At 40.1% G+C, this 49,672-nt stretch carries 53 protein-coding genes and 5 pseudogenes; 39 read left to right on the top strand and 19 right to left on the bottom strand.

All coding sequences use genetic code 11. The features are described 5' to 3' along the window. Positions 1-135: 135 nt before the first annotated feature. From AC1TO8_RS16995 to AC1TO8_RS16965, 7 genes and pseudogenes are all read left to right on the top strand, one after another. On the top strand, positions 136-2,304 hold the full coding sequence (locus AC1TO8_RS16995; RefSeq protein WP_482056815.1) for a polymorphic toxin-type HINT domain-containing protein: 2,169 nt from the start codon (positions 136-138) through the stop codon (positions 2,302-2,304). Positions 2,305-2,316: 12 nt separating this feature from the next. Further along, positions 2,317-2,661: a DUF3969 family protein gene (locus AC1TO8_RS16990; protein WP_482056814.1), complete on the top strand. Its 345-nt coding sequence runs from the start codon at positions 2,317-2,319 to the stop codon at positions 2,659-2,661. A gap of 18 nt (positions 2,662-2,679) precedes the next feature. Further along, positions 2,680-2,880, top strand: a complete 201-nt coding sequence (locus tag AC1TO8_RS16985) for a hypothetical protein (RefSeq protein WP_482056813.1) — start codon at positions 2,680-2,682, stop codon at positions 2,878-2,880. Position 2,881: 1 nt separating this feature from the next. After that, the gene (locus tag AC1TO8_RS16980) at positions 2,882-3,082 is read left to right on the top strand and encodes a hypothetical protein (RefSeq protein ID WP_482056812.1); all 201 of its coding nucleotides are present in this window, start codon (positions 2,882-2,884) and stop codon (positions 3,080-3,082) included. A gap of 324 nt (positions 3,083-3,406) precedes the next feature. Beyond that, positions 3,407-3,703: a hypothetical protein gene (locus AC1TO8_RS16975; RefSeq protein WP_482056811.1), complete on the top strand. Its 297-nt coding sequence runs from the start codon at positions 3,407-3,409 to the stop codon at positions 3,701-3,703. Positions 3,704-3,721: 18 nt separating this feature from the next. Continuing rightward, positions 3,722-4,480, top strand: a pseudogene (locus AC1TO8_RS16970) (RHS repeat-associated core domain-containing protein); the annotation flags it as partial. 27 nt (positions 4,481-4,507) lie between these two features. Next, positions 4,508-5,359, top strand: coding sequence for a polymorphic toxin-type HINT domain-containing protein (locus tag AC1TO8_RS16965; RefSeq protein WP_482056824.1), 852 nt, complete (start codon positions 4,508-4,510; stop codon positions 5,357-5,359). Between the two features lie 92 nt (positions 5,360-5,451). Here the strand turns inward: AC1TO8_RS16965 and AC1TO8_RS16960 are convergent, their stop codons facing one another. Continuing rightward, positions 5,452-5,964: a DUF3841 domain-containing protein gene (locus AC1TO8_RS16960; protein WP_482056810.1), complete on the bottom strand. Its 513-nt coding sequence runs from the start codon at positions 5,962-5,964 to the stop codon at positions 5,452-5,454. Positions 5,965-6,066: 102 nt separating this feature from the next. On the opposite strand from AC1TO8_RS16960, the gene AC1TO8_RS16955 reads away from it, so the two are divergent. From AC1TO8_RS16955 to AC1TO8_RS16905, 11 genes and pseudogenes are all read left to right on the top strand, one after another. Further along, complete coding sequence (locus tag AC1TO8_RS16955) at positions 6,067-6,516, top strand: polymorphic toxin-type HINT domain-containing protein (RefSeq protein ID WP_482056809.1); 450 nt, start codon at positions 6,067-6,069, stop codon at positions 6,514-6,516. Between the two features lie 22 nt (positions 6,517-6,538). Continuing rightward, complete coding sequence (locus tag AC1TO8_RS16950; protein ID WP_482056808.1) at positions 6,539-7,042, top strand: DUF2247 family protein; 504 nt, start codon at positions 6,539-6,541, stop codon at positions 7,040-7,042. Positions 7,043-7,104: 62 nt separating this feature from the next. Beyond that, positions 7,105-7,380, top strand: coding sequence for a DUF3990 domain-containing protein (locus AC1TO8_RS16945; protein ID WP_482056807.1), 276 nt, complete (start codon positions 7,105-7,107; stop codon positions 7,378-7,380). A 129-nt stretch (positions 7,381-7,509) separates the two neighbouring features. Continuing rightward, positions 7,510-7,857, top strand: a complete 348-nt coding sequence (locus AC1TO8_RS16940; protein WP_482056806.1) for a hypothetical protein — start codon at positions 7,510-7,512, stop codon at positions 7,855-7,857. 24 nt (positions 7,858-7,881) lie between these two features. Continuing rightward, on the top strand, positions 7,882-8,343 hold the full coding sequence (locus AC1TO8_RS16935; protein ID WP_482056805.1) for a hypothetical protein: 462 nt from the start codon (positions 7,882-7,884) through the stop codon (positions 8,341-8,343). Positions 8,344-8,600: 257 nt separating this feature from the next. Continuing rightward, positions 8,601-8,735 carry a hypothetical protein gene (locus AC1TO8_RS16930; RefSeq protein ID WP_482056804.1) on the top strand — a complete coding sequence of 45 codons (135 nt, stop codon included), beginning with the start codon at positions 8,601-8,603 and terminating at the stop codon, positions 8,733-8,735. Continuing rightward, positions 8,725-9,672, top strand: coding sequence for an RHS repeat-associated core domain-containing protein (locus tag AC1TO8_RS16925; RefSeq protein WP_482056803.1), 948 nt, complete (start codon positions 8,725-8,727; stop codon positions 9,670-9,672). Before AC1TO8_RS16930 ends, AC1TO8_RS16925 begins: the two co-directional genes overlap by 11 nt. 56 nt (positions 9,673-9,728) lie before the next feature. Next, positions 9,729-9,953, top strand: a complete 225-nt coding sequence (locus AC1TO8_RS16920) for a polymorphic toxin-type HINT domain-containing protein (protein WP_482056802.1) — start codon at positions 9,729-9,731, stop codon at positions 9,951-9,953. Between the two features lie 159 nt (positions 9,954-10,112). Next, a complete protein-coding gene (locus tag AC1TO8_RS16915; RefSeq protein ID WP_482056801.1) occupies positions 10,113-10,613 on the top strand; it encodes a hypothetical protein in 501 nt (166 codons plus the stop codon). A 98-nt stretch (positions 10,614-10,711) separates the two neighbouring features. Then, a pseudogene (locus AC1TO8_RS16910) lies at positions 10,712-10,894 on the top strand (RHS repeat-associated core domain-containing protein); the annotation flags it as partial. Between the two features lie 636 nt (positions 10,895-11,530). Beyond that, on the top strand, positions 11,531-11,836 hold the full coding sequence (locus AC1TO8_RS16905; RefSeq protein ID WP_482056800.1) for a hypothetical protein: 306 nt from the start codon (positions 11,531-11,533) through the stop codon (positions 11,834-11,836). Between the two features lie 140 nt (positions 11,837-11,976). Here the strand turns inward: AC1TO8_RS16905 and AC1TO8_RS16900 are convergent, their stop codons facing one another. Further along, positions 11,977-12,387, bottom strand: coding sequence for a DUF4183 domain-containing protein (locus AC1TO8_RS16900; protein WP_482056799.1), 411 nt, complete (start codon positions 12,385-12,387; stop codon positions 11,977-11,979). Between the two features lie 194 nt (positions 12,388-12,581). On the opposite strand from AC1TO8_RS16900, the gene AC1TO8_RS16895 reads away from it, so the two are divergent. After that, positions 12,582-13,382 carry a DUF4183 domain-containing protein gene (locus tag AC1TO8_RS16895; RefSeq protein ID WP_482056798.1) on the top strand — a complete coding sequence of 267 codons (801 nt, stop codon included), beginning with the start codon at positions 12,582-12,584 and terminating at the stop codon, positions 13,380-13,382. 96 nt (positions 13,383-13,478) lie between these two features. Here AC1TO8_RS16895 and AC1TO8_RS16890 read toward each other — a convergent pair. Then, positions 13,479-14,400: pseudogene (locus AC1TO8_RS16890) on the bottom strand (arsenic resistance protein). Between the two features lie 161 nt (positions 14,401-14,561). Between AC1TO8_RS16890 and thrC the strand changes: the two are divergent. Next, positions 14,562-15,956: a threonine synthase gene (gene thrC, locus AC1TO8_RS16885; protein WP_482056797.1), complete on the top strand. Its 1,395-nt coding sequence runs from the start codon at positions 14,562-14,564 to the stop codon at positions 15,954-15,956. A gap of 112 nt (positions 15,957-16,068) precedes the next feature. On the opposite strand, the gene AC1TO8_RS16880 is transcribed toward thrC, so the two are convergent. Continuing rightward, entirely contained in the window at positions 16,069-16,887 is an 819-nt protein-coding gene (locus AC1TO8_RS16880; protein ID WP_482056796.1) for a class I SAM-dependent methyltransferase, read from the bottom strand. 151 nt (positions 16,888-17,038) lie between these two features. Here AC1TO8_RS16880 and AC1TO8_RS16875 point away from each other — a divergent pair, with 151 nt between their 5' ends. Beyond that, the gene (locus AC1TO8_RS16875; RefSeq protein ID WP_482056795.1) at positions 17,039-17,509 is read left to right on the top strand and encodes a DinB family protein; all 471 of its coding nucleotides are present in this window, start codon (positions 17,039-17,041) and stop codon (positions 17,507-17,509) included. A gap of 105 nt (positions 17,510-17,614) precedes the next feature. On the opposite strand, the gene nrdG is transcribed toward AC1TO8_RS16875, so the two are convergent. Next, positions 17,615-18,121 (bottom strand): anaerobic ribonucleoside-triphosphate reductase activating protein, encoded by a 507-nt coding sequence (gene nrdG, locus AC1TO8_RS16870; protein WP_482056794.1) that lies wholly within the window; start codon positions 18,119-18,121, stop codon positions 17,615-17,617. A 4-nt stretch (positions 18,122-18,125) separates the two neighbouring features. Next, positions 18,126-20,315: an anaerobic ribonucleoside-triphosphate reductase gene (nrdD, locus tag AC1TO8_RS16865; protein ID WP_482056793.1), complete on the bottom strand. Its 2,190-nt coding sequence runs from the start codon at positions 20,313-20,315 to the stop codon at positions 18,126-18,128. 291 nt (positions 20,316-20,606) lie between these two features. Here nrdD and AC1TO8_RS16860 point away from each other — a divergent pair, with 291 nt between their 5' ends. Continuing rightward, positions 20,607-21,620: an asparaginase gene (locus AC1TO8_RS16860; protein WP_482056792.1), complete on the top strand. Its 1,014-nt coding sequence runs from the start codon at positions 20,607-20,609 to the stop codon at positions 21,618-21,620. 79 nt (positions 21,621-21,699) lie between these two features. Here the strand turns inward: AC1TO8_RS16860 and AC1TO8_RS16855 are convergent. Beyond that, positions 21,700-22,466, bottom strand: a pseudogene (locus tag AC1TO8_RS16855) (polysaccharide deacetylase family protein). Between the two features lie 87 nt (positions 22,467-22,553). Beyond that, a pseudogene (locus AC1TO8_RS16850) lies at positions 22,554-23,349 on the bottom strand (LysR family transcriptional regulator). A 151-nt stretch (positions 23,350-23,500) separates the two neighbouring features. On the opposite strand from AC1TO8_RS16850, the gene AC1TO8_RS16845 reads away from it, so the two are divergent. Together AC1TO8_RS16845 and AC1TO8_RS16840 are read left to right on the top strand one after the other, a co-directional pair. Beyond that, on the top strand, positions 23,501-25,243 hold the full coding sequence (locus AC1TO8_RS16845; protein ID WP_482056791.1) for an ABC transporter ATP-binding protein: 1,743 nt from the start codon (positions 23,501-23,503) through the stop codon (positions 25,241-25,243). After that, positions 25,240-26,979, top strand: coding sequence for an ABC transporter ATP-binding protein (locus tag AC1TO8_RS16840; protein ID WP_482056790.1), 1,740 nt, complete (start codon positions 25,240-25,242; stop codon positions 26,977-26,979). The genes AC1TO8_RS16845 and AC1TO8_RS16840 overlap by 4 nt, the downstream gene beginning before the upstream one ends. Positions 26,980-27,088: 109 nt before the next feature. On the opposite strand, the gene AC1TO8_RS16835 is transcribed toward AC1TO8_RS16840, so the two are convergent. The 4 genes from AC1TO8_RS16835 to AC1TO8_RS16820 form a co-directional block, all read right to left on the bottom strand. Beyond that, positions 27,089-27,382, bottom strand: coding sequence for a putative quinol monooxygenase (locus tag AC1TO8_RS16835; RefSeq protein WP_482056789.1), 294 nt, complete (start codon positions 27,380-27,382; stop codon positions 27,089-27,091). Positions 27,383-27,415: 33 nt separating this feature from the next. Further along, positions 27,416-28,051 carry a nitroreductase family protein gene (locus AC1TO8_RS16830; protein WP_482056788.1) on the bottom strand — a complete coding sequence of 212 codons (636 nt, stop codon included), beginning with the start codon at positions 28,049-28,051 and terminating at the stop codon, positions 27,416-27,418. A 25-nt stretch (positions 28,052-28,076) separates the two neighbouring features. Continuing rightward, the gene (locus AC1TO8_RS16825; RefSeq protein ID WP_482056823.1) at positions 28,077-28,463 is read right to left on the bottom strand and encodes a MarR family winged helix-turn-helix transcriptional regulator; all 387 of its coding nucleotides are present in this window, start codon (positions 28,461-28,463) and stop codon (positions 28,077-28,079) included. 274 nt (positions 28,464-28,737) lie between these two features. Further along, positions 28,738-29,481: an SGNH/GDSL hydrolase family protein gene (locus tag AC1TO8_RS16820; RefSeq protein WP_482056787.1), complete on the bottom strand. Its 744-nt coding sequence runs from the start codon at positions 29,479-29,481 to the stop codon at positions 28,738-28,740. 195 nt (positions 29,482-29,676) lie between these two features. Between AC1TO8_RS16820 and AC1TO8_RS16815 the strand changes: the two genes are divergently transcribed. The 3 genes from AC1TO8_RS16815 to AC1TO8_RS16805 all read left to right on the top strand — a co-directional run bounded on the left by AC1TO8_RS16815 (position 29,677) and on the right by AC1TO8_RS16805 (position 31,763). Next, positions 29,677-30,204 carry a hypothetical protein gene (locus tag AC1TO8_RS16815; protein WP_482056786.1) on the top strand — a complete coding sequence of 176 codons (528 nt, stop codon included), beginning with the start codon at positions 29,677-29,679 and terminating at the stop codon, positions 30,202-30,204. 447 nt (positions 30,205-30,651) lie between these two features. Continuing rightward, positions 30,652-31,416, top strand: a complete 765-nt coding sequence (locus AC1TO8_RS16810) for a C40 family peptidase (protein WP_482056785.1) — start codon at positions 30,652-30,654, stop codon at positions 31,414-31,416. Between the two features lie 161 nt (positions 31,417-31,577). Beyond that, positions 31,578-31,763 (top strand): hypothetical protein, encoded by a 186-nt coding sequence (locus AC1TO8_RS16805; RefSeq protein ID WP_482056784.1) that lies wholly within the window; start codon positions 31,578-31,580, stop codon positions 31,761-31,763. A 16-nt stretch (positions 31,764-31,779) separates the two neighbouring features. Here AC1TO8_RS16805 and AC1TO8_RS16800 read toward each other — a convergent pair whose 3' ends face one another. Genes AC1TO8_RS16800 through AC1TO8_RS16790 form a run of 3 tightly spaced genes read right to left on the bottom strand, consistent with a single transcriptional unit; the run spans position 31,780 to position 36,549 of the window. After that, entirely contained in the window at positions 31,780-33,555 is a 1,776-nt protein-coding gene (locus tag AC1TO8_RS16800) for an ABC transporter ATP-binding protein (protein WP_482056783.1), read from the bottom strand. After that, positions 33,552-35,396 (bottom strand): ABC transporter ATP-binding protein, encoded by a 1,845-nt coding sequence (locus AC1TO8_RS16795; protein WP_482056782.1) that lies wholly within the window; start codon positions 35,394-35,396, stop codon positions 33,552-33,554. Before AC1TO8_RS16795 ends, AC1TO8_RS16800 begins: the two co-directional genes overlap by 4 nt. A gap of 49 nt (positions 35,397-35,445) precedes the next feature. Continuing rightward, positions 35,446-36,549, bottom strand: a complete 1,104-nt coding sequence (locus tag AC1TO8_RS16790) for a helix-turn-helix domain-containing protein (protein WP_482056781.1) — start codon at positions 36,547-36,549, stop codon at positions 35,446-35,448. Positions 36,550-36,897: 348 nt separating this feature from the next. Here AC1TO8_RS16790 and desA point away from each other — a divergent pair, with 348 nt between their 5' ends. From desA to AC1TO8_RS16760, 6 genes are all read left to right on the top strand, one after another. Continuing rightward, the gene (gene desA / locus AC1TO8_RS16785) at positions 36,898-37,953 is read left to right on the top strand and encodes a Delta(5) desaturase DesA (RefSeq protein ID WP_482056780.1); all 1,056 of its coding nucleotides are present in this window, start codon (positions 36,898-36,900) and stop codon (positions 37,951-37,953) included. Positions 37,954-38,127: 174 nt separating this feature from the next. Then, complete coding sequence (locus AC1TO8_RS16780) at positions 38,128-39,264, top strand: sensor histidine kinase (RefSeq protein WP_482056779.1); 1,137 nt, start codon at positions 38,128-38,130, stop codon at positions 39,262-39,264. Then, positions 39,261-39,860: a response regulator gene (locus tag AC1TO8_RS16775; protein ID WP_482056778.1), complete on the top strand. Its 600-nt coding sequence runs from the start codon at positions 39,261-39,263 to the stop codon at positions 39,858-39,860. The genes AC1TO8_RS16780 and AC1TO8_RS16775 overlap by 4 nt, the downstream gene beginning before the upstream one ends. 108 nt (positions 39,861-39,968) lie before the next feature. Then, the gene (locus AC1TO8_RS16770) at positions 39,969-40,442 is read left to right on the top strand and encodes a double zinc ribbon domain-containing protein (protein ID WP_482056777.1); all 474 of its coding nucleotides are present in this window, start codon (positions 39,969-39,971) and stop codon (positions 40,440-40,442) included. A gap of 137 nt (positions 40,443-40,579) precedes the next feature. Continuing rightward, a complete protein-coding gene (locus tag AC1TO8_RS16765) occupies positions 40,580-40,885 on the top strand; it encodes a hypothetical protein (protein WP_482056776.1) in 306 nt (101 codons plus the stop codon). Between the two features lie 127 nt (positions 40,886-41,012). Next, positions 41,013-41,531 (top strand): hypothetical protein, encoded by a 519-nt coding sequence (locus tag AC1TO8_RS16760; RefSeq protein WP_482056775.1) that lies wholly within the window; start codon positions 41,013-41,015, stop codon positions 41,529-41,531. Between the two features lie 88 nt (positions 41,532-41,619). On the opposite strand, the gene glgP is transcribed toward AC1TO8_RS16760, so the two are convergent. Beyond that, positions 41,620-42,432, bottom strand: a complete 813-nt coding sequence (glgP, locus tag AC1TO8_RS16755; protein ID WP_482056774.1) for an alpha-glucan family phosphorylase — start codon at positions 42,430-42,432, stop codon at positions 41,620-41,622. 192 nt (positions 42,433-42,624) lie between these two features. On the opposite strand from glgP, the gene AC1TO8_RS16750 reads away from it, so the two are divergent. From AC1TO8_RS16750 to AC1TO8_RS16740, 3 genes are read left to right on the top strand one after another with little or no spacing between them, the layout of a single operon-like run. After that, positions 42,625-43,611, top strand: coding sequence for a Gfo/Idh/MocA family protein (locus tag AC1TO8_RS16750; RefSeq protein ID WP_482056773.1), 987 nt, complete (start codon positions 42,625-42,627; stop codon positions 43,609-43,611). 2 nt (positions 43,612-43,613) lie between these two features. Continuing rightward, positions 43,614-43,760 carry a hypothetical protein gene (locus tag AC1TO8_RS16745; RefSeq protein ID WP_482056772.1) on the top strand — a complete coding sequence of 49 codons (147 nt, stop codon included), beginning with the start codon at positions 43,614-43,616 and terminating at the stop codon, positions 43,758-43,760. Positions 43,761-43,766: 6 nt separating this feature from the next. Next, positions 43,767-44,129: a hypothetical protein gene (locus AC1TO8_RS16740; protein ID WP_482056771.1), complete on the top strand. Its 363-nt coding sequence runs from the start codon at positions 43,767-43,769 to the stop codon at positions 44,127-44,129. 153 nt (positions 44,130-44,282) lie between these two features. On the opposite strand, the gene AC1TO8_RS16735 is transcribed toward AC1TO8_RS16740, so the two are convergent. Continuing rightward, positions 44,283-44,666, bottom strand: a complete 384-nt coding sequence (locus AC1TO8_RS16735) for a hypothetical protein (protein ID WP_482056770.1) — start codon at positions 44,664-44,666, stop codon at positions 44,283-44,285. Positions 44,667-44,858: 192 nt separating this feature from the next. Beyond that, positions 44,859-45,236 carry a large-conductance mechanosensitive channel protein MscL gene (gene mscL / locus AC1TO8_RS16730; protein WP_482056822.1) on the bottom strand — a complete coding sequence of 126 codons (378 nt, stop codon included), beginning with the start codon at positions 45,234-45,236 and terminating at the stop codon, positions 44,859-44,861. Positions 45,237-45,648: 412 nt separating this feature from the next. On the opposite strand from mscL, the gene AC1TO8_RS16725 reads away from it, so the two are divergent. Genes AC1TO8_RS16725 through AC1TO8_RS16715 form a run of 3 tightly spaced genes read left to right on the top strand, consistent with a single transcriptional unit; the run spans position 45,649 to position 47,948 of the window. Beyond that, positions 45,649-46,413 (top strand): methionine ABC transporter ATP-binding protein, encoded by a 765-nt coding sequence (locus tag AC1TO8_RS16725; RefSeq protein ID WP_482056769.1) that lies wholly within the window; start codon positions 45,649-45,651, stop codon positions 46,411-46,413. Next, positions 46,403-47,065 (top strand): methionine ABC transporter permease, encoded by a 663-nt coding sequence (locus AC1TO8_RS16720; protein WP_482056768.1) that lies wholly within the window; start codon positions 46,403-46,405, stop codon positions 47,063-47,065. The genes AC1TO8_RS16725 and AC1TO8_RS16720 overlap by 11 nt, the downstream gene beginning before the upstream one ends. Positions 47,066-47,102: 37 nt before the next feature. After that, positions 47,103-47,948, top strand: coding sequence for a MetQ/NlpA family ABC transporter substrate-binding protein (locus AC1TO8_RS16715; RefSeq protein WP_482056767.1), 846 nt, complete (start codon positions 47,103-47,105; stop codon positions 47,946-47,948). Between the two features lie 118 nt (positions 47,949-48,066). On the opposite strand, the gene katA is transcribed toward AC1TO8_RS16715, so the two are convergent. After that, positions 48,067-49,527 carry a catalase KatA gene (gene katA / locus AC1TO8_RS16710; RefSeq protein WP_482056766.1) on the bottom strand — a complete coding sequence of 487 codons (1,461 nt, stop codon included), beginning with the start codon at positions 49,525-49,527 and terminating at the stop codon, positions 48,067-48,069. Positions 49,528-49,672 lie beyond the last annotated feature (145 nt).

The following is a 49,672-nucleotide window of genomic DNA, read 5'->3' as shown; positions in this document are numbered from 1 at the left end:
TCAGGAGAACCAAGTAGCATCCTATTATTATGATGCACGTGGGAATGTCATTAAATATGTTAATTATGCAGGTCAAACGGCGGAATACAAGTATAATGATGATAATCTATTAACGGAGAAAAAAACGCTAGCGAAATGATAGCCTACACCTACGATACGGTAGGTCGGCGTACAAGTATGATCGATGCGCAAGGGGAGACGAAGTATACGTACAGCCCGACAGACGGATCTTTGCAGACCTTGCGTTACCCGGACGGAGCTCAAATTGGGTATACGTACAACACACAAGATCGTACAGGCTACAAGTTTACGAGTAGTACGGGGGAAGCGATTCAAATACAGGGTACGCTAGATGAGATGAACCGCTTAGCGGAGATGGCTATCTCGAGTGGTACAGCTGGAGGAATCAGCACCTTTGCGGGGGCTGCATCGCAACAAATGACATTTGAATATGAAGCGAACAGCTTATTGAAACGTCAAGTGTCTTCAAGTAGTGCGAATACTACCTTTAGTTACGATGGATACGATTTAACAGGTGTGAACATTGGTGGAGGTGCTTCATCCCAGCAATTCTCCTATGAATATGATAACAACAAGAATATTATCAATCGTAATCAGAACGGGACTGCGGACCAGTTCACCTATGATTCCCTAAGCAGAATCGAGAGTGAACAAAGTGAAGGCAAGGATAAAACTTTCACCTACGATGATCAAGGCAATCGTCTGAATGTGGCAGGCGGCCAAATATCCGGGATGAAGAATGCCGAATATATCTTTGATTCATTGGATCGCTTGACTGGCGTTAAGGGCGAAGGTGAAAGAGGGGAAGCTGTTGATGTCACCTACAGCTATAATGGAGATGGCTTGTTATATGAACGTGTAGCCAAAGGTGAACGCGTTCGCTACTATTATGATGAGCAAGGCAAGCTCTTAGCAGAGGCAAAGATCGAAGCTGGTAACATAGCACAAATGACCTACTTCTATATCTATGATCTGAGCGGACGTCTATGGGCGCGTCAGAGTAAGACGGGTGAACTGGAGTATTACCAGTTCAATGGACATGGCGATGTCATCGGATTAACCGATAGCGCAGGTAATGAACTGAACACCTACAGCTATGACATCTGGGGTAACCCGATAGATGAGGAAGAAGACGTTCCGAACGTATTCCGCTACTCCGGAGAATATTGGGACAGCGATACTGGTCTTCAATACCTGCGAGCTCGCTGGTATGATCCGAATGCCGCGCGGTTTGTATCTAGGGATACGTATGAAGGGCAGATTTCGAATCCACTAAGTTTGAATTTGTATTCATATGTAGAGAATAATCCGTTGAAGTATACGGATCCAACGGGACATTGTGGATTAAGCAGTGTGAAACAAGTAGCGGATTGTGCATTAGACATGACGCCCTTTGTAAGTGCTGCGAAGAGTATTCAAGAGTTCTCAACCGGTAATAACTGGTATACTGGTGAAAAGCTATCAACCTCCGATAGGGCGTGGGGACTTGTAGGGATAATACCAGGTGGAAAAATTGCTACAAAAGGCGGTAAAATAGCTGTAAAAAGTGCAACAGCTACTTATAAAAAAGTATCAAAGTGGATTTCTAAAGGCTGCAATTGCTTTACTGCTGGAACGGAGGTTCTAACAGACGAAGGGGATAAACCGATTGAAGAAATTGAGGTCGGGGATAAGGTTCTTGCTAAGTCTGACGAAACCGGAGAAGTGGCGTATAAAGCGGTTGTGGGGCTGTTCCAAAAACAGGCTGATGAAATCTATAAGGTTCACATCAGTGAAGAAATAATAGAAGCAACGGCAGAACATCCTTTCTGGCTTGATGGCAAGGGATGGACACTTGTAAAAGACCTGAATGTTGGAGATTTGCTTGTTTCGAGTGATGGTACTACACTGGCGATAGACAAGATTGAGAAAGAGCCACGAGAGGCAATGGTTTTTAATTTTGAAGTTGAAGATTTTAATTCTTATTTTGTTTCTAATCTTGGGGTATGGGTTCATAACTGTGCATTGCAAAATGTATATAAATCAATTAAAGATTCACCTCTATATCCAAAAGGATTCTCAGGTGCTAAAAACGGAATGGTTAAAAATAAAGTAAACAATGGAGAATTACTTGAGGAATTACGAGCAATTGAATCTGGAACATGGAACAAGATTTACAAGGATGGTGTGGATGCAAACGGTAAGAAAATCTCTGTCCATTACTTCCAAAGTCAATCTGGACAAGTGTTTAATGTCAAGACGAAAAATGGATGGAGTAACTCATCAAGTCAAATGCCCAAATAGAGGAGTGATACATTGAATCTACAAATTGAATTGGAGCATTCTGAAGAAATCCAAAGGTTCTTATGTATATTAAATCTTGGTATGCTTGATTCTTTGCTTGAAGGGGCATTGACGTTTGAAGATGCATATGCATATCTATACCGTCCTTATGTCGCACAACTTCTAAAACAAAATGATTCTGATAGGGATATAATAGAGTTGTTTGAAGAATGCTGCATGTTGGAAGATATACAGGATATTGCTCCCGAAAAGCTAAAAGACGCAATTAAACTGAAAAAGAAAGAAACATTAGATTTACTTAAGTCCATGTCTAGTACAGTTAAGCCGATGTATTGGCTTAACAAGTTTGACAAATGATATAAAGAGGCCGTGGGGATGGCGATCCTCAAGATTGATGCTTTTGGCTTCTTCAAAGAGCAGGTCAGTAGCTATAAAGAAGTATCTACGGGAGTTTTCGTCGGACAGGATGCTAATAGGGTTATGTTCACCTATCGTGCATTATCTAAATCCAGACTACCAACTATCGGCGTGAACGGAATAAGTGGAGTAAGAAAAATCAAGTTCTTGGAGGATTGATATGGAAAAGTCCACCAATAGCGTGACCCTTAAAGTTCTTGAGAGTAATTTCTTAATGGTATTTAAGGATAAAGAACCTTTTGAGGATGCTTTTACTGATGATATCCAAGCCAAATTACTTTTGTTTCCCAGGGATGGGTATTATCTTCAAGAAGAGCAGTTTAATGTTCTCGTTCAAGTAATCAGTCATGTTAGGGAGTAATTATATCGCATGAAGGACATGCCATTTTGGGTGGTAATAAAGAGTTGATAAAAAGGATTCAGATGTTATACCCTCAATATGAAACCTGCAAACAAAGATTTATCGAATATTGGGAGCATAATCAAAGAGAGTATAATTCTAATATCGACTGGGTACATGGTTATCTAAAACAGTTTTCCTAATTTGTTTCAGACCTTGAGGGTGGCAATCCTCAAGGTCTTTTTTTTGACCCACCCAGTGTCGAATGAATCGGGTGGCTAAGCCCAAACATACTTGCCCGCACTGGAAGTGTCAAATACAGCCCACCTTCATCTCCTAATCTAAATGTACAACAAACAAGCTCGTACAGGCTACAAGTTTACGAGTAGTACGGGGGAAGCGATTCAAATACAGGGTACGCTAGATGAGATGAACCGCTTAACGGAGATGGATATCTCGAGTGGTACAGCTGGAGGAATCAGCACCTTTGCGGGGGCCGCATCGCAACAAATGACATTTGAATATGAAGCGAACAGCTTATTGAAACGTCAAGTGTCTTCAAGTAGTGCGAATACTACATTTAGTTACGATGGATACGATTTAACAGGTGTGAACATTGGTGGAGGTGCCTCATCCCAGTAGTTCTCCTACGAATATGATAACAACAAGAATATTATAAATCGTACTCAGAATGGGACTGCGGACCAGTTCACCTATGATTCCCTAAGCAGAATCGAGAGTGAACAAAGTGAAGGCAAGGACAAAACATTCACATACGATGATCAAGGCAATCGTCTGACTGTGGCAGGCGGCCAAATATCCGGGATGAAGAATGCGGAATATATCTTTGATTCATTGGATCGCTTAACTGGCGTTAAGGGCGAAGGTGAAGGAGGGGAAGCCATTGATATTACTTACAGCTATAATGGAGATGGCTTGTTATATGAACGTGTAGCCAAGAGTGAACGCGTTCGTTACTATTATGATGAACAAGGTAAGCTCTTAGCAGAAGCAAAGGTCGAGGCGAGTAACGCACCACAAATGACCTACTTCTATATCTATGATCTGAACGGACGTCTCTGGGCCCGCCAGAACATGACAGGTGATATGGAGTATTACCAGTTTAATGGACATGGCGATGTCGTGGGATTAACCGATAGTTCTGGAAATGAACTGAACACCTACAGCTATGATATTTGGGGTAACCCGATCGATGAGGAAGAAGACGTTCCGAACGTATTCCGCTACTCCGGAGAATATTGGGATAGCGATACAGGGCTTCAATACCTGCGAGCTCGCTGGTATGATCCGAATGCTGCAAGGTTCGTATCTAGGGATACGTATGAAGGGCAGATGTCTAATCCTTTAAGTCTGAATTTGTATTCGTATGTGGAGAATAATCCGTTGAAGTATACGGATCCCACTGGACATTGTGGATTAAGCAGTGTGAAACAAGTAGCGGATTGTGCATTAGACATGACGCCCTTTGTAAGTGCTGCGAAAAGTATTCAAGAGTACTCAACCGGTAATAACTGGTATACTGGTGAAAAGTTATCAACCTCCGATAGGGCGTGGGGACTTGTAGGGATAATACCAGGTGGAAAAATTGCTACAAAAGGCGGTAAATTAGCTGTAAAAAGTGCAACAGCTACTTATAAAAAAGTATCAAAATGGATTTCTAAAGGCTGCAATTGCTTTACTGCTGGAACGGAGGTTCTAACAGACGAAGGGGAGAAACCTATCGAGGAAATTGAGGTAGGGGATAAGGTTCTAGCTAAGTCTGACGAAACCGGAGAAGTGGCGTATAAAGCGGTTGTGGGGCTGTTCCAAAAACAAGCTGATGAAATCTATAAGGTCTATATCGGTGAAGAAATAATAGAAGCAACGGCAGAACATCCATTCTGGCTTGATGGCAAGGGATGGACACTTGTAAAAGACCTGAATGTTGGAGATTTGCTTGTTTCGAGTGATGGTACTACACTGGCGATAGACAAGATTGAGAAAGAGCCAAGTGAGGCAACGGTTTATAACTTTGAGGTTGCTGATTTTAATTCGTACTTTGTATCTAATCTTGAAATATGGGCGCATAATTGTATTGTATGGCCCAAAACTATCAGTGGTAAGGATGCTATTAAGCTTCTTAAGAAAAGTGGTTTTAAAGAAGTTAGGCAAAATGGTAGCCACGTTGTATTAGAAGGGCCAACTGGTAAACATGTAACTGTACCGAAGCATAGTGAACTTAAAAAGGGCACTTATGGACAAATTAAAAAGGATGCAGTAGCGGCAATGGAGGAATAGTTTAGTTGATTGATATGATTATAGATATACATTGGAAGCATTTCGTCATGGATTTATGGTGACGAGATGCTTCTTTTCCATATAGCTATTAATTATCTTGCTCTGAATTCTCTAATAAATTTTACTTCATTGATTTGTATTGCTCCGCTCACTCCCTGATAAGATATTTCTCCCCAGTCTGGATGATTCCTAAGCAAATTAAAATCGAAAATACTTTGCCAACTTTCTTCTTTTGGTATGTTGTTAAGTATCGTATTAGGGTTGTCATGAGAGTCCTCGAATGTAAAGGTTGCATCGGAAAGCACAAAGTGCCATGCTTGAAAATCTGATAGTAAAACTCTATTATTATCTATTTCTACTATTAATAAGACCCCGACTTCACCTTTTGGTAAATGGCCACTCTTTCTTAAGTCAGGGCGTTTTGTCCATAACCAAATTGGATATTCACCCGTATAATTGGGAAGACGTTTATGCATTTGAGCCATCATCCATTGGTATGGTTTAATGAATTCTTCCCAAACATATTGTCTAGCACCAACTAGCACTCCACTTTTCTTCGATTTTTGCCATGCTGAGGATGTTTGTATAGTCCAAAAAGTACTCATAAATTGCTCTTCCTCCTCTTTAAGATCATATTCTAATAATTGTACTTAAGTCCAACTATTTATTCAATTAATGTTGCCATTTATATTCCCACCCATTGCCGAATGAATCGGGCGGCTATTACGAATAAAGCTTTACCCTCATCCATCGACAAGGTCGAGTTCGTTAAATTGGATAAGCCAGTTACGGTTTACAATTTTACGGTTGCGGACTTCCATACGTATTATGTAACGGATATTGGGATTTGGGTGCATAATACGCTGTGTACTGATAGTAAGACGGCCGCGAAATTTATTATCGGCGCTGATCGTAAAGGTTCTGCACTAAAGGATGATAAATATCATCGTGCCGCCAGTTTCTTATCCGAGGGGCAGCTAGCCAAAGGAACAACATATACGATTACAGGAAATGATGGGGTAAAACGTACGCTGCTACAGGTTGGTGGCGAATTTAATGGTAAAAGAGGAATATTCGAGTATATAATTGATTCTGATGGTAAGGTGTCTCATCAATTATTTAAAGCTGGTGGTATTATAAACGGTAAATCAAACTAAAAAATGTATCAAGGGGCTGAACATGAACTCTTTAAAAATAGTTATACCGTATGAATATGTTGTTAAGTTGATTGATGTAGCTTTGAATGATATTTCATTTGCTATTGAACATGGATTTATGACAAGACAATCGGCCATTGAACATGCCTATCATGTCATTGGAAATGAACCGAATCCATCAAAAAATGTAATAGAGTTAGCTTGGCTAAAAGATGATAAGACCGTTTTATTCTATCTAGATAGGATAATTAACCGAACTGAAAGGGATGACGGTGTATGCAAGGTTAAATTTTTATTTTTGGTATTGAATTGGGTATACGAGCATAAAGATCAATATCTTGACCCACTTGGTATGGTCGAAGTGATTTATGCCGATTTTGATTACCCAACTGAAATTTCAGGATTTGTTCGATATATGCCTGCACAAGACCCCATTTCTGATTCGATTGAGGAAAATATCGAGCGGTTGTTTAAAAAGTGGGAATTATACTTAAAGCAGGAGAAAGGCAAGTATTTAAAGGACTAATTTTCTTGTAAAGACCTTGAGGAAACTCCTCAAGGTCTTTCTATTAATATATAAGAATTTATATGTTTTGGGTTAAGCGAAGCTTACCCCTTATTGCTGCAACTAGAAATAAAAACAGAAAAAATGATATAAGTACTTTATATCATGCAACTGATATTGCTGGATCAAATAATATTTTAAGTAATGGTATCGATATTTATAAAGGGAGAGATAATTTGGATTTCGGTACAGGTCTTTATGTTACGAATAATTATGAACAAGCTCAAGATTGGATAATCAGTAGGTTTTCTGGTAGAGGGGAAATATTAATCTTTAAAGTGGATTCTGGAACATTATGATTATGTGGAGGAATATAAGACCAAGGGGCATCAAGTAGCCATTAAAGACACCCGTTTAGCAATGGAATTATTTAAAGCATATATTGAAGGTTATTCCATACGCAATTAAAGAAATGAGGATGGATGTATATGGGGAAGTATGGATTTGAGACATCGAGTACAGCTGAAGAGTATTGTGATGATATTGCTAAAGAACTAATAAATCTTTTTGAAATTTCATATGAAGAGGCTATTGGAAGGGTAAAACGAAAATGGTCTCATCTTAGCTATATAGATGATGATAGTATGCTTTTTCATATGATTCCTGAAGAATGGGCTCATGAGATCTATTATGGTTCTGTCTATAATTTTAGGGCTAAGGAGTACCATACCTATTATGTTTCCAACTTGCATGTATGGACACATAATCAGGATTCATGTGGTAAAGTTAGTTATGTTGATGTATCTGGTTTAACGAGATGGAATGCACTATTATGATAATTATTAAAGGAGAGATCTAGTGTGGAGGCTTATCATATTCATAATTTATATAATAAGTCCGAAGATGAAAACAATATAGAGGTAATAAAATTACTTCATTCTTTTGTTGCTGATGGGGAAGAATTATTGTTTAAGACAAATGGAATAACTCAGTTTACTTCATTCTCAGTATACGAACGAAGAGTATTTGGAAATTGTGATTGGGTTTACCCATTTGATCCTCCATCAGGGTATTATTCTAATCAAATATGGTACGCTCCTAAAACAGATGAGGAAATTGAAGAAATCATAACAGAAGATTGGTACTTTACATGTATAGTTCATAAAGTAGGAAGAGCATTTTATGAAAGAACATTCGTATTGCATATGCACGATGAATTAGATGGCTACATCCTTTCGGTATACTGTGAAGAACCAAATTTGTTTAATGTAGTTCTACCCAGATTACAGATCTTTTTTGAAAATGGTCTAGAACTAGTCTAACATTTAGAGTCGACATGAGAGTAACCGCTTCAAGTGGCCTTTTGGAAATTGATATAGAAGTAACACTATCCAGTCCCAAATGGATTGGCTGGCCAAGTCAAATATGACTTAACTTTCGTTAGTGCATATGAAATAATCACAACGAATAACCTCTCAACAGCGCTGTTGAGAGGTTATTTATGGTTGTCCCAGCAGCGCATCTATATGGTTTGAGTCCCGAGTGACGAAGGCAGTAGTTAGTCGATGATCTAGATAGATTGAGTAAGGTTACGGATTCTGAACAGGGCACGCTGGATGAGATGAACCGCTTAACGGAGATGGATATCTCAAGTGGTACGGCTGGAGGAATCAGCACCTTTTCCGGGAGCCGCATCGCAACAAATGACATTTGAATATGAAGCGAACAGCTTATTGAAACGTCAAGTGTCTTCAAGTAGTGCGAATACTACTTTTAGTTACAATGGCTACGATTTAACAGGTGTGAATATCGGAGGAGGTGCCTCATCCCAGCAATTCTCCTACGAATATGATAACAATAAGAATATTATAAATCGTACTCAGAACGGGACTGCAGACCAGTTGACCTATGATTCCCTAAGCAGAATCGAGAGTGAACAAAGTGAAGGAAAGGACAAAACTTTCACCTACGATGATCAAGGCAATCGCCTGACGGTGGCAGGCGGCGAAATATCCGGGATGAAGAATGCCGAATATATCTTTGATTCATTGGATCGCTTAACTGGCGTGAAGGGCGAGGGTGAAGGAGCGGAAGCCATTGATGTCACCTACAGCTATAATGGAGATGGCTTGTTATATGAACGTGTAGCCAAAGGTGAACGCGTTCGCTACTATTATGATGAGCAAGGCAAGCTCTTAGCAGAGGCAAAGATCGAAGCGGGCAACACAGCACAAATGACCTACTTCTATATCTATGATCTGAATGGACGTCTCTGGGCCCGTCAGAACAAGACAGGTGAACTGGAGTATTACCAGTTTAATGGACATGGCGATGTTATCGGATTAATCGATAGTGCAGGTAATGAACTGAACACCTACAGCTATGATATCTGGGGTAACCCGATAGATGAGGAAGAAGACGTTCCGAACGTATTCCGCTACTCCGGAGAATATTGGGATAGCGATACGGGACTTCAATACCTGCGAGCCCGCTGGTATGATCCGAATGCCGCGCGGTTCGTATCTAGGGATACGTATGAAGGGCAGATTTCGAATCCATTAAGTTTGAATTTGTATTCTTATGTGGAGAATAATCCGTTGATTTATACAGACCCGAGTGGACATACAGTTGCGCCATATCCAATTTTTTAATAGTAGATGATATTAATACAATTATTGATCCCAATTCCTCCTCATTTAATAAGTCTTTGGCGATAGACAAGATTGAGAAAGAGCCACGAGAGGCAACGGTTTATAACTTTGAGGTTGCTGATTTCCATTCATACATTGTATCTAACCTTGGTATTTGGGTTCATAATTGTAAAGTGGATTTCAAGAATTTTTCCGCCAAAGAAATAGAAAGAAAATTTGACCTTAAGAAGGGACAGTTTCATAAAGTGAAGCAGGACATCATTAAAGATCTAACTAATTAAAATTCCCCATTTAAAGATAAAATGAAAAAAGTGGGTAATAATCCAGACATACACCTAAGTTCCGATGGAACAATTAGAATTATGTCCAGGGATGGGAAGACATCATTTGATACTGACTGGAGCATCAATGGATTCCTCCCATGAGAAAGGAGAAATAGAATGTCTTTTGATTTGGAAGTTTTAGTAATGAATCAAGCACATCCTGTAATCTTACCATTTCAATCTTTAATAGAAGTGATGAATGAGCAGAATGATGAGAATGTTACAAGATTTAATGATAATTGGAAAGTTATGAGTCGAACAAATGGAGTTTGGTATTCTTTAGTCAGGGATGATGACGGAGTTAAAAATGCGTACCTACTTTGTGATTCAGATTTTGAAGAAGGTATTGAACGAATACCTATTCCTTTTTGGATTCAAGATGAAGATGTGATGTATAATCTAACCCCATTGATTATTCGTTCAGAATTTAAAGTAGACTTTGAAAAAATATTAAGATTTTTTCTTGGGCAGTCTCCATCCAATTCAATTATGTTCTTAGCGAGATATCAGGGGGGGGATTACGAAATAGTCCAAGGCGTTCTAACTATTAGCGAATTTATGAGACAATTAGTCATGAAAAATATATTGTTCAACATTTGTTATATCATTGAAGAGTAATATCTAACCTTGAGGATTGCTATCCTCAAGGTTTTCTTTTTACATTCACCCAATACTGAATGAATCTGTGGCTGCATTCAATGGAACTTCACTTCACCTCCGGAGAATATTGGGACAGCGACACCGGACTCCAATACCTGCGAGCCCGCTGGTATGATCCTAATGCCGCAAGGTTCGTATCTAGGGATACGTATGAAGGGCAGATTTCGAATCCGCTAAGTTTGAATTTGTATTCGTATGTGGAGAATAATCCGTTGAAGTATACGGATCCAAGTGGGAATAGTCCTATTGTGGGTATTCTTCCAAAAATAGTTCAAAGGATACGGGCAATGGTGGTTGGTGGAACAATTGCTGCAGGCGGAATTACAATATCGCAAGCAAATAAAAAGACTAAGGATTTTGCGATACCAATTCCCGAGACTATTGCTGAAACTAGAAATAAAAACAGATAAAATGATATAAATACTTTATATCATGCAACTGATATTGCTGGATCAAATAATATTTTAAGTAAGGGTATCGATATTTATAAAGGGAGAGATAATGAATCTGCAACAGATGATGATATGTGCTTAATAAGTATTAACGATAACAAGATTGATATTGATAATACCATAGAACAAATTATCAGTTAACATGAATTAGGTCTTAAGGGTTTAAACCCTTAAGATCCTTTTTGTAGCTACCCAGGTGGAAAAATTGCTACAAAAGGCGGTAAAATAGCTGTAAAGAGTACAATAGCTGCTTATAAAAAAGTATCAAAATGGATTTCTAAAGGCTGCAATTACTTCACCGCTGGAAACAAGGTGCCTCATCCCAGCAGTTCTCCTATGAAAGGTGTGCATCTTGGATCTATGAACCCTACAACGGGTGAAATGTATAAAGGACCTGTTAAGGTAAGGGGAGGACGATAGAAATTGATTGATATTTTGGGAAAAATAAATAATAGAGAAATTTCGATTGAACAAGCTAATGGTATTATGAATGAAACTGTAGATGGACTTCACGAAGGGGAATTAGAAGGTGAAATTCATGAAATACTGTGTTTGGATAACTATGAATGGACAGCGATTTGTCATTCATTGGATTTGGGGAAACTTGCAGATTGGCGGAAAAATGGGTGGCCAAAAATTTGTTGTAAGTGTGGATCTGGAATTGAGTATAAAAAATATGGTTGGGTAATTAAAGATAATCATCTGAAGGGATTGAATTGCTGTAGATAATAAATCCTTGTATTTTATGAACAAACAGGTTGTTTATGGTGAAGTATCGCTATAAACAACCTGTTTGGGCAAGTAAGCTCTTAACTCAAATCTATGTCCTAGCATATAACAAAATAATAGTTGCTAGTTATTAAATCACATCAAGTAATAATAGTGATGGTTGGAGCGGAAATCGTAGGTTGAGTAGTTATAGTTGATGTTGTATTTCCGAAGCTTGCTATCTCAAGTAAGATAGGTACAGATACGGAAACATCAGTCGTATCTAATACTAGATTAGCAGTTGTTAGTGTAGATAGAGCGCCTTGTTGGAGCACACCATTAATATATACATTGAAATAATCATCTGAAGTTATTGCAGGAAGGTCAACTACAGGTGCGTCGGCATCGTCAACAAAACTTGCAGCAGGAATGGTAATATCTGTGGTTATCATTCCAGCAGTTATTGTTGCGAAGTAACGAGAGACAGTTGGGTTGACAGCGGTAGTAATAACTCCACCAGTCGATTCTGGAGAAGTAGAAGTAGCTGTGTAGACAGGTTTTATAACGGGCATGTGATCACCTCCATTCACTTAGAAATAACTGAGTGAAATCCTCGGTTATATTAATAGTTAATGTGAAAAAAGGAATTCTGAAACGGCAGAGTTACTGTTGTTTAGTTTTTTTAAAAATGGATTTTGATGATGTCCAATCTTTCACATAGGTAGATTACATATTATGAATAAACTGATGTGAGGAGGAGTTTTAAATGGCGCGTCGTAAGCTCAATAAAATAAAATGCAAAAAAACAGTGCGAAAAAATAAAGTAAGTACTAAAAATAGCCATAAGCATCAACAAAATACTACAGTGAAGATATATAATAGGATATATTCAGAAAAATCCAAAACAAAATCAAAATCAAGATCTAGACGCATTTGCGGTAAAGTAGCTAAAGCTAGATGTAGAGTAGGGATTCAAGGAGTTGAAGGTCTACGAGGTTTACAAGGTCCTCAAGGACTACAGGGACTTCGGGGCTTAGATGGAGTTAGAGGGGATCAAGGGCCAATTGGATTGCAAGGACCTCAGGGAATCGCTGGAATTCTGGGGCCAGTCGGACCCCAAGGACCTCAAGGTAATGCAGGAGCTACTGGATCTGAAGGAAGTATTGGTGCTACGGGACCTCAGGGAATCGCTGGAGTTATGGGGTCAGTCGGACCTCAGGGTATTCAAGGACCCGAAGGACCGCAAGGGCAGCCGGGTACAATATCAGGCGTATCTATTATACCTAGTTCGCAAAGATATTTTTATTTTGCTACTACCGATATTGATTCACTAATCGTCATCCAAGCTAATCAATTTTTTGACGACGAAGGAAATTCAAGCAATAGTTTTGTAGGTCTTGGCCTAAATAGTTATTCAAATTTATATATTAATGGCGTATTACAAGAAAGCAGTTTATACATTCTAACTGATAATACTTTAACGCTTATTGTGGATGGAGATATTATTTATTTAGGCACTCCAATTACTATTGAGATTGTCCAATTTGTTGCACGTATTATTTCATGAAGCGGATAACCGATGGTTTATACAGGATGAATCCTGAGTCTCAGTATGGTTTGTCTTGAATCATGAATAAGAAGCAGCCAATAGGATGCTTCTTACTTATTCTAGGGTAGACTTGTGTTGATCACGTATAACAAACCTTGGAATTACGCGTATGTAAATTAATTCTCCGATCAATTCTACAATAGTCTGGGTGACAATAACGGCTGCTGCAATCGTAGCCCATTCATCTGGCAAAGCCAAAGCTAAAGGAAGCACAACGAGCGAATTCCGTGTTCCTGAACTGAAAATAAGCGCTCGACCTGCCCCTACATCCAATCGGAATAGCACGAATGATAATATTGAAATCGGCATACACTTTTGCAATTTGGGATGCTACGATGACGATAAGGGCAAGTGCCATGAATGGGACGGGCAACCAAGCTGTTGCATTTAGTGCAGATTGACCCATCGGGTTGCGCCGAGCCCATATTTGTGTGAATACGGCAAGCAATAATGGGAACACAATTAAAGTTAAGAATGCCTCTACAAAAGGACCGATCTTCACAATATTAGCCACTTGCTCCCCCATAAACAGCCACATAAAGATCGGGAGCAATATCATTTGAACTACGAATAGAATAGGTGTTACGGCTAGCATTAGCTTCTCATTCCCGCGTCCAAGCTGTGTGAAGACAATGACATAATCGATACATGGAGTTAGCAATACAAGGTAGACCCCGACTAGAACAGGCGGAGACTGCGGGAATAATTGTATCAGTAGCCATACGATAATAGGTACAATAATGAAGTTTGTAAGTAATAATGCGCCAATAAATTTTCTATTTGAAAGAGACTCTCGAAGATGAAGAAAAGGAATCTGTGTAAACATTCCAAACAGAAGGATAGCCAGAATAGGAGAAATGGTGAAGTGAAGAGATGAACCTGCCGTAGGACTTGCTAATCCTATCATTGCTCCAATGAACAGGGATACTACATATAACCAAATTTGCTTATTCTCAAGCTGTTCTCTCGTGATCAATTGAAAGTTAACCTCCTAGTATTACTATTTTGTTATATAATGTTTATAAGCTCTCCTAAAAATAAGGGATTGGCTATATCTGCAAGTGAAGGTATTATAGATATAACTATGGTAAAGACCGATACATTAACTATTCTATATTATATTAACGGAGGATTCGTATGAAATATATAAGTACAAGAGGTCAGGTAGAAGCTCAAGGGTTTATTGATACCGTGCTCATGGGATTAGCCAATGATGGTGGACTAATGATTCCAGAAGAGATTCCACATATCTCGCCAGAGACGTTGAAGCAATGGAGTAAGCTTAGTTATAAGGAACTGTTTCTCCAAATTTTTGCCCACTATACGAATGATGAAATCCCTTATGAAGATCTCAAGGAAATGGCTGATAAGAGCTATGCCAGCTTCCGTCATTCTGAGGTAACACCTGTTAAGCGAATAAATGATTCACTATATATTCTAGAGTTATTTCATGGACCGACATTTGCATTTAAGGACGTAGCTCTGCAATTCATGGGCGAATTCTACTCGTATGTATCTAAGAAGCAGAACAAAATTATTCATATTCTTGGAGCAACTTCAGGAGATACGGGAGCAGCAGCAATTCAAGGAGTTCGGGGGAAAGAAGGCATCAAGATTTGTATTCTGCATCCCCACGAGAAGGTGAGTAAAGTACAGGAACTGCAAATGACAACGGTTGATGATAAGAATGTATTGAACCTTTCAGTTAAAGGGAATTTCGATGATTGTCAAAAGATTATTAAAGAGCAATTTGCAGACTTAGATTTTAAAGGGAAGCATAATCTTCGAGCAATTAACTCGATCAACTTCTTGCGGATCTTGGCACAAACGGTCTATTACTTCTATGCTTATTTCCAAATTGAGCAAGGAGACCAGCCGAAGAAAGTTAATTTCAGTGTTCCATCAGGTAACTTCGGGAATATTTACTCGGGCTTCCTAGCGAAGAAGATGGGTTTACCTATTCATAAGCTGATCATTGCAACGAATGAGAATAATATTCTTGAGCGCTTTGTGAAGACGGGTGAATATAAACCTGGTGGTTTCAAAAGTACGCATAGTCCTTCGATGGATATTCAGGTGGCAAGTAATTTTGAGAGATATCTTTATTATTTCTTGGGTCAAAATGCAGAGAAAGTGTCTGCTTACATGAAGCAGTTACAGGACGATGGTAAGATTGTCATCAGTGCTGAGGACTTAGTACGTGTTCAAGCTGATTTCGAAGCTTATGGTGCAAGTAATGAACAGTGCTTAGAATTAATTAGTAAGTACAAGGCAGATGATGACTATTTGCTAGATCCACATACAGCTTGTGGGATTGCAGCCTATGAAGCATATAACGCTGAAGATGAGGTTTGTATCTCATTTGCTACTGCACATCCTGCGAAATTCAATGAGGCGATAGAACAGTGTAATATTGAGCAACAATTCCCTGTGGAGATTAAGGAGTTATTCTCCAAGCCGCAACATCAGATTGTTCTAGAGCATAATAAAGAAGAAATCATTCGAGAACTTGTGAAATTTTACGAGAGCTAATCAAGTAAACTCTATTAGAAAAAAGGGAAAATGATATCCAAAGAAACAGCAGATCAAGAGTCCTTGATCTGCTGTTTTCTATTTCTACTCCATGATTTGAAATTCGCATGGATTAAATAACACCCAGTCGCATCCGGTAGCTGAATATAACTTCACGGGATTCTCCTGAGAAAGACTGTGACACAAGTTCACGGAACTGTATCACTTCGGAATGAAGCTCTTCTGCTCCTAATTTAAGAGCTGTTTGCAGCCCACCTTGGCTGAGGGCGATGTTCACATATCGCTCTGCATTACATTGCTCGCTGTGGTGGAAGACGATTTCTCTAGTGTAGCGGAACAATTCGGATTCCCTAATATGCTGTAAATGCCCATCCTTATTCCATTTATGTGCACGTTGTTCCTGTGGTGCTAATTGTGCTGCAAGAGCATCTGCGTGGGAGATCAGTTGTTGGTACTTATCATCAATCCTCCAGTCGGAGACAGGAGGCCAGTCGTAGTCATAGGCGGCAAAGATGCCACCTGGACGTAAGATGCGGGCGAATTCCTGTAGCGTACTCTGTGGCTCCATCCAGTGGAAGGACTGTGAACAGGTTACGATGTCAGCACTTCCAGATGATAATCCTAATTCATGGGATAAACCTTCTCTGAATTCAAGTGTTGACGGTTGTCCGCTGGCATTCCATTTGGATATGGCAACTTCTCGCATATCATCACTGGGTTCGAACCCGATGATATGATCTGCTGAATTAAGCCATACAAATGAGGACAGGCCAGTGCCACATCCGACATCTACAACCGTGTGTGGATGACCACCTAAATATGTGGTGAGAATATTGACGACTTCCATAGGTGCCACAGGACGATTCTGATCATATAGTTCTCCGAAACCAGCGAAACGCTCGACATTGTTGTGGCGTACTTTTTCAATCATGCTCCATTACGCTCCTTCATAATTTCTTTGGAATATCTAATTCAGTTCTACAAGGATATATGTTAATCCTTTTTTGTAAGGAGAAGAGAAGTGAGAGAATCGTTCTGATAGGGTATAATGTAAAGGAAGTATATACTAGGAGGGATTATGAATGAGTGAAGCATATCTATTCGGTCTAATTGCAAAAACGAGAGAGAACGTAATCAAACAAATAGAGAATATTGAGGAATCAAAAAGGGATATTGTTCCGCAAGGGTTCAACAACAATCTTCATTGGCAACTTGGGCATATCATTACGGCTGCAGACACCCTAATCCTTCGATTAGCAGGTATGGAATCTAAGATTCCAACCTCATATGGCAAACTATTCGGGAATGGAACGAAACCAGCAGATTGGCAGGACGAGCCTCCGAATTGGGACATCTTAATTCTTCAGTTGCGAGAGCAATTCCATTCTCTACAAGAATCGCTTTATGGTAAGTTGGAGGAACCTGTAGCCGTGAAGGATAACTTCGCAAAAGCAGAGACGATTGGTGAACTCGTACAGCTAGATATGTCTCATGAGAATTTACATTTGGGTATGATTACTGCAATGGTGAGAGTGCTGAACTCGAATAACTAATTCAACGTGGAACACATGCCTATATATGAAATGGCTGCATCATCCTTCAACAGGACAGAGCAGCCATTTTGTAATTTATATAACTATAAATTTCAGTTCAATAGGTCAGTCTAATTCTAGCCAAGTTGCTTGTCCTTGAAGCAGGCTTTCTTGGACATCGATTACGCGTTGATTCTCTGAACCACGCCAATCTAGCTTCAAATTCCGTTGTTCTAACATAAACTTTCCATCAATGAGGACGTCACAATAGGTGAGTAACTCCAACCGTGAATCGTCTGCTATCAGTTCTTCAAATGTATATCCAGACCATACCCAGATGTTTTTGTTGACACATTCATTCTGTATTCTCTTTACTAGTGTCAATAATCCCTCTACATTCTGAAAAGGTTCACCACCAAGAATAGATAAGCCTGCTATAGCGACATAATCAATATTTAAATCACGAATAACCTGATCCTCGAATTCCTGTGTATATGGTATTCCATAATTGAAATTCCAAGTGGCTGCATTGAAGCAGCCGATGCAATGATGTTCACATCCGGATGTGAAGATGGAATGGCGAAGTCCCTTACCATTAATCACATCGAATTTCTTGTAGTCAGCAATATTCATACGCTCACATATGCTTTACGCGCGCGAGAACTTCTTTTTGCTTGCCCGCATTGAATGGTCTTTGACTAGGTTCGGATAAATACCCACAGCAGCGTCTAATAACGGATGAAGTCTTAGGATTACTATTATCGCAATTGGGGCACTTGAATCCTGTATTCGTTGCTTCGAATTCACCTTCAAATCCACATTCTAGACATTTATCCGTTGGAGTATTCGTCCCGAAGTAAGGTATATTCTCGTAAGCGAAGTCCCACACCGCTTCTAATGCGTCCGGATTTTTGACCAGTGAATCGAATTCGCAATACGTGATGAATCCACCATTCGCATGTTGAGGGTAATCTTTTTCGAAAGCAATCTTTTCAAAAGGAGTGACCTTCTTAAATACATCCAAATGAAACGAGTTCGTGTAATATCCTTTGTCGGTAATTCCAGCGAGCACACCGAACTGCTCCTCATCTAACTTACAGAAGCGATAGCATAATGATTCCGCAGGTGTAGAATACAGACTGAACCCGTAACCTGTTTCCTGCGTCCATTGTTGCGTCTTAGCACTCATATATTTGACAATATCTAATCCCTTTTGCCGAAGTTCTAGATCATCGAATATTTGATGACCGTAGAGAGCTAGAATGGTTTCATGAATACCAATATAACCTAGGGAGATGCTTGCCTTGCCATTCTCTAATAAATGATGTATTGTATCCTCCGGTTGGAGCCGACTACCCGCTGCACCTTCCATATATAGAATAGGGGCTACTTTGGCTTGTACGCCTTTTAGACGTTGAGCACGATACATCAAACCTTCCTTACAAGTATCAAGTAATTCATCAAGTAGAAGATAGAAGTCTTTCTCTGAACCGTTCGCTCTAATAGCAATCCGAGGCAGATTGGCTGTCACGACACCTAGATTGAATCTTCCATCATGAATAACTTGTCCATTCTCCTCATATACACCTAAGAAAGATCTGCAACCCATAGGGAACTTGAATGAACCCGTAATTTCCTTCACTTTAGGAACGGAGATAATGTCTGGGTACATACGCAGTGTGCTACATTTGAGAGCTAGCTTCTTAATATCATAGTTTGGATCATCGGGGTTGAGATTTACGCCCTCTTCAATCCCAAAGATAAGCTTGGGAAATACCGGTGTTTTGCCGTCCTTACCGAGCCCCCTAATTCTATTCTTGAGAATCGCAATTTGAATCTGTCTTTCCGCCCACGAAGTCCCTCTACCGAAGCCAAAAGTGCTGAAAGGTGTCTGTCCATTCGCACTAACGAGTGTATTGATCTCATATTCCAGTGATTGAAATGCATCATAGGTCTCTTTTTCAGTAAGTTTCTTAGCATACTCGAAGCATCTTGGATATTCTGTATGTAGTATATCGTTATCATAAGAGATGTCGAGGTCGGCGATAGCAGAAGTGTCTAGCATATACAACCATTCAAGACCAATCTTATAGTGTTTCTTAAATGAATAGCCTACATAGGGAGATAATATGACATCGATCTCGTTGATCGTATTACCACCATAAATATGACTGGCGACTTGAGCAATAATCTGTGCTGTAATAGCTGTTGCAGTTGTAATAGATTTAGGTGTTTCGATCTGAGCATTGCCTAGCTTGAACCCATTCTCTAACATACCTTTAAGATCAATAAGCATACAGTTAAAAATAGGGAAGTAAGGACTATAATCTTGATCGTGAAAATGTAGATGACCCGCGTTATGCGCTTCGACAACTCTCTTAGGAATCATATACGTCTGCGCGAAGTCCTTGGCCATAATTCCTGCAAGCAAGTCTCTTTGTGTTGGAATCGTAGCACCGTCTTTATTGGAGTTTTCTTTCAATACTTCTTCATTAGTAAGGTCGAGAAGCCCTTGTACTTTCTTGTCTAGGCTACCGCGTTCACGCCTCTTAAGTGTGCGTATTTCGCGATACCCTATATACTCTTCAGCAGCATCTTTTCTTGAACTATTCATGAGGGCAGATTGTACTTCATCTTGAATATGTTCTATATCAATCTTCTCAAATTTATATATTTTATGGGTTACTTTGTCGGCGATTCGCTGAGCGATGTCCATATCTATTTTCTTCTCAGTTCGATCCATAGCCTTGCAAATAGCATCAATAATTTTCTGTTGATTAAAAGTGACCTCTGTACCATCCCGTTTTATAACTAACGTAGTACTCACCCTTTCTAAAGTTCATGTTTCGTGAGTATAGCATCAAAAGTCACAGCAACTTAGCTACATTTGTCACATCGTTTTCATTAGGTTTTAAAATCTAAAATTTAAAGGGGATCTGCTTGACAAACATTCTAGAATGCTTGACTATTGCAAAATCAGGGGAGTATATATGGGAAGGGAGCATGATATATCGTATGGAGATATTCCAATATAATTCATTCTGGGGCATCACCGTTTCCCTTTTCCTGTGAAAATGTTTAAGATGAAATAAGTCAGAAGTAAAAGGAGAAATGATATATGTCAGAAGCGATTCAAGTATTTAGAGGGAAATATGTAGAGAGTACACATCACATTCATGTAGCCGTTGTAGATTATACAGGAAAGCTACTGTATTCATATGGGGATCCCCAAAGATTAACCTTTGCACGTTCGGCCATGAAACCATTTCAAGCGGTTCCGATTGTGGAGACAGGGACGGCGACGTCATTCGGATATAGTGCTTCTGAGATTGCACTTAGTTGCGCATCACATAGTGGGGAAGAGATTCATCGGAAAGCTGTATTGAATATACTAGAACGGGTGAATTTAGAAGAAGAAGATTTATTGTGCGGGACCCATGTTCCCAGAGACAAGGCTAGTTATATCGAACTAATCCAAGCGGGTGGTGAGTTAACGCCAGTCTTTAGTAATTGCTCAGGTAAGCATTCAAGCATGCTCGCAACAGCAGTACATCTGAATGAAGATATACATACGTATCCTGAAATTAATCATCCTGTTCAACAACGGATTCTCGACGTAATTACAGAGGTGTGCAGTATTCCCAGAGAGCAGATTGGACTTAGTGTAGATGGTTGTGGTTTGCCAGTACATCAAATTCCTCTTTGTAATACAGCATTAGGATTTGCTCGATTGGCATATCCAGGGGGGACGGTTTCTGCAGGTAGAGCAGGAGCACTCGAAATGATCCGTGATGCGATGATGGCGAATCCTGAGATGGTAGCTGGCAAGAAAAGATTCGATACGGACGTCATGAGAGCTTTTAAAGGTAATATTGTCACTAAGGTAGGGGCAGAAGGGGTTCAATGTCTGGGAATCGTTGACCGTGGTATCGGTATTGCTATTAAAATTGAAGATGGATCGGATCGGGCATCCGGTGTTGCGGCAATGGAGGTATTGAGACAGCTTGGAATTGGTGATGAGTCAACAAATGAGTTGTTGAAAGATTATATTCATGCACCTGTACTGAATGCGAGGAATGTTAAGATCGGTGTTGTGAAGGCGAACTTCGTTTTGGATTCGGCTACGGAGTAGGTGAGTAATATAGCGTTTCATAGAATAACAAGCGGAGTCCCAAATCATGTTTACTGGTTTGGGACTCCGCTTGTTAAATTTAATCATTTACTTCGATATGTCGTCCTGGAAGATCTTTATTAGAGAGCAATTCTGAGACCGTTACGAAAGAATAACCTCTCTTTATTAATTCTGGCAACAATACTTTTAGGGCTTCTACGGTATTTGTACCTTTATAAACGTAATCGTGCATCAATATAATATCTCCATTGTGAACGTTGTTGAGTACCCTATTCACGATTGTATTCACATCTGGATTAGCCCAATCCTTCGTATCTTGATCCCATGACCAGAGGACCATTAGCAGTTCATTTTCTTTACAAATGTTAACAGATGTTTCGTTATAGTTACCACCCGGAGGCCGAAATAGAGTTGCCTTTTGCCCAATAGCTTTATAAATAGCATCTTGGGTTAGATTCAGTTCTAACAGTAATTTATCTCTAGGGATATTAAGGAAGGAAGAATGGTCATAAGAATGATTTCCGATCTCATGTCCTTCCAATGATTCTTGCATGACAATTTCGGGAAACTTCTCAACTCGATTACCTAGTACAAAGAAAGTTGCTTTAGCCTGATATTGTTTGAGGAGGGCAAGTATTTGAGGTGTTTTATCGCGATCAGGACCGTCATCAAAGGTAAGAGCGACGACCTTACGATCTGAACTTCCCAAACGATATCTCCACGTTTCTCATAATAGAATCTATTTTTACTCGTTGGGGAATTGGGTTCCGCATATGTTACGTTGATGAATAGTGAACTGACAATGGTGAATATAATGATGATTCGTATCTTATTCAAAATATTCATTGAACCTCCGTCTTTGGGTCTTATTTTACACTTTGATATTATATTTCACCACTGTATAATCATTTATTCAGAAGAATAATGTCATAACTATCCCTTGCTGAAGCTATCTATAAACTTGGTAGCTAGAGATGAGATATATTTATCTTTTATCCAAATGGCGGCTATCCTCGTTCTCAATGCTTCACTCTTGATTTCTTTGTAGATCAGATTCTCATGATTGGCGAGAACGAGGGCAGACTTAGGAATGATTCCGATTCCAAGTCCAGCGTTTGCCCACAATAATGTTGTACGAGCATCGTCATTTATGCAAAAAAAAGTAGGTTCAAAACCTTCTTTCAAACAGGTCTCGAGAATGAGTTGCTCAAACCTGCGATAAATGATGAGTGGTTTCTCCATTAATTCACCGACATCAATCGTGTTGCGATGAGATGCCCAGTCAAAATTGGGGGTCATTACGGCAATCATGGGCTCAGATTCAGCATATCTACATTCTAGATTAGATGTGTTGAATGGGGTTCTGACAATGCCAACCTCCACAATCCCTTTCGTTAAGAGATCAATAATCATAAAAGTATTGCCTTCGTGAATTTCGAATTTCACACCCGTATAGGATTTGTGAAATTCGGAAAGCCTTTCCTTCATAAGGGTTGCACCAGAAGAGGATACTGTGCCAATGGAGAGAGTTCCTTCGCAGGATGATTCCCGCATCCGTGAGCTGCACACTTCGTGGTCTTCGCTCCACGAGCTTAACGCCAAGCTCCTCCTCGAGAAGCTTGAGTTGATGGCTTAGTGGCGGTTGGGCCATTTGTAGCTTCTTTGCCGCCGCTGTAATCTGACCTTCTTCTGCTATGGTAAGGAAGTATTTGAGTTGTCTAATATCCATATAGAATCCTCCAGTCTTGACATATGATTATCGTATCGCAAAGGAATGAAACTGGTATTTTTAATATGTGAGTAGTTATGCCATAATGATAGTCGGTACTGCATAATAGTCAATAGTTTGGAAGATATTTTACGATAGGTGATGATTAGAGTTGTTTAAGTTAGCTACATATTTAAGACCGTACAGGAAAGAGGTCATCATCGGGCCGATATTCAAGCTGTTGGAAGCTATATTTGAGCTACTCCTACCCACGATAGTCGCGCTCATTATTAATAAAGGGATAGGCATGCGTGATACGTCTTATGTGTTCAAAATGGGTGGGCTTATGCTCCTGCTGTCCATTATAGGGTTTGGATGTTCAATGATCTGTCAGTATTATGCTGCGCGCGCCTCACAAGGGTTCGGCACCACATTGCGTAACAAGATTTATAAACATATTTCCTCACTCTCATACGCGGACATGGATAAGGTTGGTACACAATCGCTCGTGAACCGGATAACGAATGATGTCAATCAGCTTCAATTAGCTGTTGCAATGCTCATTCGCCTCGTTATAAGAGCACCTTTTATTTGCGTTGGGGCAATAATAATGTCGATGATATTAGATTTTCGATTGTCACTTATTCTACTAATAGCGACACCTATTTTTGGAGTGATCTTATATTTCGTCATCACACGTACTTCACCGATCTATCGAAGTTATCAGCAGAAATTGGATCGAATTGCCCTTATTTTAAGTGAGAATCTATCCGGTGTACGGGTTATTCGTGCTTTTGCAAAGAGTAGACAGGAAAGACAACGATTTAATGAATCCTCGGAAGATTTAACTCATACAGCCATTCGGGTAGGTCGAATTTCAGCACTTTTGAATCCGCTGACGACACTCGTGGTGAATGCTGCTATTATCGCTATACTATGGGTTGGTGGTATCCATATCAATGAAGGTCGTCTCTCACAGGGGGAGATTATCGCCTTTATGAATTATATTACGCAAATTTTGCTGGCATTAATTGTTGTATCAAATTTAGTCATTATTTTTACGAAGGCATCTTCTTCGGCTGGACGGATTAATGAAGTGTTAGCTACGACATCGTCACTTCAGGATATGGGTAATATCAGTTCTCACTACATCGACAAACATGTGGCAGTGCCAGTTATTCAGTTCAACAACGTTTCCTTTGGATATAACAAGACGGGGGATATGGCGCTTGAGAATATATCTGTCGAGATCAATCATGGTGAAACAGTAGGGATAATCGGTAGTACAGGTTCGGGGAAATCTACATTTATCAATCTAATCCCAAGGTTCTACGATGCGACAGAAGGTGAAGTACGAATGGAGGGAGTCAATGTAAAGAATTATTCCCTTAAACAATTAAGGCGGAAGGTAGGTATGGTTCCACAAAAGGCAAATCTCTTCACCGGTACGATTGCTGAGAATATCCGCTGGGGTAACGAGAACTCAACGAATGAGGAAGTGGCTAAGGCGGCTGCTATTGCGCAAGCTGATGAATTTATCACTAAGCTTCCAGATGGATATAACACGATGGTCTCCCGTGGGGGACTCAACTTATCTGGTGGTCAAAAGCAACGTCTGACGATTGCCCGGGCAATCGTCGCTAAGCCAGAGATTCTTATCCTCGATGATTCCTCAAGTGCTCTAGATTTCGCCACGGATGCTGGGCTAAGGCGTGCTCTGAAGGCGAACGATATGTTGATGACTGTGCTCATGGTATCGCAAAGAGTTAGCACGATACAGCATGCCGATAAAATAATCGTATTTGAGGAAGGACGAATTGTAGGAATCGGTACGCATGATGAATTGATGATTAGCTGCGAGGTTTACAAGGAAGTGTACCTTTCCCAGCTTTCCAGTGAGGAGTCGGGCAAATGAATAATAAGGAAACATGGAAGAGACTAATAAAGTATATAGGACGATATAAAAAAATGACTGTATGGGCGATATTGTGTGCTATTCTCAGTGTTGTTGCCAGTCTGATCGGTCCATTATTAATAGGTAAGACTGTTGATCATATGATTGGTGTACAGCAGGTCAATTTCAGTGCAATGTTGGAACTGTTGGTCATTCTAGCGATCGTATATATCGTTGGTAGTCTTTTTGGATGGTTGTTGATCTATTCGACGAATCGTATCGCTTACCGGACTGTGTATGATATGCGTCGTGAACTCTTCGAGAAGATGAATATATTGCCGCTCAGTTATCACGATACTCACCCACAGGGTGACAGTATCAGTCGATTTGTTAATGATATGGATATCGTCTCAGATGGACTTCTTCAGGGCTTCTCAACATTGCTTACAGGTGTGATTATGATTGCGGGATCAATTGCATTCATGCTTTATATTAATCCGCTTATGACGTTAGTTGTTCTGATATCGGGTCCAGTCTCGTTCTTTGTGGCACGATTCATAACGACACGATCTCAGCAGATGTTCAAAGAGCAGGCTCGCATCTTAGGTGGATTAAACGGCTATGTAGAAGAAATGATTGGTGGACAAAAAGTGGTTCAAGCATTTCAGTACGAAGAGCGTTCGTTTACTAAATTTGAAGAGAAGAATCAAGCGTTGTATGAGGCAGGTGTGAAATCTCAGTTCTATGGTTCATTATCGAATCCGACAACCCGTCTCGTAAACAATATTACGTTCTCTGTTCTCGCCATGATTGGTAGTATATCTGTTATTCTAAATACCATTACAGTGGGGGAACTATCAAGCTTCCTAATCTTCTCTAATTTGTTCGCTAAGCCTTTCAATGAGATTACAGGCGTATTAACGCAGCTTCAATCGGCAAGTGCATCGGCACAGCGTATCTTCTCTGTTCTTGATCAGATAGCGGAACAACCTGACGCTCCAGAGGCTATTCATTTGGAACAAAGTAAAGGGACGATAACCTTTGATAAGGTGAATTTTGCATACAATGCTGATCGACCACTCATTACCAATTTCAGCCTAGAAGTTAAGCCGGGAACTCGTATTGCGATTGTCGGTCAGACTGGGGCGGGAAAAACGACACTTATTAACCTCTTAATGCGATTTTATGATGTGAATAGTGGCGCTATTATGATTGATGGTGTGAATATCAATAACATAACTCGTGATAGTTTACGACAAAGTTTCGGTATGGTATTGCAGGAAACCTGGTTATATGGCGGGAGTATTCGAGACAATATTGCATATGGTAAGCCAGATGCAACGGATGAAGAAGTTATTATGGCAGCGAAAGCGGCTAATGCACATAGCTTCATCAAACGGTTACCTAATGGGTATGATACGTTGATTTCTGGTACTGGGGGCAGTTTATCTCAGGGACAAGAACAGCTTCTGACGATTGCCCGCGTGATGTTAGTGGATCCACCAATGCTTATTCTTGATGAAGCAACAAGTAGCATTGATACTCGAACGGAGGTTCGTATTCAGAAGGCATTTCAGAAAATGATTGAGGGGAGAACCAGCTTTGTTATTGCACATCGATTATCGACGATAAGAGAAGCTGATTTGATCCTATACATGAAGAATGGCGATGTCGTGGAGAGTGGAAGTCATAAGGAGTTGTTAGAGCAAGGTGGTCATTATGCAGGGTTGTACAATAGCCAGTTTACATCGGCATGAATGAGTCTTGGTGTGATTTGAAAAAGGGGATGTGCGCAAGCCAAGAATTATGGCTTGAAGCACATCCCTTTTCTGTTGATGGAGTAATGTTGTTCAAGAAATATTAGGTCTAATTGATGGATTGTCCATTATACGATTTAATGTCTAGTGGTGCAGCTAAGAAGTTACCAGCCTTACCCACAAAAGTAGTGAAGTGCGTGCTAGCATTATGGATTGCTACAGCATCGGAATCTTGCCAAACTTCAACCATAATGAATATATTTTCTTTGTCAGTACTTTTAAATAAATCGTAAGAGATATTGCCGGCTTCTGCTTTTGAAGCGTCGATTAAAGGTTGAATCTCTTCAATAAATGCTTGGTGTTTATTGGCGATAATATTAAATGTGGCATGAATAATGATCATTGAATTTCCCTCCATTATCGTGAGTAATATGTCTTACTTCCATTGAGCAATTGTATCGATAGGTAAACGTACTGATTTATAACCTTGATCCGCTGCTTTACCTATTGAGATAAGCATAACAGGAACGTAGCGTTCTTTATCTAATCCGAAAGCCTCGGAAATTTGATCCTTCTCGTAACCACCGATTGGATTTGTGTCGTACCCATGAGCGCGAGCTACGAGCATGAGTTGCATAGATACAAGGCCACCATCAATGAGGACGGTCTCTCTATTATCTTGAGGATCCAGTGTTGCGAAATGGGCTGATAATCTAGGAAGTTGCATCTCTTTTGTCTCTAAGGGCATATAACCAAGTTCAACGGCCTTACCGTATATTTCTTCAGCTTTATCGAAATTATTCAGATCCCCAAAGACGGCGATGACAGCAGCAGATGTTTCAACTTGATTTTGATTGAATCGAGCAAGTGGTGCTAGAATTGCTTTTGCTTCAGGGCTCTCGATCACAACAAAGCGCCATGGCTGTAAATTAATTGAAGAGGGTGCAAGAGTTGCCTCTGTAAGTATTTCAGTCATTTCTTCACGGCTGATTTTTACGGAAGTATCATAATTTTTGATGGAGCGGCGTCCTGTAATTATTTCTGTGAAGTCATTTGTTTTAGTAGTTTGCAAAGTTAAAATCTCCTTTTGTCTGTTATTATAGTTGGTTAATATGGTGGATCATCCGGTTGAGCATATCAGATAGCGTAGATCGTTCTTGCTCGTCGAAATCTTTAAGCATTTGCGTAATAAACTGTTGCTTCTCTTTTTTATAAACGATGATTTCATGGCGTCCACGTTCCGTTAGTTTTACGAGTGTAACTCGATTATCGTCTGGATTAGTACGCCTTGAAACAGTACCTGCTACTTCAAGTTGCTTTAAGTGCCGCGTGACTGCTGCGCTGTCAATTTTCACTTCTTTTTGGAGTGTGGTTTGACTGATTTCATCTACTAGATAAAGCTGATGTAAAAGCTGCAGTCGTGATGGACTAATACCTGCGCAACGTTCAAATTTAGTACTGATCTGTTTACTAAGAGATTGCATTTGGTCAAAGACATATGCTTCCTCAGATGATAATGGGGTCAATGTTGGCCTCCTTATATCATGCGTAAAACTATGATTTTTATTAGTTGATGCATCAATGGTTGATATGTCAATTAATATAAAACATTTGAACCAATAAATCAAGTGTCTTTCACTTTCCAATTATTTCTGAACTAATAGGGAATATACAAAAGCAGAACAATGGCAGACCGAGGATAATACCGTAGGTCTGCCATTGTTCTGCACTATTCACTTGTAATGAGGGAGGACATAATTAATTATTATGATCGAGTAGTAATTGAAAGTCATTATTACGGATGAAGTCTAACACTTTATCGTATATAAGCTGATGTCCGTCTTTATTCGGGTGTATACCATCTATACAAATAAATTTAGTGAAATCAGGCTGCTCTAAGAAGGCGCTTCTTACATCAATTATTCTCGTCTGGGTACTCTCGGCAACCTTGAGAATCGTCGAGTTATACCGTTCCTGCCACCAATAAATTTTGGTGACACTACCTAACCATTTCAGGATATTTGCAGCTACCTCTGGGTTGTTGTGGCTGACCCATTTGAAATAATTCTCCGCATTAAGTGGAGGGAGGTTCATTAAAATAGGCGTAATTTGTTGGCTTTTTAATAATTCGATAGTATCTCTAAGCATTTTCTCAAATACATTGAAGTCGGTCTTTGGATTATGCTCCGCATCAGGATTATTGGCAATTTCATTCCAATGGAAATCACAATCATTGCCACCATACTCGATCAGCACGAAGTCAGGCTTTTCTTTTAGTATATCTTTTTTAAGATTTCCGATTCCTTTAATTAGCGTATTCCCAAATCTCGCCGTATTGCGAACAACACCTTTTAATTTACTTTGCATGAGAGAAACATAATTATCTTCTAGAATGACATACTTACTGCGAGATTCGTCATAAACAACTCCTTTGGAAATGGAGTCTCCCGTAATCATATACTTAATGGAATTGGCAGATAACTCTTCACGTTCTTTACTCATGATTTCAACTCGATTCTTTGAGAAGATTCAATATCTCTTTTAAAGTGTAATATAGCTTTGGGGATAAGTAAAATGCAGATGGGTCACTATAGGATTAAAATGTATACACTTTGTGAATTTCGTTGCAAGGGCATTTTATTTACTTAAAATTGTGTTATACTAAATTTATACAAATAGTCTTAGGGGGAAATTAAAATGAAAAAGTTAATGGGTCTGGGATTAGTATTGATGGTTGTATTACTAGCAGCTTGCGGAAATAACAATGCACCAGCAGCACAAGAACCTGCTGGAAATGAAGTGGCTGATGTAGTAACAACAGCTTCAATTGTAAACAATGAAGAAGCATTCTTGAATGCGATCAGCAAAGATGGAACATGGATTATTGCTACACTTAATGATTTGACGTTTGATCAAGATCTTGTATTAGAAGGAGAATTTACGAACAGAGACGTAGTCGCTCGTAAGATCGCTCTTTATGAACAAGATGCAGATAAAAATATAACAGCTTCGTATACACTAACCGCTCCTAAGTTAACAGTAACAAGTGAAAATGCAAGAATTCAAGGTGGAACTTTTGTTGGTGATGTCTATGTTGAGGCTAATGGATTCCTACTTGTTGATGCTAAGGTTGAAGGTAATATTTACTTTGCAAGTGAAGAGTTCAAAGCATCTTTTGATCCATCTGGGAATGGTGAAGTAACTGGAGTTACTGAAGTGAAATAAATAGTTCGTTTTATTAAAGAAGGGCCTTGAGGAGTTTAATCCTCAGGGCCCTTTTTTGACATAGTAGAGAGTATAACAAGAAGGATTCGTCTCAGCCTATACATATATGGTCTTGAATTGAGTGGTAACTACTGGAATTCCGATGTCATAATACAAATGCCGAGTAGGTATATAAGACTATCGAATGGAACGCTTATCTTGATTACTCTTTGTGAGAAGTGACTAGTAAAAAAGTCAGTAGTTACAACATTGTAACTAATTAACGAGACGGTCAGCCTTCCGTATTCTATTGTATTATTTATCCATAATGAATATAACATAGCAGTTCTTTATACCTTGATTTCATTTCATGAACTATGACTATGGACTGATTAACTAGCGGGGAAAAGCACTTTACAATGAGGACAAGCAAGTAGAAACAAACGCATCTTAGGAGGTAATAACATCATGAAGATTCGCACAAAAGTAATATCAGCATCGTTCGCAGCAGTAATGCTGTTTGGTGGCTTGTCCACAACCGTTTTAGTGCAACAAGTAGAAGCTGCAACCTCGACATCAAAAGTGACTTGGGGAGTTAATTTACGTAAGGCTCCTTCTAGTACTGCAAGCATCATTCGAATGCTTAAAAAAGGTGAGGAGATTGTTGTTCTGGAGAAATCCGGTGCATCATGGCTTAAGGTGAAAAATGTTGAAGGAAAGATAGGTTATATCTCTTCTTCTTCGAAATATACTACGAAAGCTTCAGGAAATACAGGTAACAATAACAACGCAAGCAGTAGCGTGGAGAAGGTCATTGCAGCAGGAATGAAGTATTTGGGAACACCATATGAGTATGGATCAAGCCGTTCTAATACGTCAACATTTGATTGTTCTGACTTCATACGTCAAGCTTTTATTGATGGAGTAGGAATAAAGCTACCGGCTGATTCTCGAGCTCAGGGAGCTTATGTGAAAAGTAAGGGAACAGTGCAGAAAGATTGGACTAAACTGAAACGTGGAGATCTGATGTTCTTCATGTCATACAAAGGATCAAGTGCGTCTGCCTATTCTGGTGTGAATAAATCAACAGCTAGAATTACGCATGTCGGTATTTATTTAGGCAATGGAAAAATCCTTCATACTTATTCTAAGGAATCAGGTGGAGTTACGACAGGTACAATTGATGGTAAGCACTGGGAGAAGAGGTTCTTATTCGGAGGAAGTGCACTTTAAGAGGAAGTTCAAAAAGTCATCTTTTGATCACGAAGCAACGTTTCATAGACAAGGATCCCACTTGAGGTTAATCGATTGGGATCTTTGTCTGTTGAAAATGTTATACTACATGTAAGAACACCGTTCAATACGGAACTGTACATAAGAATGGGAGAATTATTATGATTAGGAAAAATTGCTTACTGGATACGGATTTTCAAAGATCAATAACTTTTCAAAGAAATGTAGAAGTATGGGTAGATCAAGAATTAGTGATCCTAGGTATGGTTGAGTCCTTTACTACAGAATCCGTGCGAATTGATGGGAATGAGTATGTGAGAGCCTCCTGTACGTTTGTTATGGTGTAAATGCAAACGATAAAGGTCACTCTTTAAACTGGATATTGTATAATTCCGCATACAGTCCGTTCAACGCTAGCAGAGCATGATGCGAGCCCTCTTCAACAATGGTACCTTGATCTAATACGATAATTCTAGAGGCATCCCTCACCGTGGATAGTCTATGAGCGATGACTAACGTTGTTCGATCTTTCATGAGTAAATCAAGTGATTGTTGAACAATTCGTTCTGATTCGTTATCCAAAGCGGAAGTCGCCTCATCTAAAATAAGGAGCGGAGCATTACGAAGGAAGGCTCTCGCAATAGCAATTCGTTGTCTTTGTCCACCGGATAAGGTTGAACCATGTTCACCTAATATCGTGTCATACCCTGCGGGCATCTTTGATATAAACTCCTCTGCACCCGCGAGTCGCGCAGCTTCTTGAATATCATCTTCGGTTGCTTTATTTGAACTGAAGGCGATATTATCCCTAATTGTTCCTGAGAATAAATAAGGTGTCTGAGGTACATATGTAATCATAGAGCGCGCTTCTTCAAGGTGCTTATGAACAGACTTTCCGTAAATGGAGATATTACCGATATCAGGTTGATATAGACCACAGCATAAGCGAACGAGTGTCGTCTTGCCTGAACCGCTTGGTCCTACAACAGCAACAGTTTCCCCAGAAGAGATATTTATATTCATTCCGGCAAAGAGTGATGATTCATTACCATCAAGAGCATAGTGTCTGTAATGGATATCTTGTAAGGACAATGCTGTAACCTTATCTGAAGCCTCAAGAGACGAGGCAAGTTGTGATAATGTATTTACTTCACCTTCATCGGGCATCTCGAAAATATCGAATACACGATCAGCTGCACCTAAAGCTTCTTGCACCCCGCCCCAAGTCCGAGACATATGTACGAATGGCCACTGTACGCGTCCCATCAGAATGATAAATGCGAGTACTTCACCAGCTGTCGTTCCGCCTTTTAGAGCAGATAAAGCAATTAAAGCAGCACATGCAACCATCACTATATTATTGATAAATGCTGAGGATTGCCACAATAGTCCGTTTAAAATGGTTCTTTGCAGTTGTAATCGATTCAACTTCTCACGTTCAAGGACATATCGATTAAGAAGAGTCTCTTCTAGCCCAAATGCTCGCACCACTTTCATTCCCTGCAATATTTCTTGCAACAATCCACGAAGTTCTGCTTCCTTCTTATAAATGTTAGTAGATAATTTACGTAGCTTCCGATCAAAAAACCGACCAGATAGAAATACAATAGGACCTGAACCAAGAGCAAGTAGCGCGATCCATACGTCCATTTGGGCTAAGTATAGAAACGAAACAAAGCAGAGGAGAAGATTGTATCCGAGGTCGTATACAATGCTATTTATTACACCGATCGCCATACCTGCATCCTTATTATTACGTGAGGTTAGATCACCTGAATGCATCGATTGGACATGAGCGAATGAAATTCGGTGACTCTTATCAAAAAGATTTGCGCGAATATCCCATGACATACGACTCTGCACAACGAATCTAATATAATGTTGTAGCATGAGGCAACAGATAATAATGATACAGGCCATTGCACAAATGACAGTCACGCGGGTAAGTGAGTTCATATTCGAGCTATTGATCGTATCAATGAATACTTGCTGAATGACTGCAAAGCCGATGTCCATCACGAGTTTGGCAGAAAGAAGAAGAATGGCAACAATAAATCCGATTCGATAAGGAATGGAATAAGGAATCAATCTACGCAGAATGTAGCCCAGTTTATAATCGGTAGGTTCTTTAACGTTCATGTTTCGACCTCCATAGCCTCGGAAGAGATATTATCATTGTTAAAAGTGATCTCAACCATGGCTCGATACTTACCATCTGAAGCCATTAATTCATGGTGTGAGCCCTCTTCAACAATAGAACCGGATTCCATATAATAAATTCGATCAGCATCTCTAATGGTGGACAGTCTATGGGCGATCACTACGGTAGTTCGACCATACATGAGTTCCTGAAGGGCTTGTTGCACAATCTCTTCATTGTGGCTATCAAGAGCTGCTGTTGGTTCATCGAGAAGCAACAGCTTCGGCTCACGGACAAATGCCCTAGCGATAGATAAGCGCTGCCGCTCTCCTCCTGACAATGTAAGTCCGCGTTCACCGATGATAGTCTCATATTGTTGGGGCGTTGTCATGATGAACTCGTGAATGCCAGCTTTTCGTGCGGCTTTAATAATGTCTTCTTTAACGGCATCTGGTTTTCCCCAACAGATATTCTCATACAGTGTGCCAGAGAAAAGATATGGTTCCTGAGAAACGTATGCGATGCCAGCACGCCAGTCTCGGGGATGGATATTGCTTAATCGCAGATTACCACAGCGTATGATGCCTTCGTGAGGTTCATAAACGGCAAGTAGTAGATTAAGGAGCGTACTTTTTCCACTTCCGCTAGGACCTGCAAATGCAGTTACTTTCCCAGGTTCGATTGTAAGAGAGACATCGGTTAATACTTGATCATCTCCGTAGCGGAAGTTGACTTGTTCGAATGAGATTGCGTGTAACCCACTCGTAATCGGACTAGATGCTGAGGCAGAGCTCTTTATGTGAACGTCATAAAGGTCAGTTTCAAGATGGGCACCTTCATCCTTTAGATCGAGAACTTCAAACATTCGGTTACCTTGTGCCATGGAAGCTTGTAATTCAGTCCATAAGTTGGCAAGGCGAGATACGGGGTTCGTAATTTGCTCGAAACAGATGAGGAATGCCGCGACGGCACCTACATCTAGACGACCGTCAATGACGAGGTATCCACCATAGGACAGAACATATATTAATCCACCGAGTATAACTGCTAATGGCATATTATAACCTACCGCTTCTAAGCGAGAAACCGGCAGATGAATGTTGAAATACTGTTTCACCCGTTGTGCAAATTGCTGATGAAGCTTGGAACCCAGTGAGAATGCGCGTACCACTTCAGCACCCTGTACCGTATCTTGAATAAAAGCTTGTTGCGCACTTTCTATCTTCTGTCTTTGCTCATGCATAGAGCGAAGGCGGGAGGTGAAAGGAATCATGACTAGCGGAACGAAGGCGCAGATGACCAGAGTCCCGATGGTTAATACGTACTGGAGAGATAATAGATAAGTAAGGAGGAAGGCAATTTGCATCAAGCTGCTAAGCAAATCGATCGTTTTTTGATTGATCCCTTGCTGAGCATCAACGGCAGAATCATGGATACGGCTTATGAGATCGGCTGAATGATAATGGTCTAGATCCTTCATTTGTACTTTCAATAGCTTGGATAGCACCGATGCTTGGAGTTTGGCGATCGACTTGAATTCGAGTAGTCCTGTGATATAAGTTTTGAGGAACTGCCCGCAAGCATCAACGATAACAACTACTATTGCAAATATGGCACTAGATACTAGTACTGACATATCGTGATTTGTAGCAGCATTAATAATACGACGTAAAGATTCAGCTAAGCCAACATTCGCAAGTGATAAGACTGCCGCAATGGCACACAATAGGATGTACCAACCCAAATAAGGCTTTCCTAATCTCATGAGACGTTTCAAAGTGCTAGAAGCAGCGGCTGACGTTTCGTTATTCACAAACTCTTCTTTCGTAGTTCGACTCAAGTTACATCCTCCCAATGACTAATCAAATTCACTACTGTTTAGGGTCTACTCAATAATCTTCAGCCAGCATGACTCTAGTTGTTATAGCCAGCAATTCTCGCAGTTTTTCTGTATCGAGATGATAGTACATTCGATGTTCTTCTCTTTTTATTTCGAGTAGATTTAAGAAGAATAAGAAATTGGTATGATAATTGACTGCGGATGGTGTTATCCCGAGCTTTATCGCTATTTCCTGTCCATAGTGAGGACGTTCGCGCAGAAGTAATAAGATGTCTAGGCGTCTTTTATCTGAGAAGGCCTTTAAGAACAGCTCTGTCTTTTCTCGATCGGCAGCAGGTCCAAATACGCGATCATTATGTATGCCAAAAGTAACCCATCCGATCCAAGATGTTCCGGTATACAAGACTAGGCCGTCGCTACCTACTTGGCCCATGAAACTGATATGAAAGATTGTGGGTATGTCATACATATTGGGCTCGGTTCCGGTATGATCACGAATGAAACGTTCGGGATTGGCATGAAAAGTTTCTTCGTACCGTATTGCAGCTCGTTCAGACTCCACCCTCAAACGGTCTTTCCAGAGAGAAAAGGCATCATGGTAGAACTGCTGTATGAGTTGTAAACACCGTGCCTTGGTCTCTTCTGGATGGGCAAGACATTCAAGCAGTGGCTCATGAGCTGCGACCACTTCCGGTTGAGGTTTTGTATTATTCACGATCTCAAGTAGCAAAGGAATATCCCTTTTGACAACTTCCCAATCCATGCCCTGTAGAAGCTCATCCAATTTATCGCGATAAACACCATATACCATTTCTGCGACGATTCTTTCTGCTGGGCTTTGCTCTAGGCGCATCATCCATTCTTCTGCAGACAGCGGTTCCATCGATGAACAGATTGATTGATAGAAAGCGAAATCAAGTCCTTTGTGTAAAAAGTTATATTTGAAAAAAAACTCAAGCTCCCGAAGGGTATGCGGTGACAATCGTGCCCGCGTCTCTTCATGGAAAGACATAGCGAGTGGATCTAGTTCAAGTTTGTAATCCTCTGCTATTGCGAGCATTTGCTCTTCGCAAGCGATCATCCCCATGGAAACAATCAATTCAAGAGCTTCATTGTAGGCAAAGCTAATATTCTTTTTTAATAAATCTTTCATAGCCATCCTCCAGACACTGTTCATTGTAAATACTAAATGTTTAGTGATATTCAATAACATTCAGTATTTACTTAATGTTAGAATAAACCAAAATGAATGATCTGTAAATAGAAAAATAATGATCCTATTAGAATTGATGAAATTGGTGGTAGCTAAAGCGTAATAGCTCAATGGATAATGAGATACTGGAATGACATAATGAGTAAGAGAGTATGACATATGTCATACTCTCGACTTGACGTTTATGACTATTACATTCACACTTATTTGCCTATACTAGAGAGAGTAAAGTACGCTGAGCTTGTAACAAGTTGTCTTAAGCGTCGAATCTGAGGAGGAATACATGTAATGACCGAGGCTAAACAAGTCAACCTAAGAAAAAAGGTCGCCCCTTATGAAAAAACCGAAATGAAATCAAGTGTTAGACAGCTTATAAATACAATGGGACCATTAATAGTACTCTGGTACGCAGCTTACCTAAGTCTTTCTGTTTCATATTGGTTAACATTAGTATTTGCGATTGTTACTTCTGGATTTGTGATCAGAACCTTTATTATTTTTCATGATTGTACACATCAATCGTTCTTTAAAAGCAAACTAGCCAATAAGGTCATTGGAACGATTACGGGCATCGTTGCATTGGTTCCATACGAGCAGTGGAAATACAGTCATTCCATGCATCATGCAACGAGTAGTAACCTGGATAAACGTGGTACAGGGGATATGTGGCTTCTTACGGTGGATGAATATGCAGAGGCTTCTAAGATGAGTCGCTTGGCATACCGATTCTATCGCAATCCGTTAGTTATGTTTGGACTTGGTCCAATTGCTATATTCTTGTTCCAATATCGTTTTAACCGTAAAGGCGCGAAACGTAAGGAACGGATTAATACCTATGTGGTGAACATTTCAATTGTTGCTCTCTATGCTTTGTTAATTTGGGCTATTGGTTGGCAGGCATTTGTGATGGTTCAAGGTCCGGTCTTCTTCGTATCAGGATGCCTTGGAATTTGGTTGTTCTATGTCCAACATCAGTTCGAAGATTCCTACTTTGAGAATGAAGATGAGTGGGATTATGTGAAAGCAGCAGTAGACGGAAGCTCGTATTACAAACTTCCTAAAGTTCTTCAATGGTTCACAGGGAATATCGGTTTCCATCACGTTCATCATTTGAATCCGAAGGTACCGAATTACCATTTGGAAGAAGCTCACAATGCAACACCACCTCTGCATAAAGCGACAACGATTACGATTAGCACGAGTCTTAAATCACTAAGTTTCCGTCTGTGGGACGAGGAGAATAAAGTGTTTATCAGCTTCAGAGATATGAAGCGACGTCTTCGTGAGCCGAATTCTGGAGCGGAGAAACTGAAGGTTAGCCTTCCTAATCCATTAGAGAAATAATAACATGTGGTAAGCCTTATATGTTAAAATACAATCAATTGAAGTGGCATATAAAGATAAACGGCTTCGCCGTCCTTCGCTTATGCGAAGGACGGCCGTTTGTCCAAAATTATAGGAGATAAAAGTAACGAAAACTTATACTTTCCTATATTTCAAAAAAGAGGGTGGATGACCATGCAGAAATGGTATCAAAGTTTTCATAAGAGCACAGGACTAAGTCCATATATATGGGTAGTCTTATGTATCCTCCCTTTTTATTTTATATTTCGCTCGTCTTCTCCATTCCAGATCACTACTGGCATTATCATGACCTTTGTATTTTTGGGCTGCTATGTGATGTCCTTTGTAACGAAGGGATGGCCGATATATATATGGACGAGTGTACAGATTGTCATCTCTATAGGCATGACCTTGCTGTTCGGTTATGTCTATTTTGCTATCTTCCTAGCTCTTTTCATCGGAAATATTCAGAGTAAGGCAGGGTTTATTACGCTGTATTGTATTCATTTGGTCACGACCTTTTTAAGCATTAATTATGGCTTCTTCACTCAAAAGTCTCTATTCATTTCGCAGTTTCCATTTATCGTTATGTGCTTGATTGGTGTTATTCTCATTCCAATGAACACGTATAATCGCAATAAGAATGATAAGCTACAGGATCAACTTGAGGATGCGAACAAGCGAATTTCTGAACTTGTAAAGCTAGAGGAGCGTCAGAGAATTGCTCGTGATTTGCATGATACATTGGGTCAGAAGCTTTCACTTATAGGATTGAAGAGCGATCTAGCTAGCAAATTGATGAGTAAGAATATCGTACAAGCGCAAGCAGAAATTGACGATGTTCGTCAAACGGCGAGAAGTGCTTTGAAGGAAGTACGGGAAATGGTTACGCAAATGCGAGGAACAAGAGTGGAAGATGAAGTCTTTCGAGTGAGTCAAATACTAAAGGCCGCTGAAATTGAGTATAGCATTGAAGGTGATCCGATATTGAAGAACACCTCATTACTTACGGAAAATGTGCTAAGTATGTGTCTCAAGGAAGCTGTCACCAATGTAGTCAAGCATAGTGAAGCGTCCTCTTGTACTATTGTTATTGAATCAACACGAACGGATCTGGTTATTAAAGTTAAGGATAACGGAATCGGTATGGATCAAGATAATAGTCGACCCAAAGGAAATGGTTTGCGAGGAATGATGGAGCGGCTTGAATTCGTAAATGGGACGCTTGACATTAGTTCAGACCATGGAACGATGCTTGTCATTAAAGTTCCGAACATTATCAAGAATCAGGATAAGGAGGTGGGGGAATGATTCGCATAGTCATTGCTGAAGATCAGCGGATGTTGTTGGGTGCACTTGCTTCCCTGCTTGATTTGGAAGAGGACATGACGGTTGTTGGTAGGGCTAGTAATGGGGAAGAAGCGTTAGCGATGGTTCACCTTCACAAACCGGATATATGTATTATGGATATTGAAATGCCGGCGAAGACGGGGCTCGATGCTGCTGAGGAATTGAAGGGATTGGATTGTAAAGTTATGATATTAACGACATTTGCTCGACCTGGCTATTTCGAACGTGCGCTCAAAGCAGGTGTAAGTAGCTATTTGTTGAAAGATAGTCCGAGTGAGGAACTGGCTAGTAGCATTCGCAGCGTTATGGCAGGTAGACGGATCTATGCGCCAGAGCTCGTAGATGATGCTTATAGTGAGGAAAGTCCGCTAACGGAGCGGGAGAAGGAAGTTCTACAATTAATGGCTGACGGTAGAAATACGAAGGAAATTGCTGCTCAGCTATATCTTACAACGGGAACGGTGCGCAATTATATTTCTGTCATTCTAGATAAGTTCAAAGTCAGTAACCGAATTGAAGCCGTCACACGATTTAAAGAAAAGGGATGGTTCAAATAAAAACTGAAGTGAAAAATTCATTTCAGTTTTTATCTTTTATTTACGTGACAAAGTGCGGGATTTGTTGGATAATATGAGATAGTATAGGTAATAAGGAGGAGAGAGTGTATGAGTTTTTTTAACAAGTTGAAGGAAGGGGCTACGAAAGCTGCGGATAAAGCGAAAGAATCAGTGGATGTTGTCAGACTAAACGCCCAAATTTCTGCTAAGCAGAAAGAGATTGAGAAGTCTTACTTGGTGATTGGAGAGTCAGTCTTTAACGCGTATGCTGCTGATGATTTAACCATTGCGGAGCAAATTATTAAAGCTGAAAGCGAGAAAATCGTTGCTTTGCAACAAGAGAATCAAGCACTTACTCAAAAAATAAAGCAGATCAAAGATGAAAAGACCTGTTCCTGCGGAAAAGTTGTTCCAATGAATGCTAAATTCTGTGCATCATGTGGGAATAAATTTGAGATTATCGAAAGTGAAGAAGAAGTTGTCATTGTAGATACGATACCGACTGTTATTGTGTGTTCAGATTGTGGTTCCACAGTACCGACATCCAATGAGTTTTGTGAGAATTGCGGTCAAAAGGTATAGGACAGGGGAGATCTAGATTGAAACAGTTCTCAATAGCCCTCCAAGAAACGCGCAGATGGTTTGAAACATTGAAATGGTATTCATTTTTTCGTGAATTTGGGCTCCACCTTTTATTTGGTGGGTTAGGAGTCATGTTCTTGAGAGACTTAATATTCCAATTGCTGCCGTATAAATCTTATGGCACATTGAATTTTATCTTTCACACGATTCCGTTGAACTCATTAGCTTATCTAGCCTTCTTAATAGGGGCATGGTTAACGCTTGTATCTAGAAGCAATCTGAAGTATTTACCTTATGGATTGTGGGGATACGCATTATGTGTATTATTTCCATTCACTAGCATATCGCTGTCGTCGTTAATTACCCCATTAGTGTATATTTTTCTGGGATATGCGGTATTCAAGTATTCAGTCACTTCCTATGGGACAGAACTTGAAAAGTAGATGATAACCGTTGGATTGTCCATTGCTTTACATAAAAGGAACCCACAGCAACGGGCTATGGGTCCAAATTAATTATATATATACTAAAAGGGGTAACTTCATTGTAGCGTTATAACATTAAAAGAATATGAAAATTAGATTGCAGTTTCATTACAATTTATTGAAAGTTATGTTACTGCTGAAATGGGGGAATGTGGAGATGGAAAGAAATAAAATTGTTTTACCTGCATTAGGGGCTTTATTGGCTGCGATTATTGGGGGCGTAATTTGGGCAGTGATCGGGGTAATATCAGATTATGAATTAGGTATTATCGCTTGGGCCATTGGAGGATTAGCGGGATATGCTGTTGTATTATTCTCGAATAAACAGATAACTCAGATACATCAAGTTATGGCAGTCATCGCTAGTTTGATCGGGATTGTATTGGGTAAATACCTCTTCTTCAGTTACATAATCAATGATGGTTTTGAAGAATTATTTAGTAGTGAAGTCATCACAATATTTACGGATAATATTACTGAGTTCTTCGGTGGAATGGACATCCTCTTTGTCGTATTCGCAGTGGCAACCGCGTGGAAGTTACCAAGCCAAATGTCGCAGAAAGCGGATCAATCAGCTACGCAGCTGGAAGAACCACATATGTAAATTAGATCAGATTGAAGAGAAAAGTATATGATAAATTGAAACGGCTGTGTCCGTCCTTTAATCAGGATGGCACAGCCGTTGTTTGTATTTAGGATTTAATATACATTTCGTTGAAATATTGCTCTAGCATCCGCTTGGATGCAAACTCTTCGCGTGTAGTCTCAATGCTTTTCTTCATCATGGCAACCCACTTCGGACGATCTTCATAATACGTCGGAAGCACTCTATTGAGTAAAGTGTCGTATAAGGCTTCCGTGTCATGTCGGTCCAATTCATTGAAATCTGTTGTCTCGAAGCCATCGCCGAACTGCCAACCGTTCTCACCGTCGATACAGGCTTCTGGCCACCAACCGTCTAGGATAGAGCAGTTGAGTACACCGTTCATCGCCGCCTTCATTCCAGAGGTTCCGCTAGCTTCAAGTGGTCTACGTGGGTTATTCAGCCAGATATCTGAACCACGAGTGAGCATGGCGCCAATGGTCATATCATAATTTTCTAAGAAAACGACGCTCTTTGGATATTTCTTCATCATAGCGACGAGATTGCTAACAATTTTCTTGCCCATATCGTCCAATGGATGGGCTTTACCAGAGAAGACGATCTGGACTTTACCCGATTTCAGATAAGGTTCAATGATTTCAGGAGTTGAGAAGATAAGATCACTCCGTTTGTAAGGAGCTGCTCTACGAGAGAATCCGACGAGAAGATGGTCTACATTTAACTGAATACCAGAACGGTCCTTAATGAAGTCAATCAGCTCTTGCTTGATTTCCATATGTGCGGCCCACAGATCTCCGCCATCTTCAAAGGCGGCAGTGATGCGTTCATCAACCCAAGTTGGCGTATGGATGGCATTTTGCTTAAAGATATAGAGATTAACAATGATTACAAACGCTTTCACAGATATATTAGCATAATCTAACGGAATACGTCTATAAACTTTGGGATATAGCTACAGAGTATGAACAATCGTTTGCACTACTCTTGATTAATGTAACTTTTATAATAAAATCAGTATAGAAAGTGGACATGAAGAAATCAGAATGAGAGAATGATATAAATAAAGTCATAAGGGAAGGAAATGAGATGAATTATGATACGATTCGGTATTATTGGAACGAACTGGATAACAGAACGTTTCATCCAAGGAGCGCTTGAGACAGATCAATTCATCCTGACAGCGGTTTATTCGCGATCGGAAGAGAAGGGCAAGAGCTTTGCATCTCAATATAATGATCCTAAGGTATATACGAATTTGGAGGAAATGGTATCAGGCGATCAATGCGATGCTGTATACATTGCTAGTCCGAACTCATTCCATGCGGAGCAGGCGATACTTTGTATGAATCATGGAAAGCATGTTCTATGTGAGAAGCCGCTGGCATCTAATGCGACTGAGACGCAAGAAATGATAGCTGTAGCGAAGAAGAACAATGTCGTATTAATGGAAGCTTTGAAATCTACGATGATGCCGAATTTTACTATCATGAAAGATAATTTGTATAAAATAGGGCGAATTCGGCGTTATTTCGCGAGCTATTGTCAATATTCCTCGCGCTTTGATGCTTTTAAACAGGGGAATGTTCTGAACGCCTTCAAACCAGAATTATCCAATGGATCATTAATGGATTTAGGCATTTACTGTCTCTACCCGATGGTGGCGTTATTTGGCAAGCCAGATACTGTAAAGGCTGTAGGTGTTCTTCTATCATCAGGTGCCGACGGCGAAGGAAGTATAGTGATGAAATATAACAAGATGGATGCGATTATAATGCATTCCAAGATTACGGATTCATACTTGCCTGCTGAAATACAGGGCGAGAATGGGACGATGGTGATTGATAAGATCAGTGTACCGTATAATGTGAAAATTCATTACAGGGATGGTTCAATTGAAGATTTAACTCGGCCGCAGGTTCATGAACCAATGTTCTATGAAGTCCAGGAGTTTATTGGATTGATACAGAGCGGACAGCAGGAAAGTTCTATTAATTCTCATGCGAACTCGCTAGCTGTTGCAGAAGTGATGGAGGAAGCTAGACGTCAGATTGGACTTCATTATCCAGCGGATTTAGCATAGATATGTTTGATCCTACCGTTTACGACAATCTAAAAGTGACGTTTGAGAACTATCTGTATGATTTGGATAATCTAGAGGGCAGCATTCTGATTACGAATCGAACGGACTGTATGGAAATGGCTGTTATGTCGAGAGAGTTTTCTTTATAATTTGTATTGCCTGAGCATAGGAATGTGACTGCTGAAATATTGTTAGAGGCATCACTTAAAGATCTGGCAGCTGAAATTCTAGAACTACCAGACGAGATTCCAGCCTGCACATTGCGCTTACGATTCTATATGCAGATTATGAATGTGGAGACACAATGTAGACAGATTGATGATATATTACTGTACATTTGGAAGTCTTCGATAACTCCGACGCAAACGTTAAGTTATGTATATGGACAAGAAGATTCGCTATACATGAATACGATTGAAGTTAGATTTGAGCGAAGGATTTCTGAGGATCAAATGGAGGATATTCCAGAGTTAGTGGATCATATGATTCAGACCCTTACAGAACTGAATGATATTTAGCTAATTGTAGAGATTAGCGTACACATCGGATAACTTCGTTACGAAACACTGGTACTATGGTGCAAATATGGTATAAACCCAAAAACCTGGAAAGGCTTAATAGCTATTCCAGGTTTTTTGAATTATGGTTTCTAATCTACTAGCGAAATGGGGTTATCGTGTGATAACTAGAATATCACAAGGCAGAGTAGAAGTACGCTGGATTTCACGAATTTGCTGATCAGTTAGTCTAGAACTTACTAGAATAAATGACGAGGTTACATTATTGAAATTAGAATTCGCTAAGTTAGCAATATTCTGGCTTCCACGAAATACGCGGATTGAACCTTGGAAGTTATTGCGAGAAAATAATACTAGCGTGACATCACTAGGATTCACGGAATTTCTCAGCCTGAAACTGGTAAGTTCATTATTGAATTGGAATGCTCCTAGATTACGAACGGCTACTTCTCCATGTCTAAATAGGATTTGTCTCCCCGTAAAGCTAGAACCAGAGAAGAGAGAGAGTCTTAGATTACGATTGATATTTAATGACATTGCTATCACTCCTTTCAAGAGATGATAACAATATATGAGAGTCTACTAGGATTGGCTTAGACTACTTTGAATTTGGAGAGTCTGTTTTTCTTCAGAAGTTGAGATATATGATGACGTAATAACAACTTAGGGGACCCCGTATGGGATCCCCTAAGTTGTTATGGATATGTATCCAATGTAGTTATTTTAGACCTAGCGTTGTTTCAACAGGTCACGAATTTCTGTAAGTAATAATTCTTCTTTCGATGGTTCGGGTAATGCAGCAGGTTTGTCATCTTCTTTACGTTTGAACTTTGATAGTAGTTTAACGAATAGGAAGATAGAGAAGGCAACAATAATGAAATCGATGACGGTTTGTAGGAAAGAACCATAATTCAGAAAGGCGTCACCACCTAATGGAAATTGCATTCCGGAGAAGTCTTTACCCCCAAGAATCAAACCAATCAATGGCATAAAGAGGTCATCAACCAAGGAGGATACGATTTTACCGAACGCTGCTCCGATGATAACTGCAATCGCAAGATCCATTACATTCCCTTTAAGCGCAAAGGCCTTGAACTCTTTTAACATAGTCATATCACATCCTTAGTAGTAGTTAATTACGTTGAATTATATCAAATGGCATGGGAGACTGGCAATAGAACGAACTTATTCTAGAAAATAAATATTGACAGGAAGGATGCTATTTCATGGGCTGAGTGCAATTCACTATGAGTCGCTTACAATCATCATTGATGCCTTTCTTTATATAAGCACTATTATCTTCTTTTCTTAGCATTATAGTATCCCGAATGGTATACTATGTAATGTAAGTCATTGCCTAGAACTGAGAAGGAACTCGATTATCCATTGTGGTTATGACTGCTCGCATAGACCCTAGGTCTAGCGGGCCTTATTCTTGTCCAGACTTACATACGCTATACATCCGTTCATTAATTGATTGAATGTATAAATGAATCCCTACAGAAGGAGGGGAATCTCGATGATCTCGTTACATCAAGTTAGTAAGAACTTCATCACTTCTAACAGTAGTCTTCAAGCGGTTGATTCGGTATCACTCCATGTTGGTGCAGGAGATATTCATGGTATCATCGGTAGCAGTGGAGCGGGGAAATCCACACTTTTGCGGCTGATTAATTTATTGGAACGACCAGACGAGGGATCGGTTATCGTGGATGGTAAAGACCTGACTTCAATGACCGCACGAGAGCTTCGGGAAGCTCGCAGATCGATGGGGATGATATTCCAGTCTTTCAATCTAGTCAATAATCGTACAGTAAGTGGAAATGTCGCTATTCCGCTCGAAATGGCTGGATTACCGAAGAAAGAGAGAGTGGAAAAAGTCCGACAATATTTGGATTTCGTTGGTCTTTTGGATAAGTCAGATGAATATCCATCAGCGTTAAGTGGGGGGCAGAAACAACGGGTAGCGATTGCTAGAGCACTTGTGAGCCAACCGAAGGTGCTATTATGCGATGAGCCGACATCATCATTAGATCCGCAGACTACATCAGGTATTCTAGATGTTCTACAACATATTAACCAGAGTCTTGGAGTAACCATCGTAATCGTCACACATGAGATAGATGTGATCACAACGATATGCAATAACGTTTCTATGATGGCGAATGGCCACTTGCTCCGAACGTTAACGACAGATCAGGGAAAGACAATTTCGTCTGAGGATATTGCCCTCATGGCTGTAGGCCATAATTGGAGCAAAGTGGGGGAAAGCGATGTTCGATAACATTATGAAATACCAATCTGAAATTTGGCAAGCGATTAGTGAGACGTTCGCCATGGTGGGGATATCCATCTTTGCGGCAATTCTACTGGGTCTCCCGTTAGGAACGATGCTGTACTTCTGTAGAAAAGGTCAATTGTATGAGAATCGAGTCTTATTCGCAATATTGGATATGTTAGTTAACGTTGTCCGATCGTTTCCTTTTCTACTACTCGTTGTATTCTTGATTCCATTTACTCGGTTCGTGGTCGGAACGGCTCTAGGGACGCTTGCGGCATCTGTGCCCTTATCCATCATGGCGATTGCTTACTATTCAAGATTAGTGGAACAGTCGCTCTTGGAGGTTCCCAAAGGCGTTATCGAAGCAGCTTCAGCCATGGGTGCCACGACGATTCAAATCATCGTTAAATTTCTGTATGTTGAAGCTCGTTCAGGGCTTATGTTAGGCTTGACCACTTCAACTATCAGTTTCATTTCTTATTCGACTGTGATGGGTATCGTAGGTGGAGGTGGAATTGGAGATTTCGCCATTCGTTACGGATATCAAAGGTTCGAGACCGATCTGATGACTTTTACGATTATTATTATGATCATTCTAGTACAGACCATCCAATATACGGGGAGCTTTATTTCTAGAATATTGGATAAAAGATAATGAAATATAGATAGATAAAAACAATGGGGGTATTTACATGAAGAGAAATAGAAATATAATGTTGATTTCGATGGTAGTATTGATGTTAGTTATCGCTGGATGTGGAAAGAACAATAACCAGAATCAGGTTCAGAACGAAGCCGAAGGTAGCAAGCAAGAAGAAGTTACATTGAGAATTGCTACGCTTATTCCGCCAATGACTGAGGTATTAGAGCTAGTGAAGCCCTTGCTGAAGGAAGATGGCATTAATCTTGAAATTGTCGTGTTGGCTGATAATATTCAACCTAACAATGCATTGGCTAATAAGGAGGTTGACGCTAACTTCTTTCAACATGTTCCCTACATGGAACTATATAATGAGAATAATAATACTGAATTGGTAAAAGTAGCGCCGATCTATAATGCCATCTATGGTGCATACTCCAAAAACTACAAGCACATAGATGATGTACCCGAGGGAGCGACCATTGCGATTGCAAATGATCCTTCTAACATTGGAAGATCCCTTGTTATGCTTGAGAAGAATGGCTTGATCAAGTTAAAAGAGGGTGCAGGTATTAACGCTACACAAGCAGATATTATCGAGAATGAGAAGAAATTCAAATTTCAAGAAGTTGATTTATTGATGCTTGCGCGCACAATAGATGATGTAGATCTCGTTGCCATGACCCCAGCATATGCGAAACCTCTTGGATTAACACCTAAGAAAGATGCGTTGATTTCGGAAGGGAATGATTCCGATTTCGTCATTACCCTAGTGGCTCGCAAAGATAATGCAGATTCAGAACCGATCCAGAAGCTTGCCAAGAGAATGACAAGTCCTGAAGTGAAACAATTCTTCAAGGACAATTACGATGAAATTGCTGTACCTGCATTTGAATAGTCTTTATTGTGATTAAGGAATATAAAATTCCATATCAATGAAAAAGGCGGCTATTCCATCCGTGGAGAAATCCACGTTGGAATAGCCGCTTTATTATTATTTTATCGCGATATATATATTATGATTGCTGTGGTACAGACAGTCCGAGTCCTTCGGCAACACGTTGCCCGAATTCTGGATCAGCTTTATAGATGTGTCCGATTTGACGAAGTTTAATCTCATCCTTATCCACAGGTGTCATAGCTCCGACATAGTTCTGAACAAGACGGGTACGCTCATCTTCGCTCATCAGACGGTATAAGTCACCAGCTTGTGTATAGTGGTCATCACTATCATAAGCTACACTATCAGCCAGTCCGGATACTTCGAATGGAACAGGCTTGTCTTGAGGTGATTCTGTAGCCCCGCCATAACTATTAGGCTCATAGTATACGGAACTTCCACCATTGTTATCAGGTCTCATTTGTCCATCACGTTGATTATTATTGACTTTGGCAGCATATGGACAGTTAATTGGTAACGCATTATGGTTAGCACCTACGCGGTAACGATGAGCATCTCCGTATGAGAATAGACGACCTTGAAGCATTTTATCCGGAGAAGCTTCGATCCCAGGTACAAATGAGCCAGGAGAGAATGTAGCTTGCTCTACTTCAGCGAAATAGTTCTCAGGATTACGATCTAGCACCATCCGACCAACTTCGATAAGTGGGTAATCTTTCTGGGACCATACTTTAGTAACGTCGAATGGATCGAAACGGTATGTGTTAGCATCTTCAAGTGGCATAATCTGAACAGATAGTTTCCATGCTGGGAAATCACCTTGATCAATAGCATTGAAAAGATCCTCTGTATGATAATCAGGATTCTCACCTGCAAGTTTAGCGGCTAGATCGACATCAAGGTTTTTGATACCTTGCTCTGTTTTGAAATGATATTTCACCCAAACAGCTTGGCCTTCCGCATTAACCCATTTAAATGTATGACTACCAAATCCATGCATATGTCTTAATGTTGCGGGAATACCACGATCAGACATGAGAATAGTGACTTGGTGCAATGACTCAGGGGATAAAGACCAGAAGTCCCAAACGGCATTCGGATTCTTCAAATGGGTTTGTGGATGACGCTTCTGTGTATGGATGAAATCAGGGAATTTGATCGCATCACGAATGAAGAATATCGGTGTATTGTTCCCAACTAAATCGTAATTTCCTTCTTCGGTGTAGAACTTCAGAGCGAATCCGCGTGGATCACGTACGGTGTCAGCAGATCCAAGTTCACCTGCAACAGTGGAGAAGCGTGCAAACATCGGTGTACGTTTGCCCACAGCATTAAGGAAGGAAGCTTTAGTATATTGAGATAAGTCATTAGTAACTTCGAAATAACCGTGGGCTCCGGCACCCTTAGCATGTACAACACGTTCTGGAACACGCTCACGATTGAAATGCGCCAATTTTTCTAATAGGTGTACATCCTGAATTAATACTGGACCACGAGAACCTGCTGTCATTGAATTCTGATTATCTCCTACAGGAGCACCCCAGCTTGTTGTTAGTTTATTGTTTTCATTAGTCATTCAAGTATCACCTCATAAGTTATTTTAATATATCTATATGATAGCAGTTCTCAAGATATAATCAATACTTTTTTATAATCATTCTAAATAGAAAAATTATACATCAACTTTTTTACATAGTAGAAAGTATAAGCTGCTATGGAGA

It is taken from the genome of Paenibacillus sp. Y859 (assembly GCF_056786405.1).
Note: the sequence above shows the minus strand (reverse complement) of the source record. Positions and strands in the feature narration are given on the sequence as shown.

What these genes read in the sequence shown, in the direction of transcription:
- AC1TO8_RS16995 (WP_482056815.1), top strand. Translation starts at nt 136, where the DNA reads ATGATAGCCTACACCTACGATACGGTAGGTCGGCGTACAAGTATGATC.
- AC1TO8_RS16985 (WP_482056813.1), top strand. Translation starts at nt 2,680, where the DNA reads ATGGCGATCCTCAAGATTGATGCTTTTGGCTTCTTCAAAGAGCAGGTC.
- AC1TO8_RS16980 (WP_482056812.1), top strand. Translation starts at nt 2,882, where the DNA reads ATGGAAAAGTCCACCAATAGCGTGACCCTTAAAGTTCTTGAGAGTAAT.
- AC1TO8_RS16975 (WP_482056811.1), top strand. Translation starts at nt 3,407, where the DNA reads ATGTACAACAAACAAGCTCGTACAGGCTACAAGTTTACGAGTAGTACG.
- AC1TO8_RS16960 (WP_482056810.1), bottom strand. Translation starts at nt 5,964, where the DNA reads ATGAGTACTTTTTGGACTATACAAACATCCTCAGCATGGCAAAAATCG.
- AC1TO8_RS16955 (WP_482056809.1), top strand. Translation starts at nt 6,067, where the DNA reads ATGAATCGGGCGGCTATTACGAATAAAGCTTTACCCTCATCCATCGAC.
- AC1TO8_RS16950 (WP_482056808.1), top strand. Translation starts at nt 6,539, where the DNA reads ATGAACTCTTTAAAAATAGTTATACCGTATGAATATGTTGTTAAGTTG.
- AC1TO8_RS16945 (WP_482056807.1), top strand. Translation starts at nt 7,105, where the DNA reads ATGTTTTGGGTTAAGCGAAGCTTACCCCTTATTGCTGCAACTAGAAAT.
- AC1TO8_RS16940 (WP_482056806.1), top strand. Translation starts at nt 7,510, where the DNA reads ATGGGGAAGTATGGATTTGAGACATCGAGTACAGCTGAAGAGTATTGT.
- AC1TO8_RS16925 (WP_482056803.1), top strand. Translation starts at nt 8,725, where the DNA reads ATGACATTTGAATATGAAGCGAACAGCTTATTGAAACGTCAAGTGTCT.
- AC1TO8_RS16915 (WP_482056801.1), top strand. Translation starts at nt 10,113, where the DNA reads ATGTCTTTTGATTTGGAAGTTTTAGTAATGAATCAAGCACATCCTGTA.
- AC1TO8_RS16900 (WP_482056799.1), bottom strand. Translation starts at nt 12,387, where the DNA reads ATGCCCGTTATAAAACCTGTCTACACAGCTACTTCTACTTCTCCAGAA.
- AC1TO8_RS16895 (WP_482056798.1), top strand. Translation starts at nt 12,582, where the DNA reads ATGGCGCGTCGTAAGCTCAATAAAATAAAATGCAAAAAAACAGTGCGA.
- thrC (WP_482056797.1), top strand. Translation starts at nt 14,562, where the DNA reads ATGAAATATATAAGTACAAGAGGTCAGGTAGAAGCTCAAGGGTTTATT.
- AC1TO8_RS16880 (WP_482056796.1), bottom strand. Translation starts at nt 16,887, where the DNA reads ATGATTGAAAAAGTACGCCACAACAATGTCGAGCGTTTCGCTGGTTTC.
- AC1TO8_RS16875 (WP_482056795.1), top strand. Translation starts at nt 17,039, where the DNA reads ATGAGTGAAGCATATCTATTCGGTCTAATTGCAAAAACGAGAGAGAAC.
- nrdG (WP_482056794.1), bottom strand. Translation starts at nt 18,121, where the DNA reads ATGAATATTGCTGACTACAAGAAATTCGATGTGATTAATGGTAAGGGA.
- AC1TO8_RS16860 (WP_482056792.1), top strand. Translation starts at nt 20,607, where the DNA reads ATGTCAGAAGCGATTCAAGTATTTAGAGGGAAATATGTAGAGAGTACA.
- AC1TO8_RS16840 (WP_482056790.1), top strand. Translation starts at nt 25,240, where the DNA reads ATGAATAATAAGGAAACATGGAAGAGACTAATAAAGTATATAGGACGA.
- AC1TO8_RS16835 (WP_482056789.1), bottom strand. Translation starts at nt 27,382, where the DNA reads ATGATCATTATTCATGCCACATTTAATATTATCGCCAATAAACACCAA.
- AC1TO8_RS16825 (WP_482056823.1), bottom strand. Translation starts at nt 28,463, where the DNA reads ATGCAATCTCTTAGTAAACAGATCAGTACTAAATTTGAACGTTGCGCA.
- AC1TO8_RS16820 (WP_482056787.1), bottom strand. Translation starts at nt 29,481, where the DNA reads ATGAGTAAAGAACGTGAAGAGTTATCTGCCAATTCCATTAAGTATATG.
- AC1TO8_RS16815 (WP_482056786.1), top strand. Translation starts at nt 29,677, where the DNA reads ATGAAAAAGTTAATGGGTCTGGGATTAGTATTGATGGTTGTATTACTA.
- AC1TO8_RS16810 (WP_482056785.1), top strand. Translation starts at nt 30,652, where the DNA reads ATGAAGATTCGCACAAAAGTAATATCAGCATCGTTCGCAGCAGTAATG.
- AC1TO8_RS16805 (WP_482056784.1), top strand. Translation starts at nt 31,578, where the DNA reads ATGATTAGGAAAAATTGCTTACTGGATACGGATTTTCAAAGATCAATA.
- AC1TO8_RS16800 (WP_482056783.1), bottom strand. Translation starts at nt 33,555, where the DNA reads ATGAACGTTAAAGAACCTACCGATTATAAACTGGGCTACATTCTGCGT.
- AC1TO8_RS16790 (WP_482056781.1), bottom strand. Translation starts at nt 36,549, where the DNA reads ATGAAAGATTTATTAAAAAAGAATATTAGCTTTGCCTACAATGAAGCT.
- desA (WP_482056780.1), top strand. Translation starts at nt 36,898, where the DNA reads ATGACCGAGGCTAAACAAGTCAACCTAAGAAAAAAGGTCGCCCCTTAT.
- AC1TO8_RS16780 (WP_482056779.1), top strand. Translation starts at nt 38,128, where the DNA reads ATGCAGAAATGGTATCAAAGTTTTCATAAGAGCACAGGACTAAGTCCA.
- AC1TO8_RS16775 (WP_482056778.1), top strand. Translation starts at nt 39,261, where the DNA reads ATGATTCGCATAGTCATTGCTGAAGATCAGCGGATGTTGTTGGGTGCA.
- AC1TO8_RS16770 (WP_482056777.1), top strand. Translation starts at nt 39,969, where the DNA reads ATGAGTTTTTTTAACAAGTTGAAGGAAGGGGCTACGAAAGCTGCGGAT.
- AC1TO8_RS16760 (WP_482056775.1), top strand. Translation starts at nt 41,013, where the DNA reads ATGAAAATTAGATTGCAGTTTCATTACAATTTATTGAAAGTTATGTTA.
- AC1TO8_RS16750 (WP_482056773.1), top strand. Translation starts at nt 42,625, where the DNA reads ATGATACGATTCGGTATTATTGGAACGAACTGGATAACAGAACGTTTC.
- AC1TO8_RS16745 (WP_482056772.1), top strand. Translation starts at nt 43,614, where the DNA reads ATGTTTGATCCTACCGTTTACGACAATCTAAAAGTGACGTTTGAGAAC.
- AC1TO8_RS16735 (WP_482056770.1), bottom strand. Translation starts at nt 44,666, where the DNA reads ATGTCATTAAATATCAATCGTAATCTAAGACTCTCTCTCTTCTCTGGT.
- mscL (WP_482056822.1), bottom strand. Translation starts at nt 45,236, where the DNA reads ATGTTAAAAGAGTTCAAGGCCTTTGCGCTTAAAGGGAATGTAATGGAT.
- AC1TO8_RS16725 (WP_482056769.1), top strand. Translation starts at nt 45,649, where the DNA reads ATGATCTCGTTACATCAAGTTAGTAAGAACTTCATCACTTCTAACAGT.
- AC1TO8_RS16720 (WP_482056768.1), top strand. Translation starts at nt 46,403, where the DNA reads ATGTTCGATAACATTATGAAATACCAATCTGAAATTTGGCAAGCGATT.
- AC1TO8_RS16715 (WP_482056767.1), top strand. Translation starts at nt 47,103, where the DNA reads ATGAAGAGAAATAGAAATATAATGTTGATTTCGATGGTAGTATTGATG.
- katA (WP_482056766.1), bottom strand. Translation starts at nt 49,527, where the DNA reads ATGACTAATGAAAACAATAAACTAACAACAAGCTGGGGTGCTCCTGTA.